The organism is Candidatus Melainabacteria bacterium (assembly GCA_016193285.1).
In the GTDB taxonomy this organism is placed as follows: domain Bacteria; phylum Cyanobacteriota; class Vampirovibrionia; order 2-02-FULL-35-15; family 2-02-FULL-35-15; genus JACPSL01.
Window position 1 is genome coordinate 115,344 of the sequence record JACPSL010000018.1, and the last position, 48,543, is coordinate 163,886.

General features: G+C 32.1%; 50 protein-coding genes and 2 tRNA genes (1 of these 52 cut by a window edge). 39 read left to right on the forward strand and 13 right to left on the reverse strand.

The annotated features are described in order from the left end of the window. On the reverse strand, positions 1 to 72 hold the beginning of the coding sequence (locus HYY52_04200; protein MBI2995888.1) for a GDP-L-fucose synthase. The gene continues 903 nt to the left of window position 1, outside the view; 72 of the gene's 975 nt are visible here — the first part of the coding sequence; it begins with the start codon at positions 70 to 72; the stop codon falls past the left edge of the window. After that, complete coding sequence (gene gmd, locus HYY52_04205) at positions 72 to 1,202, reverse strand: GDP-mannose 4,6-dehydratase (protein MBI2995889.1); 1,131 nt, start codon at positions 1,200 to 1,202, stop codon at positions 72 to 74. The genes HYY52_04200 and gmd overlap by 1 nt, the downstream gene beginning before the upstream one ends. Before the next feature lie 81 nt (positions 1,203 to 1,283). Between gmd and HYY52_04210 the strand changes: the two genes are divergently transcribed. The 6 genes from HYY52_04210 (at position 1,284) to HYY52_04235 (ending at position 5,025) form a co-directional block, all read left to right on the forward strand. After that, positions 1,284 to 2,870 (forward strand): phosphoglycerate dehydrogenase, encoded by a 1,587-nt coding sequence (locus HYY52_04210; GenBank protein ID MBI2995890.1) that lies wholly within the window; start codon positions 1,284 to 1,286, stop codon positions 2,868 to 2,870. Between the two features lie 46 nt (positions 2,871 to 2,916). Further along, positions 2,917 to 3,381, forward strand: coding sequence for a 50S ribosomal protein L9 (gene rplI / locus HYY52_04215; protein ID MBI2995891.1), 465 nt, complete (start codon positions 2,917 to 2,919; stop codon positions 3,379 to 3,381). Beyond that, a complete protein-coding gene (locus tag HYY52_04220; GenBank protein MBI2995892.1) occupies positions 3,374 to 3,706 on the forward strand; it encodes a c-type cytochrome in 333 nt (110 codons plus the stop codon). The genes rplI and HYY52_04220 overlap by 8 nt, the downstream gene beginning before the upstream one ends. Positions 3,707 to 3,708: 2 nt before the next feature. Continuing rightward, positions 3,709 to 4,320 carry a dTMP kinase gene (gene tmk / locus HYY52_04225; GenBank protein ID MBI2995893.1) on the forward strand — a complete coding sequence of 204 codons (612 nt, stop codon included), beginning with the start codon at positions 3,709 to 3,711 and terminating at the stop codon, positions 4,318 to 4,320. Between the two features lie 16 nt (positions 4,321 to 4,336). Further along, positions 4,337 to 4,408, forward strand: a tRNA-Thr gene (locus tag HYY52_04230). 101 nt (positions 4,409 to 4,509) lie between these two features. Continuing rightward, positions 4,510 to 5,025 (forward strand): translation initiation factor IF-3, encoded by a 516-nt coding sequence (locus HYY52_04235; protein MBI2995894.1) that lies wholly within the window; start codon positions 4,510 to 4,512, stop codon positions 5,023 to 5,025. Here HYY52_04235 and ispH read toward each other — a convergent pair whose 3' ends face one another. Continuing rightward, on the reverse strand, positions 5,026 to 5,961 hold the full coding sequence (gene ispH, locus HYY52_04240; GenBank protein ID MBI2995895.1) for a 4-hydroxy-3-methylbut-2-enyl diphosphate reductase: 936 nt from the start codon (positions 5,959 to 5,961) through the stop codon (positions 5,026 to 5,028). A 206-nt stretch (positions 5,962 to 6,167) separates the two neighbouring features. Here ispH and HYY52_04245 point away from each other — a divergent pair, with 206 nt between their 5' ends. From HYY52_04245 to HYY52_04280, 8 genes are all read left to right on the forward strand, one after another. After that, positions 6,168 to 6,572, forward strand: coding sequence for a hypothetical protein (locus HYY52_04245; protein ID MBI2995896.1), 405 nt, complete (start codon positions 6,168 to 6,170; stop codon positions 6,570 to 6,572). A gap of 191 nt (positions 6,573 to 6,763) precedes the next feature. Next, the gene (locus HYY52_04250) at positions 6,764 to 7,357 is read left to right on the forward strand and encodes a hypothetical protein (protein MBI2995897.1); all 594 of its coding nucleotides are present in this window, start codon (positions 6,764 to 6,766) and stop codon (positions 7,355 to 7,357) included. 114 nt (positions 7,358 to 7,471) lie between these two features. Next, complete coding sequence (locus HYY52_04255) at positions 7,472 to 10,138, forward strand: hypothetical protein (protein ID MBI2995898.1); 2,667 nt, start codon at positions 7,472 to 7,474, stop codon at positions 10,136 to 10,138. Between the two features lie 192 nt (positions 10,139 to 10,330). Further along, positions 10,331 to 10,933: a hypothetical protein gene (locus tag HYY52_04260; protein MBI2995899.1), complete on the forward strand. Its 603-nt coding sequence runs from the start codon at positions 10,331 to 10,333 to the stop codon at positions 10,931 to 10,933. Positions 10,934 to 11,127: 194 nt separating this feature from the next. Next, positions 11,128 to 11,733, forward strand: coding sequence for a hypothetical protein (locus HYY52_04265; protein ID MBI2995900.1), 606 nt, complete (start codon positions 11,128 to 11,130; stop codon positions 11,731 to 11,733). A gap of 134 nt (positions 11,734 to 11,867) precedes the next feature. Beyond that, the gene (locus HYY52_04270; protein MBI2995901.1) at positions 11,868 to 12,479 is read left to right on the forward strand and encodes a hypothetical protein; all 612 of its coding nucleotides are present in this window, start codon (positions 11,868 to 11,870) and stop codon (positions 12,477 to 12,479) included. A 29-nt stretch (positions 12,480 to 12,508) separates the two neighbouring features. Next, on the forward strand, positions 12,509 to 13,060 hold the full coding sequence (locus HYY52_04275) for a hypothetical protein (GenBank protein MBI2995902.1): 552 nt from the start codon (positions 12,509 to 12,511) through the stop codon (positions 13,058 to 13,060). Between the two features lie 8 nt (positions 13,061 to 13,068). Then, on the forward strand, positions 13,069 to 13,932 hold the full coding sequence (locus HYY52_04280) for a hypothetical protein (protein MBI2995903.1): 864 nt from the start codon (positions 13,069 to 13,071) through the stop codon (positions 13,930 to 13,932). On the opposite strand, the gene HYY52_04285 is transcribed toward HYY52_04280, so the two are convergent. Then, on the reverse strand, positions 13,921 to 14,397 hold the full coding sequence (locus HYY52_04285) for an NUDIX hydrolase (GenBank protein ID MBI2995904.1): 477 nt from the start codon (positions 14,395 to 14,397) through the stop codon (positions 13,921 to 13,923). The two genes, HYY52_04280 and HYY52_04285, sit on opposite strands and share 12 nt — an antisense overlap. Positions 14,398 to 14,669: 272 nt before the next feature. Between HYY52_04285 and HYY52_04290 the strand changes: the two genes are divergently transcribed. From HYY52_04290 to HYY52_04310, 5 genes are all read left to right on the forward strand, one after another. Further along, positions 14,670 to 15,848, forward strand: a complete 1,179-nt coding sequence (locus HYY52_04290) for an NADH-quinone oxidoreductase subunit H (protein MBI2995905.1) — start codon at positions 14,670 to 14,672, stop codon at positions 15,846 to 15,848. A gap of 2 nt (positions 15,849 to 15,850) precedes the next feature. After that, positions 15,851 to 16,345 carry an NADH-quinone oxidoreductase subunit I gene (locus HYY52_04295; protein MBI2995906.1) on the forward strand — a complete coding sequence of 165 codons (495 nt, stop codon included), beginning with the start codon at positions 15,851 to 15,853 and terminating at the stop codon, positions 16,343 to 16,345. Positions 16,346 to 16,359: 14 nt separating this feature from the next. Beyond that, a complete protein-coding gene (locus tag HYY52_04300) occupies positions 16,360 to 16,857 on the forward strand; it encodes an NADH-quinone oxidoreductase subunit J (protein ID MBI2995907.1) in 498 nt (165 codons plus the stop codon). 79 nt (positions 16,858 to 16,936) lie between these two features. Further along, positions 16,937 to 17,260: an NADH-quinone oxidoreductase subunit NuoK gene (gene nuoK / locus HYY52_04305; protein ID MBI2995908.1), complete on the forward strand. Its 324-nt coding sequence runs from the start codon at positions 16,937 to 16,939 to the stop codon at positions 17,258 to 17,260. Between the two features lie 107 nt (positions 17,261 to 17,367). Then, entirely contained in the window at positions 17,368 to 17,574 is a 207-nt protein-coding gene (locus tag HYY52_04310) for a hypothetical protein (GenBank protein MBI2995909.1), read from the forward strand. Here HYY52_04310 and HYY52_04315 read toward each other — a convergent pair. Further along, a tRNA-His gene (locus tag HYY52_04315) sits at positions 17,563 to 17,639 on the reverse strand. The two genes, HYY52_04310 and HYY52_04315, sit on opposite strands and share 12 nt — an antisense overlap. A 79-nt stretch (positions 17,640 to 17,718) precedes the next feature. Continuing rightward, the gene (gene ilvD, locus HYY52_04320; GenBank protein ID MBI2995910.1) at positions 17,719 to 19,416 is read right to left on the reverse strand and encodes a dihydroxy-acid dehydratase; all 1,698 of its coding nucleotides are present in this window, start codon (positions 19,414 to 19,416) and stop codon (positions 17,719 to 17,721) included. Between the two features lie 177 nt (positions 19,417 to 19,593). Here ilvD and HYY52_04325 point away from each other — a divergent pair, with 177 nt between their 5' ends. Beyond that, positions 19,594 to 20,253, forward strand: coding sequence for a class I SAM-dependent methyltransferase (locus tag HYY52_04325; GenBank protein MBI2995911.1), 660 nt, complete (start codon positions 19,594 to 19,596; stop codon positions 20,251 to 20,253). 4 nt (positions 20,254 to 20,257) lie between these two features. Here HYY52_04325 and HYY52_04330 read toward each other — a convergent pair whose 3' ends face one another. Then, positions 20,258 to 21,208, reverse strand: coding sequence for a branched-chain amino acid transaminase (locus HYY52_04330; protein MBI2995912.1), 951 nt, complete (start codon positions 21,206 to 21,208; stop codon positions 20,258 to 20,260). Between the two features lie 45 nt (positions 21,209 to 21,253). Continuing rightward, positions 21,254 to 22,330 carry a hypothetical protein gene (locus HYY52_04335; protein MBI2995913.1) on the reverse strand — a complete coding sequence of 359 codons (1,077 nt, stop codon included), beginning with the start codon at positions 22,328 to 22,330 and terminating at the stop codon, positions 21,254 to 21,256. Between the two features lie 235 nt (positions 22,331 to 22,565). Here HYY52_04335 and HYY52_04340 point away from each other — a divergent pair, with 235 nt between their 5' ends. The 3 genes from HYY52_04340 (at position 22,566) to rlmB (ending at position 26,068) form a co-directional block, all read left to right on the forward strand. Beyond that, entirely contained in the window at positions 22,566 to 23,036 is a 471-nt protein-coding gene (locus tag HYY52_04340) for a hypothetical protein (GenBank protein MBI2995914.1), read from the forward strand. 86 nt (positions 23,037 to 23,122) lie between these two features. Continuing rightward, the gene (locus HYY52_04345; protein MBI2995915.1) at positions 23,123 to 25,291 is read left to right on the forward strand and encodes a PBP1A family penicillin-binding protein; all 2,169 of its coding nucleotides are present in this window, start codon (positions 23,123 to 23,125) and stop codon (positions 25,289 to 25,291) included. Next, entirely contained in the window at positions 25,292 to 26,068 is a 777-nt protein-coding gene (rlmB, locus tag HYY52_04350) for a 23S rRNA (guanosine(2251)-2'-O)-methyltransferase RlmB (GenBank protein ID MBI2995916.1), read from the forward strand. Here the strand turns inward: rlmB and HYY52_04355 are convergent. Next, on the reverse strand, positions 26,042 to 26,983 hold the full coding sequence (locus HYY52_04355) for a sulfotransferase (GenBank protein MBI2995917.1): 942 nt from the start codon (positions 26,981 to 26,983) through the stop codon (positions 26,042 to 26,044). The genes rlmB and HYY52_04355 overlap by 27 nt on opposite strands. Positions 26,984 to 27,065: 82 nt before the next feature. Between HYY52_04355 and HYY52_04360 the strand changes: the two genes are divergently transcribed. The 5 genes from HYY52_04360 to HYY52_04380 are packed head-to-tail and all read left to right on the forward strand — an operon-like array spanning position 27,066 to position 31,595. Further along, complete coding sequence (locus tag HYY52_04360; protein MBI2995918.1) at positions 27,066 to 27,404, forward strand: hypothetical protein; 339 nt, start codon at positions 27,066 to 27,068, stop codon at positions 27,402 to 27,404. A 10-nt stretch (positions 27,405 to 27,414) separates the two neighbouring features. Continuing rightward, positions 27,415 to 28,863 carry a flippase gene (locus HYY52_04365; protein MBI2995919.1) on the forward strand — a complete coding sequence of 483 codons (1,449 nt, stop codon included), beginning with the start codon at positions 27,415 to 27,417 and terminating at the stop codon, positions 28,861 to 28,863. Between the two features lie 14 nt (positions 28,864 to 28,877). Next, on the forward strand, positions 28,878 to 29,756 hold the full coding sequence (lipA, locus tag HYY52_04370) for a lipoyl synthase (GenBank protein ID MBI2995920.1): 879 nt from the start codon (positions 28,878 to 28,880) through the stop codon (positions 29,754 to 29,756). Further along, complete coding sequence (locus HYY52_04375) at positions 29,753 to 30,934, forward strand: YibE/F family protein (protein ID MBI2995921.1); 1,182 nt, start codon at positions 29,753 to 29,755, stop codon at positions 30,932 to 30,934. The genes lipA and HYY52_04375 overlap by 4 nt, the downstream gene beginning before the upstream one ends. Positions 30,935 to 30,941: 7 nt before the next feature. Beyond that, positions 30,942 to 31,595, forward strand: coding sequence for a histidine phosphatase family protein (locus HYY52_04380; protein MBI2995922.1), 654 nt, complete (start codon positions 30,942 to 30,944; stop codon positions 31,593 to 31,595). A gap of 14 nt (positions 31,596 to 31,609) precedes the next feature. On the opposite strand, the gene HYY52_04385 is transcribed toward HYY52_04380, so the two are convergent. Together HYY52_04385 and uvrB are read right to left on the reverse strand one after the other, a co-directional pair. Then, positions 31,610 to 32,749 carry a peptidoglycan DD-metalloendopeptidase family protein gene (locus HYY52_04385; protein MBI2995923.1) on the reverse strand — a complete coding sequence of 380 codons (1,140 nt, stop codon included), beginning with the start codon at positions 32,747 to 32,749 and terminating at the stop codon, positions 31,610 to 31,612. A 138-nt stretch (positions 32,750 to 32,887) separates the two neighbouring features. Next, positions 32,888 to 34,906: an excinuclease ABC subunit UvrB gene (gene uvrB / locus HYY52_04390; GenBank protein MBI2995924.1), complete on the reverse strand. Its 2,019-nt coding sequence runs from the start codon at positions 34,904 to 34,906 to the stop codon at positions 32,888 to 32,890. A 61-nt stretch (positions 34,907 to 34,967) separates the two neighbouring features. Between uvrB and HYY52_04395 the strand changes: the two genes are divergently transcribed. From HYY52_04395 to HYY52_04430, 8 genes are read left to right on the forward strand one after another with little or no spacing between them, the layout of a single operon-like run. Next, positions 34,968 to 35,891 (forward strand): class II aldolase/adducin family protein, encoded by a 924-nt coding sequence (locus HYY52_04395; GenBank protein ID MBI2995925.1) that lies wholly within the window; start codon positions 34,968 to 34,970, stop codon positions 35,889 to 35,891. Positions 35,892 to 35,914: 23 nt separating this feature from the next. Then, a complete protein-coding gene (locus tag HYY52_04400; GenBank protein ID MBI2995926.1) occupies positions 35,915 to 37,222 on the forward strand; it encodes a glutamyl-tRNA reductase in 1,308 nt (435 codons plus the stop codon). 19 nt (positions 37,223 to 37,241) lie between these two features. Further along, positions 37,242 to 38,204 carry a hydroxymethylbilane synthase gene (hemC, locus tag HYY52_04405; GenBank protein MBI2995927.1) on the forward strand — a complete coding sequence of 321 codons (963 nt, stop codon included), beginning with the start codon at positions 37,242 to 37,244 and terminating at the stop codon, positions 38,202 to 38,204. Between the two features lie 12 nt (positions 38,205 to 38,216). After that, positions 38,217 to 39,779 (forward strand): uroporphyrinogen-III C-methyltransferase, encoded by a 1,563-nt coding sequence (gene cobA / locus HYY52_04410; protein MBI2995928.1) that lies wholly within the window; start codon positions 38,217 to 38,219, stop codon positions 39,777 to 39,779. Then, on the forward strand, positions 39,736 to 40,755 hold the full coding sequence (gene hemB, locus HYY52_04415; protein MBI2995929.1) for a porphobilinogen synthase: 1,020 nt from the start codon (positions 39,736 to 39,738) through the stop codon (positions 40,753 to 40,755). The genes cobA and hemB overlap by 44 nt, the downstream gene beginning before the upstream one ends. Further along, on the forward strand, positions 40,734 to 40,913 hold the full coding sequence (locus tag HYY52_04420) for a hypothetical protein (protein ID MBI2995930.1): 180 nt from the start codon (positions 40,734 to 40,736) through the stop codon (positions 40,911 to 40,913). Before hemB ends, HYY52_04420 begins: the two co-directional genes overlap by 22 nt. After that, positions 40,900 to 41,730 carry a VWA domain-containing protein gene (locus HYY52_04425; GenBank protein MBI2995931.1) on the forward strand — a complete coding sequence of 277 codons (831 nt, stop codon included), beginning with the start codon at positions 40,900 to 40,902 and terminating at the stop codon, positions 41,728 to 41,730. Before HYY52_04420 ends, HYY52_04425 begins: the two co-directional genes overlap by 14 nt. Before the next feature lie 13 nt (positions 41,731 to 41,743). After that, positions 41,744 to 42,517 carry a class I SAM-dependent methyltransferase gene (locus tag HYY52_04430; GenBank protein MBI2995932.1) on the forward strand — a complete coding sequence of 258 codons (774 nt, stop codon included), beginning with the start codon at positions 41,744 to 41,746 and terminating at the stop codon, positions 42,515 to 42,517. Here HYY52_04430 and HYY52_04435 read toward each other — a convergent pair. Then, positions 42,450 to 43,457: a phosphoribosylaminoimidazolesuccinocarboxamide synthase gene (locus HYY52_04435; protein ID MBI2995933.1), complete on the reverse strand. Its 1,008-nt coding sequence runs from the start codon at positions 43,455 to 43,457 to the stop codon at positions 42,450 to 42,452. The genes HYY52_04430 and HYY52_04435 overlap by 68 nt on opposite strands. A 34-nt stretch (positions 43,458 to 43,491) precedes the next feature. Between HYY52_04435 and surE the strand changes: the two genes are divergently transcribed. Then, a complete protein-coding gene (gene surE / locus HYY52_04440; GenBank protein ID MBI2995934.1) occupies positions 43,492 to 44,259 on the forward strand; it encodes a 5'/3'-nucleotidase SurE in 768 nt (255 codons plus the stop codon). A 344-nt stretch (positions 44,260 to 44,603) separates the two neighbouring features. Here surE and HYY52_04445 read toward each other — a convergent pair whose 3' ends face one another. After that, the gene (locus HYY52_04445) at positions 44,604 to 45,071 is read right to left on the reverse strand and encodes a helix-turn-helix transcriptional regulator (protein MBI2995935.1); all 468 of its coding nucleotides are present in this window, start codon (positions 45,069 to 45,071) and stop codon (positions 44,604 to 44,606) included. A gap of 76 nt (positions 45,072 to 45,147) precedes the next feature. Here HYY52_04445 and gyrA point away from each other — a divergent pair, with 76 nt between their 5' ends. Then, positions 45,148 to 47,652 carry a DNA gyrase subunit A gene (gyrA, locus tag HYY52_04450; GenBank protein ID MBI2995936.1) on the forward strand — a complete coding sequence of 835 codons (2,505 nt, stop codon included), beginning with the start codon at positions 45,148 to 45,150 and terminating at the stop codon, positions 47,650 to 47,652. A 3-nt stretch (positions 47,653 to 47,655) separates the two neighbouring features. Continuing rightward, complete coding sequence (gene deoC / locus HYY52_04455) at positions 47,656 to 48,348, forward strand: deoxyribose-phosphate aldolase (protein ID MBI2995937.1); 693 nt, start codon at positions 47,656 to 47,658, stop codon at positions 48,346 to 48,348. Positions 48,349 to 48,543 lie beyond the last annotated feature (195 nt).

Here is a 48,543-nt window from a genome sequence, read left to right on the forward strand (position 1 = left end):
TAATTCCCTTATAATTGCAGAACCTACTAAACCAGTATGTCCAGCTACATAAATTTTTGATTTTCTTTCCATTAGTTACTGTATATGGGTTCTTTAAAGCTGCCTTCTTTTAAGTAAATTGATTGTTTGGCTTGTTCTAAATCATGTTTAACCATTTCCTTTATTAATGAATTAAGATCATATTCTCTTTTCCAGCCTAATTCTTTTTCTGCAAGTATAGAATCTCCCTTTAAGATATCTGTCTCAGTAGGTCTAAAATATCTTGAATCAACTTCAATAAGTACATCTCCCTTTTTATATCTTGATAATATAGGAAGAAGTGTTACATTAGTAAAGTCTTTTATCTTTCCTTTTGTTTCAAGTCCTTTTCCTGTCCATTCAATAATTATTCCAACTTCCTTAAATGCTAACTCAACAAATTCTCTAACTGATGTTGTAGTTCCTGTAGCTAGTACATAGTCTCTGGGCTCCTTTTGCTGAAGCATTAACCACATGCCATATACATAATCTTTAGTATGTCCCCAGTCACGCTTGGCATCTAAGTTTCCAAGATAAATTTTATCTTCAATACCTAATGCGATTTTGCTTACTCCCCTTGTAATTTTTCTACTTACAAATGTTTCACCTCTAAGTGGTGATTCATGATTAAAAAGAATTCCATTACAAGCAAAAATATCATAAGCTTCCCTGTAATTGACTGTAATCCAGTAAGCAAAAACTTTTGAAGCAGCATACGGGGATCTTGGATAAAAAGGAGTATTTTCATTCTGAGGAATTTCCTGAGCTAAGCCAAACATCTCGGAAGAAGAAGCCTGGTAAAACTTAATTTTTTTTTCTAACTTTAAGGTTCTAATTGCTTCTAAAATTCTTAAAGTACCAAGTGCATCAACATTTGCAGTGTATTCTGGATTTTCAAATGAAACCTGTACGTGGCTTTGAGCTCCTAGATTATAAATTTCATCTGGTTCAATTTTTTGGACAAGATGAACAATGCTTGTTGAATCGGTAAGATCGCCATAATGTAAAAAAAAACGACAATCTGGTATGTGTGGGTCTTGATACAAGTGATCAATTCTACTTGTATTAAATGTAGATGCTCTTCGTTTAATACCATGTACTATATAACCTTTTTTTAAAAGTAGTTCTGATAAGTAAGTTCCATCTTGTCCGGTAATTCCAGTAATCAAAGCTTTTTTTGACATATCTTTTCCATTATATTACATAAGTAAAATCTTTATTAATTGACTTTACCTTTAAGTAATATTGTAAAATCATTTTTGCAAATGCCAAAAGTATTAGTCACAGATAAATTAAACGAAGCAGGTCTGGAAATTTTGAAACAAGTTTCTGAAGTTGTATATAAGCCAGGAATTTCAGTTCTTGAATTAAAACAAATAATTAAAGATTACAATGCTCTTTTAGTTCGTAGTCAGACAACAGTTACTAAAGAAATTATTGATTCTTGTTCTTCTAGTATGCAAATAATTGGAAGAGCAGGAGTTGGTGTTGACAATATTGATTTAGATGCAGCAACAAAAAAAGGAATTATTGTAGTAAATTCTCCTGAGGGTAATACTACAAGTGCAGCAGAACACACAATTGCAATGATGATGTCCTTAGCTAGATTAATTCCACCTGCAGATGCCTCAATGAAAAAAAATGAATGGAAGAGAACAAGTTTTTTAGGATTTGAAATATTTAACAAGGTTCTTGGTGTTGTAGGTCTTGGAAAAATTGGAGCTAGAGTAGCAAAAATTGCACAGTCAATGGGAATGAAAATAATTGCTTATGATCCATATGTAAGTCAAGAATTTGCATCACAACATAGGTTTGAACTTGTTAGCATTAATGATATTTGGGAAAGAGCAGACATTATTACTTTCCATGTTCCAAAAACTCAAGAGACAACAAATCTTCTTAATAAGGAAACACTAAAAAAATGTAAAAAAGGTGTGAGGATAATTAATTGTGCCCGTGGGGGTATTGTAAATGAAGAAGCAATAACTGAGGCAATTCAATCAGGGCATGTAGCTGGTGCTGCTTTTGATGTGTTTAATGAAGAACCTGTTAAAAATAGTCCTCTTCTTTCACTTGGTGACAAAATTGTTTTAACACCACATCTTGGTGCAAGTACTGAAGAAGCTCAATTAAATGTTGCATTAGATGTTGCAGAACAAATTAGGGATGTTTTAACAGGTGGCTATGCAAGAAGTGCTGTTAATTTACCTGCAATGAAACCTGAAATAATTGCTGAAGTTAAGCCATTTATGAAGTTGGCTAATTGGTTAGGAACAATTGCAGCACAACTTATAGATGGTAAAGTTCAGGAAATTCAAATTGAGGCTAGAGGTGAACTTGCTAAGAAAAATATAGACCCATTAAATATTTCAATTATAAAAGGTGTTTTAGCTTGTAGCATTGAAGGGGTAAATTTTGTAAATGCTCCATTAATTGCTAAAGCAAGAGGAGTAAAAATTACTGAATCAAAATCATTTGACTCAAGAGATTATGTAGAAGAGTTAAAAGTTACTTTAAAAACAGAAAAGAGAGTTAAAGTTGTCTCTGGAACACTCTTGGCACAAGGTGTTCCTGCAATTGTACAGATTGATAATTATTCAATGAATGCAACACCTGCAGAACATATGCTTTTAACACAGCACCAAGATAAGCCTGGAATGATTGCTCAAGTTTCAACTATTCTTTGGCAAGGAAACATAAATATAAGTTCAATGCATGTAGGTAGAAAAGGCCCAAGAGAAATGTCAGTAATGATATTAAACTTAGACGATCCACTTCCAGAAGAACTTGTAAAAAAAGTGGGGAAGATAGAAGGAGTCTTGGAAGCTAGATACATTAAACTGATTACTTAGCATTAATACATAATATTTCATTTTTGGATGCTAAAATAAAAAAACTATGTCAAATATAAAACTCTTACTTAAAGAAAAAGTAGATAAACTTGGGGACATTGGAGAAATTGTTTCAGTTAAACCTGGTTATGCGAGGAATTTCTTGCTGCCTAATGGTTTAGCAGCTATTCCAACACTTGGTGAAATAAAAGCAATGCAAAGAAAGAAAGAATTACTAGAAAAGCAATATAAAGAAGAAAAATTAACAGCAGAAGAGTTAGCTAAAAAGATTAGTGAATATCCGTCGCTTAGTATAGTTGCATCTAGTGGTGCAGCTGGAAAACTTTTCGGGAGGATTACACCGAAAGACATTGCAGAAAAATTGACCAGTCTTATTGGGGAAAATATAGACAGAAAACAAGTACTCTTAAAAAGATCAATCAGTGAACTTGGTGAATATGAAATTAAATTAAAACTTCATGGTGAAGTTATAACTCAGATTAAACTTATAGTTAAAAAAGAAGATGTCTAAAAAGCTCTCAATTTTAAAAAAAATGTTTTTATTGATACTTCTCTTGAATTTATTAATTGGTCTGGCCAAGGGAGCAAGTGCTGAAAATAGTCTAAAAGGCGAAAGATTGTTTAAGGCTAATTGTAGTGGTTGTCATTTAAATGGGCAAAATCTAATAAGACCAGAAAAACCTATAATAGGTTCTTTAAAGCTTCAATCAAAAAAGACGTTTAAAGCTTTTATAGAAAATCCACCACCACCAATGCCAAAGTTTAAAAACATTGCAGATAAACCTGTACAATTAGATGCTTTATACAAATATGTAACTTCACTTAAAGGCCAATAAAGATGTCATTTGTTACTTTTGAAGGAATTGATTGTTCTGGCAAAACCACTCAGATAAATCTTTTAAAAAAATATTTTCAAAATAATCAAGATGTAATTTTTACATCTAACCCGGGTGAAACCCAACTTGGAAAAGAGCTAAGGAAGATTCTTTTACACAGATCAGATCTTAAACTTTCTGAAATAAATGAAATGTTTTTATTTTTTTCTGGTATTCAGGATAATTATGAAAAAATAATTTTACCTGCCTTGTCAAAAAATCAAACTGTATTTTGTGACAGATATTATGATTCAACAATTGCATATCAAGGTTTTGGAAGGCGTCTTGATATGAATAAAATCATAAAATTAGTTGAAGTAACTGCTCTTCCTGAACCCAACTTAACTTTTTTATTTAGAATTGATTTTGATATTTTTTTAAAGCGATCAGAAAACAAGTCTTCAAAAGATAAAATGGAAAATTCTAAAAATCAATTTTATAAGAATGTAATTAATGGTTATGATGAATTATCAAAAATATATAAGAACAGATATGTAGTGTTAGATGGCTCAAAAGCTGTAGAAATATTGCATGGTGAGATAAAAGAAGTACTAAAAGAAAGATTAGGTGTTTGATAGAATGCTATGGAATGCCGAAGTAGCTCAATGGCAGAGCAACGGTTTTGTAAACCGTAGGTTGTCAGTTCGAATCTGATCTTCGGCTTGGTACAAAGCAAAGGCTTGTCCGAGAGTATGACTCAATAAGAAAGGAGAAAGAATTTGAGATTTGAAAGATTTGAAAGAAGACCTTATAGAGAGCTGCCAATGATTAATGAAAGGATTAGAGCAAGAGAGGTTCGCTTAATATCTGAAACAGGTGAGATGTTAGGCATAATGCCAACAATGCAAGCAGTAAAAATTGCAAAAGAAAGAGGTTACGATCTTGTATTAGTTAGCGGGCAAGAGGGTCAAACGCCAGTTGCAAAAATAGTAGACTATGGGAAATTTAAATTTGAAGCTGAAAAAAAAGCACGTGAGGCAAGAAAAAAACAACACATTGTTGATGTGAAAGAAATTAAAATGAGTTACAAGATAGAAAAACATGACTACCTGGTAAATGTAAGAAAGGCAGAAAGATTTTTAACTCATAACAAAGATAAGGTAAAAGTTACTGTTACATTACGTGGCAGAGAAATGGAACATAAGAATCTAGCTATTGATTTATTAAATAGATTTGTTACAGATATCTCTGTTTGGGGTGCTCCTGAAAAACCTGTAAAAATGGAAGGTAGAACAGCGCTAGTAATCATAACTCCAGTACAACATACACACAAAAAATAACTAAACTATAGCAGGTCTTTTAAGATGGTTCATTTCAGGAAGTTTAAAGTTTATATTTTCTTCTTTTAATTGTAAGGTTTCTACTGGGGCAGCAAGTTTGTTTAGTAAAGTCTCTACAAGAATTTCCGGTGCAGATGCTCCTGAACTTACACCTACAGTTTTTCCATATAATTTCTTAGACACTTCATATGTATATGGGTCAGGTACTAGTTCAGCTTCTGTACCTGCAAGCTTTGCAACTTCTACAAGGCGGCACGAGTTTGAAGAATTTCTGGATCCGATAATTAAAATATAATCAGTTAGTTTTGCTAATTCTTTAACTGCATCTTGCCTGTTTTGAGTAGCATAACAAATATCTTGTGCACAAGGAAGAGAAATTTCTTTGTATTTTTTCTTGAGAGCTTCAATAATTTCTTTTGTATCGTCTACTGATAAAGTTGTTTGTGTAGCAATAAAAACTTTTCCAATATTATTTGCTAGAGATTTAACATCTAAAACTGAACCAACTAAAAAACAAGAATCTTTTGGTAAATGACTCATTGCACCAATTACCTCCTGATGTCCTTTATGTCCTATGTAAACAACTTTGCAATCTTTCTTCCAGGCATCAATCATCTCAAGATGAACTTTAATTACAAGTGGACATGTTGCATCAATAACTGTTAGATTCCTGCTTTTTGCTTCTTCGAAAACTCTTACTTCAGAGCCATGAGCTGATAAAATCACACAGTTTCCATCTGGCACTTCATTAAGTTCGTCTACAAAAATTACTCCACGTGACTCAAAATCTTTCTTTATATGCTCGTTGTGAACTATCTCGTGTCTAACATAAATAGGTGGACCTAAACTTTTAAGTGCTAAATTAACAATGTCAATTGCCCTTATAACACCTGCACAAAATCCTCTAAGTGATGCTAAAACTACTTTTTTAACCATAGCACTGGTATTTTACCATCCAAAAAAAGTTCCCAATTGTTATGCTCCTTTATACTATACTTGTTTTAATTTTTGTGATGATATACTACTTCCTTGTAGAAAAGCTCGTTTAAATTTTCAGGAACCAGGCTTAAATGGTTTTTGAAGGGGTCTAATAAGAAGGCAATTTTTAAAAGGTTGCTTCATTGTAATTAAGGAGTGGTAATATGAAAAAAAACTTGTTTTTACTTTTACTTCTAGTTAGCATTGTGTTTCCAATGAGCACAATAAAAGCTAATGCTGCGGTAGAAGATATTGTTAAACAAACTACTGGAGTAGTCCTAGGAGTTGGTGCTGGACCAGTAGTTGGTGGCTTGCGTGGTTTCCTAAAAGGGTTGCTATGGGGAAAAGACGCAACTGCTGAAGCATTAGGGGACAAAGACGGTGTAGCTCAACAAGCAGTTGGTTATGCAACTGGTGGTGTAGTTGGTGCAGCTGCAGGTGGAGTTTCTGGAGTACTCATGGGTGCTTATGACGGCATTAAATATGGCTGGGATAAACCATGGTCACATGAAAACTTTAGCTGTGGTGGAAAAGGCTTAACTGATTATGATCCATTTAAGTGGGAATAATTAGTTAGACTGAAGTAGTAAAAAATATTAAAAAAAGAGGCTTACAAATAAGTCTCTTTTTTTTTCATGCTTTTAGTCTAGGAAACATTTACCACATTTTATCCAGCACTAAACTTATTAGTCGATTTAACTTTTATGTAAAAGTGCGAATAATTACTTTATAACAGTAATCATTGCAAGCGAGGAAAAATATGTTTAAGCATTTAACAAGTTTAATTTTAGCCTTGATTTTTAGTATACAGTTTATTTGTACAAAGACATTTGCAGAAGTTATAGTTCCTTTAAATGTTACTGTTAATGGATCGTTTGTTATAACTGATGCTGCAAATGACAGTATGTCAGGTACAAATCCAACTATAAATGTAAACCTAAATGTTACACCAGATATTGGTGCAGGTACAGTTAATGGTCAAGCTAATTTTAGAATAAGAACAAATCGAACTACATGGAGATTAACTACACAAAAAACAGCTACAAATACAGGAGGTACAGGACTTGCAGATACTGATGTTTCTCTTATAGTTTCAAAGTCAGCTGGATCTACTGGAAATGCAAATGCTGGTAATCTTGTTGCACCATTTAATGCTCCAACTACAATAGCTTCAATACCAACTGCTACAGCTATAGATGTAATTAGTGGTACAGCAAAAACATCAGGTGCAAAAGATGGTACAAATACAAATAACTATTTTCAGGTAAACACAACTTATGGTGTGCAGCCGGATTTCTTTTATTCACCCGGGACATTTAGTACAACAATTACATACAATTTAGTAAGTCCATAACGTTTTTATAGAAACAAGGTCACCTTGTCTCTTTAGTACAAATATCCTTTTATTTAAGTAGAGGCAAGGTAACCTCGTCTCTACTTTGAACATTTGTGGAATGAACATCTGTAGATGAGATATTTATTAAAAAAAATATTCTTGTTAATATTGCTTTTACTTGTGTGTAATATTTGTTTTACTTTTAAGCCTTTATGTGCTCAGTTAATGACACCAGCTAATCAGTTAGAACCACCAGAAGTAATATTAAACAACCAAAAAATAATTTTTACCAGGAAACCTATTCTTGACAATGAAGGCTGGCTTTTTCCACTGGAAGAAGTAGCAGTAAAACTTCAAGACAAAGTTAGTGTAGATATTGTAGGTGGCACAATTACAATTCAAAGATATAGAGATAAATCAATTGTTGAGCTAAACGTAAGAAATGGAACTGTAACGGTAAACAACAGCCCGTTTAAAACTCTTTTTGGCTATAACAGAATTATTTTAGGACAAGATGTACAAATGGTTCCTACAAGTGCATTAGTAATTTTACTTGGATTAGCTGTTAAAGATAATGATGAAGGAAAGTTAATTTTAAATAATACAATTGGAACAGATTCTACTTATCTTGGAACTATACAGCCACTCTCTCGAAAAGGCGTTAAAGATCTTTTAGTAGATTACTTAACAGTAACTAATTCATTTAACTGGTTAAAAACTCAGGAGCAATACCAAAGAAGAACAGAGATAAACAGTGGGTTTCATAATGATGACTATACTCTTACATCTGATTTTTTAGTAAAAGCAGGTACAGATGCACCACTTGTAAATTTTGATACTGCTAATGTTTCACTTTATAAAAATGCATCGCCATTTCAGTTTCACCTTGGTGATAGGCCTCTTAGCTTAGTTAAATCTCCTTTGCTTGGTGGCATTACACTCCGTGGTATACAAATTCAAACAGATGGGAAACTAAAAGATAGTAAGTTTGTTTTTGGTGCAGGTGTTTTACCAAGTGATGGTAAAGTATTAGGCAAAGGACTTTCTTTTGTAAGGTATGGAAGAATTGCTGAGATAGCTGAATGGTCTACCTCTCCAAATAAAGACTGGCAGTTTTCTATAGGTGAAGCTACATACAATGACTTAATACCAAATCAGTTAATAATGTCAAGGCAAACAGGAGCACTTCTTGCAGCAAGTATTACAAAAACAGGAAAATATATTGAAGGAGATTCTAATTTTGCATTTGGAACTTCAAGTGACATTCTAACTAAAGAAAATTTCTCAGGACCTGGTACTGATTTATTAATAAGGCTTAAGCCAAAAAAATATTTTAGTTTGTTTACTAAAGGAGCATATTATTCTCCTGGATTTTATCCACTTTCAGGTAACCCTTACTTTCATGACAGGAATGAAGCTACTGTTGGTTTTAATTTAACTCCATCAAGATCAAATATAGGATTTAGTCACTCTGTAGGAAAATACAATTTTAATGCTAATAGACCAAATACCTATAGTGTTAGCAATCTTTTTGCTTCTACAACGCCTTTTAAAAAAGGACCAACACTCCTTGCAAGTTATTCCCAAAACAAGTCACAAATTAGCTCAACAAGAGCAGTTGATAATCTTTTGTTTCCAATAAATAAAACAAATATTTCATCTATTGATCTTGATACCTTAATAGAACGTAGAACTAATTCTTTTTTTAGAGCAAGTTTACTTAAGAGCTGGGCAACAGCAAATGTAAGTTCAAGTATTAATTATTTTACATTTGCAAATAACAATCCTTTAAAAGCTTCAATCTTACAGAATCAACCTCTGACAAAACTTGTAACTTATGATTTTAATTTCAATAAGTATTTAAATAAAGTTTTTGGGTTACAGACTTATTTTCAAGGTAGTGAATTATATAAGCAAATTAAATTAGGTTTTAATTTAGGTCCAGTATTTAACAATAAACTAAATCTCCAGTTTTTAACTGGTGCATTAATGCAAACAAAAAAAGAACTAAGCCCAATCTATACAGTTCGTTTAAATTATCAAGTAAACAGTATGAATCAGTATAATTTAGACCTTGATAAAACTCCTTATTTTACACAAGTATCTGCTCTTTGGCAGTATAATTTACGCCCTAAAAGAGCAGGAACATTACCACAAGTTGGTGAGGCTCAATCGGTTGGAAGAATAAAAGGCAGGGTTATTGTACTTGAAGAATCAAATAAAGAGCAAGCTATTAGTAATAGAATTGTTTTACCTTCTACACATGAGAGAGGATTAGCTAATGTAAGGATTCACTTGGGAAATTACACTATTATGACTGATGAAAAAGGTTATTTTGAATTCCCAAGTCTTACAAATGGTATACATACTGTCCGAGTTGAATATTCTGATCTCCCATCATATTTAACTTCTATTACTCCTGAAAAAGTTGATATTAAAGTAGAATCTGGAAAAGAAACAAACTTTAATTTTGTTCTAGCTTATTTTGGTGAAGTAAAAGGAAAAATTAAATTAGCAAATGAACCACTAGTGAAACCTGAAGAAGAGCCAGAGTTACAAGACATTAGGGTTTATCTTGAAGGTACTGATGTTGAGACACTTACTAATATAGATGGTTCATTTGTATTAGGAGATGTTAAACCAGGAAAATATAAATTAAAAGTTGATCCAGATTTTCTTCCAGATATATTAGAAGCTTCTCAAGAATTAGAATTAGAAGTTCATGGAAAACAAAAAATTGAAAATATTCAGTTGCCTATTAGATTTAAATCAAAACAAACTGAAATAAAAGAATTTTAGGTTTTTATTTCTAGAGTAATAGTATAAAGAGCCCTAACTTTTAAATATTAGTAACTTCGTACCGATAACAAACTCGGGAGAGAAATAATTACGAGAAAGACTTGGACTTAAGTCTAAAACAGATTGTTTTTCTTATGGCTGGGAAAAATTTTCTTTTGTAATTTTAAATCTGCTTCCAGAAAGGAGCAAACTATGTTTAAAGAAATCATGAGACTATTAGCAGTAATAGCTATTCTCTGTTCTGCAAACATTGTTTGTGTAGATAGTGCATTTGCAGCAGGTACTGTACCATTATCAATTACTGTTAATGGTTCACTTGTAATCTCAGATGCTGATAATGACACTATGGCAGGAAAAGATCCTACAAAGAATGTTAGTTTAACAATTACACCTGATCTTGGCCACACTTTACAAAGTGGTAGTGCTAATTTTAGGCTAAGAACTAACCGTTCAACGTGGAGGTTAACTGCTCAGCGTACAGCAACAAATGCTGGTGGTACTGCAATTGCAGATAGTGATGTCAAGGTTGACATTAGTAAATCTGCAGGTTCAACAGCAAGTGCTGCCGCAGGTTCTTTAGTTGCTCCGTTTACTGCACAAACTGACCTGACTTCTATTACTACAGCTAGTCCAGTTGATGTTATTAGTGGAACAGCTAAAACATCTACAGCGCTAGATGCAAGTAATACAAACAACTGGTTTCAAGTTAATACTACGTATAGCTTGCAACCAGACTTTTTCTACGCACCAGGTACGTTTAGTACAACCATAACGTACAATTTTGTGTCACCGTAGGAGAAATAGCAATCAGCAGTCAGCAGTCAGCAATCAGCAAAATAAAAGAGCTGATAGCTGAATGCTGATAGCTGATAGCTTGTTAATCCTAGACTTATCAAATGATTTTTATTTTTTCAGTACTAAATTACTAAGACTTTTTAATTTGATAAAAATAATTTTGGGCATGTTATTCTTGCAACAAAAAAACACATATGAAATTCAATTTTCAGATCATTTATTTGTTCCTAGTGGTATTAATAGTTTTATCATTGATACCAATAAAATCTTTTTCTCAATCTGCAACAGTACCAGTCAATATAACTGTAAACGGGACTTTTACAATTTCAGATGCTGCAAATGATTCAAACTCTGGAAAAAATCCCACCATAAATGTAAATTTATCTGTCACTCCTGATCTTGGAGCTGCACCTGCAACTGGAGATGCTAATTTTAGAATTCGTACAAATAGATCTACATGGAGACTTACTGCACAAAGAACATTAGAGATTGATATAGGACCTACAAATATTACTTCAAAAGATATTGGACTACTTGTTACTACTCAAGCAGGAATTAATGCAAATGCTGCAGCAGGAACATTAGTACCACCATTTAACAGTCAAACAAATTTAAATGCAATATTAACTTCTTCCCCAGTAGATGTCATAAGTGGCACAGCAAAAACATCTACTGCCAGAGATACTACAAATACCAATAACTATTTTCAGGTTAATACTCGCTATAGTATTCTTCCTGACTTTTTTTACCAACCTGGTATTTGGAGAACAACCATTACTTATAATCTTGTAAGCCCGTAAGCCTCTTTAATAGTAATAACCCTAAGTACTATCGCTTTTTATTTAGGTTCTTTTAACATATTTATCCGATAGTATTTGTATACTAGAACCAAAGGACTAAATTCTAGTTCCAGCCATAAGAAAAACAATCGCTCATGACCTTGAAAAATTACATAGCAAGGATATTAATTCTTTTTACTGCTAGCGCATGCATTTTTATTTCTTCAAGTAATTTAAATGTGAAGTCAAGCCAAGCAACAATACCTTTAAATATTGTTGTCCTTGGAAAGCTGGTTATAACTGATGCAATTAATGACAATAGTCTTAGTAAAGACCCTACTATAAATGTCTTGCTGAGGCTGACACCCGATTTAAGTAACTCAGTAGTTTCAGGAAGTGCTGCAATAAGAATAAGAACAAATTTAAACAAGTGGAAACTTACTGCTCAAAGAACAAATATTACTAATTCTCTTCAAATAGATCCAAGTGATATATCAATAACTTATACAACTCAAACAGGCTCAAAAGGAAACCCAAATGCTGCTAGTTTGAATCCTCCTTTTGATATGGCAACAAACTTAAGTCAGATTTTAACTAGCTTTCCTACTGAAGTCTTAATTGGTAACAGTAAAACATCACTTGATAAGGAGCCTGATAATAAAAACAACTGGTTTCAATTAACTTCAAATTATAGTATCCTGCCTGACTTTTTCTATGACATAGGGGAATTAAATACTACGATTAGTTATAGTTTAGTAAGTCCATAAATAAGAACATATAATAATATTGATTGTAGATGCCCAAAGCTTTTTATATATTTTTCTTTGCTTTAATATTTTTCATTGCCTTTTCAGGTTGTGCTTTAGCCTGTCTGTCATTTACTGATGACTATAATTTTCCAAATCCTGTATTAAATGCAAACTTTAATATTTTGCCAGATGTTAGTCCTTTTACTGAATGTTGGACTGGTGTTTTTAGAATAAGAAGTAAACAAAATGGCTGGCGTCTAATTGCAAGTAGAGAAGGTCCAATGCCATTACAAGCTAGTGGTGCTCCAGCTGATAATGTTAAAGCTAGTGATGTAACGCTTGATTTTTCAATAAAAAGCTTTGGGCAAGCTCCACCGAACGGTGCTGTTTTAGTTTCTCCATTTTCTTCAATAACAAATCTGTCTTCAATTCAGTCAGGGACTTTTATTGTTTCAGGTATAGCAAAATCCAGTAATAGTTGTTCATCTAACAATCCAAGTTTTTATAGACTTACAAAAAACCTTTGTTTGTTTCATGATTTTGTATTTAATCCAGGGGAATATAATGGACAAGTGTCATATATTTTAGTGGCACCGTAGGAGAAGGTATGGGAGTATCGGCGCATCAACGTGTTTTAATTTTCCTGATTTTGTTAGGAGTATTATTTTCTCAAAATACAAAAGCTTTGGCCTGGACTGTTTCACCAGTTAGGTTTGAAGTTAAAGCTGAAAAAGGGAAAGAATATACATTAACCTTTTCAGTATTAAATGAAAGTCAGCTTTATCAAAAAAGATTTGAAATCCAAACAGATGATTGGGTAATAGATAAAGAAAATAATTTTCTAAGGAAAGCTTTTAATAAAAATTTAGAAATAAAATATTCAGCAACATCATGGATTAGAGTTTCACCACAACAGTTTGTGCTTCCGCCAGGACAGTCAAAAAGTGTTAGATTTACCATTGCTGTTCCAAGTAATCTTGATGGAGATGGAGAATATAAAACAGGTATTTTTGTAGGTGAAAAAAATATTGAAAAGCCTCCAAAAGGAGAAAAAATTGTTCATATAAAACAAGATACTTATATTGGTGTAATTGTTTATGTAAAAATTGGAGAAGAAAAACCAGAAATTATTTTAAAAGATTTTAAAGTAAGTACAAAACCACAAGAAAAAAACTTACATAAGGTAACAATTTATCCTGTTTATGAAAGCCATGGGAATGTTCATTCAAGAGGACAAATCTCAGTAAAGATGGAACCACTCTCAGCTATTGGCCCTAACCTCCCAGCTCCTGATGCTTTTAATGCTGGCGAGTTAGTTGTTTTAAGAGGAACAGAAGTTGCATATCCAATTGATATTCCTGTTTTACTTCCAGCAAATAGTGAATGGAAGTTTGTTGTAACTAGTGATTTCGGTAATAAGACACCTAATCTTGTTGGGACTAAGAAATATAAGATACCTTTACACCCATAAGTTTCCTAAGTATTCTAAATTTTTAAATCCTTCTTTGTAAGCTTTAATTATTTTATCTGCTACAGGTGGATATAGCGTGATTCTATTAAGCTCAAGAATTGGCTTGTAGTCTACATCAGCAAGCATTGGTTCATTACCTATTTTTAATTCCCCGCCTAGTACTTCTCCTGTTGCATAAATATTTATTATGTGTCTGCTTCGATCTGGTGCAATTGCTTCAGATAAAAAAACCACTTTACCAAATTTTATGTCAAGATTTGTTTCTTCTTTTAACTCTCTTACTGCACAGTCTTGAAATGATTCCCCGTACTCTATTCGCCCACCTGGCAAAACCCAATAATATCTACTTGCTTTTTTATGTTGGACAAGCAGTATTTCTTCTTTTTCATTTACGACAATTATTGAAACCCTGAAATTAGGTCTTTGTATGAAATTTCTTCTGTCCCTATATCTAGGATTTGGCATGATTTAAGTTTTTTTAGTATGCACAACTCTTGATGCACAAATAAACTGTATATATTGTACACGATTAAAGAATAAATTAAACTCGTGAGTTAAGATTCTTATGTCAGACTATGTCAGTATCATTTTTAAACCTACTGGATAAATTCAGGCCTCATAAAGTTTATATGCCTTCACCTTTAGTAGGCATTGCACGATTTATTGCATTAGCTATATTTTGGTTTCTAATTATTTATGGTACAACTTCAATTAGTGTAATTTTGTTTGCAAAATTTATTCCAGAGTTATTGTTTAGCTTAAAATTTTTTAAATTAGCGAGGTTCGTTTATTATCTTGCTCCTTTAGTTTGTGTAGTAGTTTTAATTGCAGTAAATGCAATTTTTTTAGTTTTAAATGAAAGAAAAATTCTTGCTTTACTTACAGTAAGAGTGGGTCCAAACAGAGTTGGTCCAAATGGTTTTTTTCAAACAGTAGCAGATGCTATTAAGCTCTTGTTTAAAGAAGACATCATTCCAAAAGGTGCTGACAGACTACTTTTTAATGTAGCTCCTATAATATTTTTTGCACCTACTACAATTGCATTTATACCTATTCTTTCAACTGCAACTAATAATAGTGGACCGTTTTTGTCTTGTGATCTTTCAATTGGAATCTTATTTATTATGGCCATTTCTTCAATCCCAGTGATAGGCTTAGTTTTAGGTGGTTGGGCTAGCAGCAATAAATACTCACTCATTGGCGGACTGCGTAGCGCAGCACAGTCAATTAGCTATGAGATCCCAATGATACTTACTGTAATTAGCATAATTGTTCTAACTGGCTCACTTAATTTAAAAGAAATTGTAGACAGTCAAATAGGTGGAATTTTAAATTGGAATATTTTTGCTTTTGGGAAGTTACCACTTGTACTAAATCTTTTTCCACTTGGTAAAAATACATTCATTGGCCTTTATGCATTAGCTTTTTTAGCTGTAACATTTGTTTTGTTTTTAATATATTTAACTTCTGCATTTGCTGAAGTAAACAGAATTCCTTTTGACTTGCCTGAAGCAGAAAGTGAGCTTGTCTCTGGTTATAATACAGAGTTTACTGGTATAAAATTTGCCTTATTTTTTTTAGGAGAATATACAGCACTTTTTATAATATGTTGTTTAGCTTCAATGCTTTTCTTAGGTGGAGGACATCTTGGAGTTTCAATAGAGACTGAAAGATCTATTATTCAATCATTAGCTACTTTACAAATTGGCGATCAATTTTTTGATTTGTCCTGGCTTTTGCCATCTGTTGTTTTAATGCTAAAAGCTTATGTGCTGATTTTTTGTTCTGTGTGGGTAAGAGCTACTTTGCCAAGATTACGATATGATCAACTTATGAGCTTTGGCTGGAAGTATTTAATTCCACTTTCGCTTATAAATATTTTTGTAGTTGCAATCTTAGTAAGTGTAAGATTTTAAAAGTGTTGAACGTATTTGCAAAAACAATTGATGGTCTCTACAACATACTAAAAGGTATGTTTACTGTAATTAAGCATACTGGTAGAAATCCGATTACATCTAGTTATCCTGATGTAATACCTGAGCTTTATCCAACAAGCCGTCATAGACTTGCATTAACAGTAAATCCTGATACTGGTGAACATCTTTGTATTGCATGTAAACAATGTGAAAGAATTTGCCCTGATACATGTATAACTGTAATCCCGGATCCCGAGAAGAAAGGTGTGATAAAAGAATTTTATTTAGATCATGGACTTTGTATGTTTTGCGGGCTTTGTACTGAGGTTTGTCCTACTAACTGTATTATAAATACTGTTGATTTTGAAATGAGTGAGTATAAAAGAGAAGATTTAATTTATGATATAAAAAGACTTACTCTTACTCAGGAACAATCAAGATTTTATTTTGATTTTAAAGAAATGCCGAAACCAAAACCAAAGCCAGTAAAGGCTTGAAAGGAAACATCATAATGGACCTAGCTTATTTTGCTTTCAGTGTTTTAGCTGTAGCTGGTGCAATAGGTGTCGTATTAGAAAAAAACATTATTAGAGCAGGCTTTGCACTTGTAGTTTGTTTTGGAGCAGTTGCAGGGACTTATTTTACTCTTTCTGCTCCATTTGTAGGTGCTTCGCAAATTTTAATTTATGCTGTTGGAATTACATTAGTAGTTGTTTTTGCACTTATGTTAACAAGTTCAAAATCAAATCTAGAGTCAATAAAAGGTGAGACAGGAAAAAATTTCTTAAGTGCAATAATAGCTCTTGGAATATTTTTTACATTTGCTTTTGCTTTAGTAAGTAATAAATGGCCAAGTAACTTACATGCTATTTGTCCTAGAAATACAGAGGTTATTGGTTTAAAACTTTTAAGTTTATATGTTCTTCCATTTGAATTAATTTCTGTACTTTTATTAGTAGCATTAATAGGAGCAGTCTTAATTGCTAAGAAGGATAAAAAACAGGAGTAAACAGGAGTAAACAGAAGTAAAGATGTCTAATTTTTTAAAACTTTTTATTAGTGCTCTTTTATTAGCATGTTTTTTATTTATGGCTATTAGATTAGACTCTTCACTTGAAAGGTATATCTTGCTTTCAACAGCAATATTTAGTTTAGGAATATATGGTTTAACAGCATCAAGAAACGCAATTAGGGTACTAATGTCTATTGAACTTTTACTTAATGCAGTTAACATTAATCTTGTAGCATTTTCAAGTTTTATGGATCCACTTGAAATCAAAGGACAAATCTTTGCAATTTTTGTTATGGCAGTTGCAGCAGCAGAAGCAGCAATTGCACTTTCTATAATTCTAGCTATCTATCGCAACATGTCATCTGTAGACATGGAGGACTTTGTAAATTTAAAGTGGTAGAGGTTTGAATAAAGGCAGACAATATTGTTTCCTTAATTTAAATTAACTCTGTAAATACTTTAGAATTGGTGTCTTAAATTTGGGGTACCTGCCAAAAGAAAAAAGAAGTGTTGGCTTCACTTGGTTTGAACTTTACTTTAAAAGACAAGAAACTACGCTTAGAACCTATTTTCTGGCTAGAACCAATTATTGAAAACAAAGAAAAACTTGATGATGTAAATGCAAGGTTTGAACTGGCTGAATGTTCAAAAGATTTAGGAGATAAAGGGAATGAAGAAGTTTTAGCTTCAGTCATTCCCATCTGGGGCAGCTGACGGGATTCGAACCCGCGTATACCGGGACCACAACCCGGGGCCTTGGGCCACTTGGCGACAGCTGCCGTGTCCTAGAAATTAGAAAATCAGAAATCAGAGGATCAGAATGAGAAAAACAAATTTAATTATAGCCTACCCTATGTATTAGCTGACCAAAGTTGCTTCGAGTAATTTGTGATTAGTAATAGCCCCGTCCCTTGCACTGCCCACTAGCTTCGCATACTTAGCTAAAGCTCCAGAAGTATAATTTGGTTTTGGTGGTTGCCATTTATTTTTTCTTTGCTTTAATTCTTGTTCACTTAACTCGACATTGATCATTCCTTTTCCAGCATCAATTTCAATCATGTCTCCATCTTGAATAAGTGCAATTGGTCCGCCAATAAATGCTTCAGGTGCTACGTGTCCTATCATGAGTCCTCTTGTACCACCACTAAATCTCCCGTCTGTAATTAATGCACATTCAGTTCCTAAACCTTGACCATAAAGTGCTGCAGTAACTGAAAGCATTTCTCTCATGCCAGGCCCTCCTTTTGGACCTTCATAACGAATTACAACAACATCACCAGCTTTAATTTTTTTGTTTGTAATTGCTTCAAAACATTTTTGCTCACTGTTAAAAACTCTAGCTGGACCATGATGAAATAATTTTTTTGTACCTGCTACTTTTACAACTGCTCCATCTGGTGCAAGATTCCCTTTTAAAATTTTTAAACCACCAGTTGAGCTTAGTGGTTTGTCAATTGGATAAATTACATCTTGATCTTTTGGGAATCTTATATTCTTTAAATTTTCAGCTTGTGTTTTACCTGTAACAGTTAAGCAGTCTCCATTTAACAAACTTGCATCCAACAGATTTTTTAAAACAACTGAGACACCACCTACTTTATGTAAATCATAAGCTACATACTTACCACCTGGTTTTAAATCTACAAAATATGGTGTTTCATGAAATATTTTTTCAATTTCTTCAATTGAAAATTTAATTCCAGCTTCATGTGCCATTGCTGGGAGATGTAAGACTGCATTTGTTGAACCACCTGTAGCAGCTACAACTCTACTAGCATTTTCAAATGCTTTCTTAGTCATAATGTCCAGAGGTTTAATGTCTTCTTTTAAAAGATTAATTACTGCTTCACCACAAGCTTTATGGATTTTCTTTCTTTCAGGATCAATTGCTGGATATGAACTGCTCCCTGGAAGTGCAATTCCAATTGCTTCAGAAACACATGCCATTGTATTTGCTGTAAATTGACCACCACAAGAACCTGCTCCAGGACAAGCATTGCATTCTATTTCATATAATTCTTTATTAGAAATTTTTCCTACATTATAAGCACCAACTGCTTCATATACATCTACAATAGTCAAATCTTTTCCTTTATAATTACCGGGCATTATTGTTCCACCATAAAGAAAAACAGCAGGTAAATTCAAGCGGAGCATTGCCATCATTATTCCAGGTAATCCTTTGTCACAACCAGCTATTCCAATCCATCCGTCATAGCAATGAGCATGCATCATTAGTTCAATTGAGTCTGCAATTATTTCACGACTAACAAGTGAAGCTTTCATCCCTTCATGTCCCATTGCAATTGCATCACTAACTGAAATAGTTATAAATTCACGTGGTGTTCCACCATTTGCAACAATTGATTTTTTAATTGCTTCTGCTTGATCATGAAGAGTTAAATTACAAGGAGTTACTTCATTCCATGTACTAGCAACTCCAATAAAAGGCTGGTTTAATTCTTTATCAGTTAGACCCATTGCACGGTACATTGATCGATGAGGTGCTCTTTCAGGTCCGATTGTTACTGTTTTGCTTTGTTGTTTTAAATCCATGAATTTAGACCATAGACCATAGACTAGAGACTATAGACCTTTTTGTGGTCTACGGTCTATGGTCTATAGTCTTTTGTCCCAACGTGGTTTTTGATTTCATCTAAGCTATAATCTAACATATAAATTTGAAGAATAACAGTATAAGCATATTTATTTAAATAAAGAAAAAAATATAAGATGACCAAAACAGAACTTAACATAGAGAAAATATATGAGGAAAATCTTAAGTTCTGGGATAAGGCGTGGCAAAGAGTTACTAAACCTCATAAAGAATTACCAAAGCTTCCATACATACATGAAATTACACGCAAATTAAAAAAATACCAAGTTAAAAAAGTTCTTGATCTTGGTTGTGGTTCAGGTTGGTTATCAGTTTTTATTTCAAAATATGGTTTTGATGTAACTGGAATTGATATTGCAAAACCAGCTATTGAACTTGGCAAGGTATGGGCAAAGGAAGACAATGTAAACGTAAATTTTTTAGTAGGAGACATTTTAAATTTACCTTTTAAAGAAAAGTCATTTGATGCAATTATTTGTAATTCTGTTCTTGAGCACTTTAGAATGGATCAAGCAAAAATCATTTTTGATAAAGTTTATAAAATATTAATAGATAAAGGATTTTTCTTTGGATGCTTTGACGAAGTTGGTTCTGGAAAAGGTGAATATTTTGAACTAGTAGATTCCACGCATATTTACACTGACGAGGCGCGCCATGGCATGATGCTAAGAAATTATTCGGATCAAGAATTAAAAGAACTTCTAGCTAACTTTGATATCTTATCTTTTGATAAGAATAATTATGGAAGTAGATTAGTCTGGGCGAGGAAGAAATAGATCTTTAAAACACTGCCGTACACCACTCTTTGTACAAATGATTTCGTCCTCTGACTACATTAAAATAAATATCTTGTAATTTTTTACTAATGGGTCCAGGTTTTCCATCTCCAATTGGTCTATGATCAATCATTGTTATTGGGCTGACTTGAGCTCCAGTTCCACAAAAAAATGCTTCATCTGAAATATACAACTCTGTCCTGTCAATTTTTCTTATTTCTGTTTCCAAATCAAGTTCATTTTTTGCAAGCTCGATAATGGTAGTTCTAGTAATGCCTTCTAAGATATTGTCTGAAACTAAAGTAGTAATTAACTTTCCATCTCTGACTATAAAAACATTCATTGCACTTCCTTCAGAGACATGTCCGTCTTGAGATAAGACAATTGCATCATCAAAGCCAGATAAAATTGCATCAGTTTTTGCAAGAGCAGTGTTTACATAACTACCTTGAATTTTTCCTCTTGCAGGTATTGCATTGTCTTCTACTCTTGTCCAGCTGCTAACACAAACATGAAGCCCTTTTGAAATATCTACATAGTCTCCCATTGGCATTGTACAAATTGAAAGTCCTGTAGGATTTAATCCGCCTTTATTTAACAAAGAAGGCCCAACTATAATTCCTGACTTGTATACATTAGGACGAATGTACATGTCACAACTTGGATTATTTTTTTGCATTAACTCTAAAGTAATTTTACAAAGCTCATCAGGAGTTTTATCTAATTCCAGATTTAAAAGATTACAGTTACTAGCTAATCTTTGATAATGTTCTTTCATCCTGAAAATATACATTCGTTTTTCTTCATTGTTCCAATAACCACGAATACCTTCAAAGATCCCAGTACCGTACTGAAAAGCATGGGTCATTATATTTATATTTGCTTCTCTAAGTGGAACAAATTTCCCGTTAAAGTAAGCAATTGAATTTAAATCTATCCCCTCTTTATTTGCCATTGTTTTCTCCAAAGTTTGTTTTGTCATAATTAGACATTATATCAATTATTTTTCTTTCAATGGTACTCTTAGAATTTCTTCATTATCAAGTGGATCAACTAATGCTAATGAATAATTTCCAACTTTATCCATAATTAAAAATGCAAGAGAAATAGTTGCCTCGTTAAATGGTTTTATTGTTTTAAGTGCTTCTTGTCCTGATAGAAATAAATCTGGATGCAATGGCTCAACTTCAGAATTGTTTACTAAAACAATGTCAGATAAACTAATTGGGTTTTGTGAATTATTTTTTAGTTCAAAATTTAAAATAATGTAATCTCCATATTTTTTACTGTGCATCTTATTTATATTTTTTATTGTTATATTAATTTCATCTTTATTTGTTTTTGGAAAAAATCTAAATCCTTTGTAGCTCTCTGCTTCTCTGTTTCTTTGTTTCTCTGCTTCTTGTACCGGAAGCTCTCCTAAAATATATAAATTACTTTTTAAGACAACTTTTGTATTAATTCCAGTCAAGAGTGTTGGGATTTTACCTTTCCTTCGCATTGAGCCTACAATTCCTGCACTTGCTCCGATTCCACCACCAGCAAGGACACTAATTCCATGCGTAGCAAATGCAAGCGGTAAACCACCATATTGAAGTCCTGCAATTAAACCATGGAAAGTTCCATAGGTAGTTAATGCAGCATCATAAGTTAAAGTATCTGCAAGTTTTTTTGTAATGGGTAAAGTGTTTGTACTTACAGAAGCAAAAATTGGAATTCTTATATTACCTGGAGTAATAATTTCATTAAATTCAATTTCAAATGCGCCGTCTTGTCCAAAGTATCTTGGACTTTTTATTTCAGTTATAATTCCATCAAGTCTGCTTCCTTTTGGTATGTAAAAATCTTTCCCAATTAAAATATCATCCTTTAAAATCGCACTTATTTTATCTCCTTGTTGACTAAAGTAAAAATTTATTGGTGTGTTTAAACTAATATCAATGATTTGTCCTTTGTCAATGACTGTTGAAATCCCACCCTTTAGTAAGGTCTTGGAGGTTGCTTCAAGTCCACAGTAACTACTTACAAGAAGAAAAGAAAGAACTAGTAGAAAATTTACAAACCTAAGTAATATCATATGCATCAAATCTCAATCCCAATTTTTTAATTTTCCAATTAGCTAAGAATTACCAGAGAATTCCTTAATTTTCAATTCTCAAACCTTAGTTGTCAATTACAAATATGTAATGCTACTAGTTAATCATGCCAAACATTTTGTAAAAAATACATGTTTTCAGGTATGCTACATCAGAACAACTTGGTTTAATTAACATCTTAGGGATAGGTAATTTAATAAGAAGGAGCAAAAAAGGATGTTAAAAAAATCAAAACTAGTTGCACTTACGTTAGTGATATCAATGCTACTACCACTAGCAGCATTGGCTGATGAAGCAAGTTCAGGTTGTAAGAAACCGAATCTGCTAACTGAGTGGACAATTGGATTGCCGTTTAAATTAGTTGGTGCAACTTTAAGTAGTGCAACAGGATTACTTGTTGGAACAACAACAGGAATAGTTAGAGGTGCAATTAAAGGTACTAAAGCAGTTGCAGGTGCTCTTGGTGATGAAGATGGAGCAGTTGAAACATTAGCTGGTTTAGCAGTAGGTGCAGCACCCGGTGCAGCAGTGCATGGACTTCTTGGTGGAACTCTTTGGACAGCAAAAGGATTTCAATCTGGATTTGAAAAACCTTTTTCATGCCAATCATTACATTCTGCATTTGAAGGCATACCTGATTCTGTTGAGTGGACTGCTGAAGGTGCTTCAAAAGCATTTTCAAGCTGAAAATTAAAGTTCGATTTGTTTAAACATTAAATGGTAGAATACGAAAGCCAGTACTAGCTTAAGCTGCTGGCTTTTAAATTTTTATTATGAGCCGATATGTTTTAGTTTTAACTTTTATCTTTGGTTTAGTACTCGGAAGTTATATAGCTCTTTCTTCAGTAAATAAGTTTTTAGGTCTTCCAAATGTTAGTAACATAACTGAATATGAACCGATAAGCTCAATTGAACTGTATGACTATAGAAATAAATTTGTTGGCTTTTTACAAGGCACTGAAGACAGGCAAGTTGTTCCTTTAAGTGAGATTTCTCCTTATTTAAAACGAGCTGTTCTAGCTATTGAAGATAAAAGTTTTTATGAACATGGAGGTGTAGATCTTGTAGCAATAGTTAGGGCATTTTTTGCAAACCTTCAAGCTGGAAAAATAGTTGAAGGTGGCAGCACAATTACTCAGCAGCTTGTTAAAAATCTTTTAATCCCTGAAAAAGAAAGAGGCAGAACTTTCACAAGAAAAATAAAAGAGATTTTACTTGCACTTGAACTAGAAAGAAAAGTCAATAAAGATAAAATACTAGAACTTTATTTAAATCAGGTTTATTGGGGAAATCGTGCTTATGGAATACAAAGAGCTGCACAAAGATACTTTAATAAAAGCTCAACAAATCTAACACTAGGTGAATCAGCATATCTTGCAGGACTTCTTCAAGCACCAAGTCAGTTATCATCCGATCTTAAATTAGCAAAAGAAAGAAAAAATCTTGTTCTTTTAAAAATGTTAGAGTTTGGCTATATAAATAAAAAGCAATATAACTTGGCTCTGAAAGAAAAACTTAATTTTAGTTCTTCACCAGGACAATTTGAACTTTATCCATATTATTTTTCATATGTCCTGGAAGAATTAAAAAAAAGATTTAACATAGAGGAGTTAAGAGAAAAAGGATATAAAGTTTACACAGGTTTAGATCCAGAAGCACAAACTAAAGCAGAAAAAATTTTAAATGAAGAAATTAAAAATGCCCCATATGGAGTAAATCAATATGCACTTGCTGCAATAGATGTAAAAAGTGGACAGGTAAGAGCTCTTGTTGGAGGAGTTGGAGATTTCTGGAAAAACCAATGGAACAGAGCAACAAACCCTCATACAATTGGTTCAGCATTTAAACCATTTACTTATTTAACTGCATTTGAACTTGGTTTAGTAGATCTAGATACTAAAATTAAAGATTCAAAGATTGAAATAGAAGATGGAGTAGATATGATCTGGGCCCCAAAAAACTTTGATGAAAAATACTGGGGCACTATAACGGTAAGAGAAGCAATAACTTTTTCTAGAAACCTTCCAGCAGTTAAAGTTGCAAAACAAATTGGAATTGAAAGAATTATTGAAACAGCTAAAGCATGTGGAATTGAATCAACTTTAGAACCACACTTATCATTATCACTTGGCAGTGATGCAATTACACCTTTAGAAGCTGCCAGTAGTTATGCTACTTTTGCAAGAGGTGGAGTTTATATAAAACCAATCTTAATTAGAAGCATAGAAGATCCTAAGAAAAGAATTATTGAAAAAAATGTGCCAGTGCCTCAAAGAGCAGTATCAGCTGACGCAACAGCAATATTAGTTAGCGTTTTAGAAGATGTAGTAAAAAGAGGGACAGGTACTTTAGCTCGTCTTAGTGACAGGCCTGTTGCTGGTAAAACAGGCACATCAGACAAGTCAAGAGATGTTTGGTTTATTGGCTTTACACCTGATCTTTCAGTAGCAATATGGGGCGGCAATGATTTAAATAAAGAAATTCATGGCAAAGGAGTAACAGGAGGAGCAATTGTTGCAAGAGTATGGAAAAGATTTTGTGAGGGATATTATGCAGATAAAGATATTTCACCAGGAAAGTTTCCTCATGAACCTAGAATGAAAGAATTACTTGTTGATCCACTAACAGGACTTTTAGCTACTCCATATACATTTCATCCAATTAAAAAACGCTTTTTCCCTGGAACTGAACCAAACGAATATGCTCCTGTTCCACTTGGTGCAAAAAGGTTTAGGCCTTTTGCTAGACTTTTTTATAATCAAATTTTTAATAATAAAAATAAATTTGTCGAAGATAAGGAAACAATTCTAAATAATGGAGACGAAGAAAACGAAGAAAACGAAGAAAAAGGAGAAATAATTGATGAGACTAAACAAGAAGTTGAACCACCTGTTCCACAAGAAGAAATAAAAGATAATGAAGAAGAAGAAAAAGGGCCATAAATGTTACATGAATTTGAAAAAGAATTAGTTTATGGCAGAAAGCCTGTTCTAGAAATGCTCCAGCAAAGCGCCTCTACACAAATAAATAAAATTTGGCTAAGCAATGGTTTTCAGGATAAAAAATTTAAACAATTAATTATTTCTTTTGCAAAAGATAAAAAAATTCCTATTAATTTTGTTCCAGAATCTAGATTAAACAATTTAACAATTAACCAAAATCATCAAGGGATTGTTCTAAGCATTTCTCCAATTAATTATTTGTCTGTAGAGACGCTCCACCGGAGCGTCTCTACACCAAAAATAATTTTAATTGCTCATGAAATTGAAGATCCTCATAATTTAGGTGCAATGATTAGAACTTTTGTAGCTGGTGGTGGGAAAGGAATAATACTTACAGGCAGAAAAAGTGTTGGTATAAGTTCGACAGTTATTAAGACAAGTGCAGGTGTTTTGTTTCAAGCAAATTTTGCAAGGGCTACAAATTGTATAAATGTTATTAAAGAGCTAAAAGAAAAAGGATTTTGGATAGTAGGAACAGATGTTACAAAAAATGCTGAATCAATTTATAAAGTAGACCTGCCAGATCAAATCGCCATCTTAGTTGGCAATGAGCATGAAGGCTTAAGTAATTTAATAAAAAAGAACTGTGATTTTCTTATAAGAGTCCCTACAAGTAATAAAGTTGATTCATTAAATGTGTCTGTAGCTTTTGGAATATTACTTTTTGAGTTTCTAAGGCAGAAAAACCTTTTAACAGTAATCAATCCTATATCCTAGCTCTTTCATCATTGGTTCAATTACTGGATAAGTATTTTTTATAAGATCTATATTTTTTTTCCATTTATCTTTATCTGGCTTTGAGTTTGCATTTACTATTGGAGGAGTCTTGGACAGATCTCTTAGTCTTTTTGTAAATGGAATATCAATAAAGTCACAAACTTTTTTAACTATCTCATAAGTGTTACAAGAAAGTTCTTCATAAGAAATAAAATATTTTCTTTGATTTTCAATGGCTTGTAAACCCTCAAGGGCAGCTTTGTTTGAGCTTATCCATTGAAATGCACAAACTTCTTCTAAAGGTTTGTTTGTATAATTTTTCCAGCCTGGAGGTAGAACAAACTTCCAGACAGTGTCATTGTAACCTTTTATGTTTAATGATACTTGAAGATTTTCTGTCCTTAGATACTTGTTTGGGATTTTCCATCCTTCAATTAAAGAACTTATGTTTGACCTGCCATCACGTTTAAGAAAAATGAATAAGCAATCTTTAAATAACTTATTTACAAATGGTATCCGATAACAATTCTTAGGTGTCTTTTCAACTAGTCTGTATTTTCTTAGAAGAAGATTTTTGTATAAAAGATTTGAAGGAATTATAAGCTTGCTTAATCCTCTAAAGAAATTATTTTTTAGTATAAATTCCCTGTTAAAATATCCAAGATAATAATTATTTAAAGATTTTTTATGAAACTCATTTAAAATAAAATTCTTGGACTTGTTATTTAAGTCGTTTTCACTTAAGATATCATCTTGCAATTCTTTCTTTGTAAGTTGAAAATATAAATCCCAAATCTCATTACTTTCTCTATATAAAGACCATAATTCACTACTAGTACTTAATATCCTAAAAAGTAAGCTAGTACCAGATCTTGGGCATCCAACTATTATTACTGGCTTTCTAATCTCTAGCATTTTACCTATTTTACGCTACTTTTTAGCACTCAGTATAAATTTACTGTCAAAAGATTATTAAGCCTTGCTTTTTATTATTGATATGGAAAATGACTTACAGCTAGATCAAAATGAATTAAAAATTGATTCATTTGAAATTTTAAGTAGGTTTATAGATTTATGTAAAAACCATTCTAGAAATAGTCCCTTTAAAATATCACTTTCATGCTCAGCTGATATTACAGCTGCTGTATATTACTATCGTAAATACCCAAAGGTTGATAATTTTATTTCTGAATGCTTGAACGGTAACTGTGACTATCTACAGTTAAAGTGGCTAAGATCGACATGGAATGCATTTAGCAAGATGAATGATTTTGAATTGTCTGAACTTGTTATAAATCAAATTACTTTGGTTGCTAATTTAGAAGAAGAACAATAATATAGGAAGCGTGAAAAAGGAACCTCTCTCCAAAAAGCTTACTTTTGGTATCTTTTATTTGCTTTCAAGTTCTTTTGCTACACTTGGTTTAAATGTAATAACTGTTGGTTTTATCGCAAGAACACTAGGCGTTGAGCAGTTTGGACTTTATTCAGCAATTTTTTCCTTTGTAGGACTTTTTCAATTTTTCAGTGATTTTGGAATTAACAAAACCTTACTTAAGTTTGGTTCTACAGAAATTAAAAATGCTCAAGCTAGTTTTGGGAATGCACTTTTTGTTAAAAGCATTTTAATAGTACCAACAATTTTTTTAGTTATAATTTTTGGACTTATTGCTGGTTATAGAAATAATGAAATAATTATAGTTACTTTTTTTATTATTAGTTTGATTTTTGATAGCTATGGAACTTTGTTTAGTAGCATTAGAAGAATTTTAGGAAGTTTTAAATTAATCTCGTTTTTTAGAGTGTTGAGAACTTGTTTGAATTTAATAATCATTATATGTGCTTTATCAATTAAAAGCTCAGTTTTTTCTCTTGCATTAGCAATTATGATTTTCAGCCTTGTTACTTTTCTTATTTCTTTAATTAATACTGTAATGCTACTGAAACCAAAGTTACAGTTAAATCTATTAAATGAATTTTTTAAAGACTCAGTAATATTTAGTTTTAGTGATTTTTTTCTAGGCATTTATGCAAAAATCAGCACAGTATTATTGTCGTTTTTTAGTGATTTACATTCAGTTGGGATTTATGGTGCTGCAATAAGATTTACAAGAATTGCAAATCTTTTACCAAATCAAGTTAAGTTTGCTCTACTACCAACAATGTACAGGTTATTAGGTAACAATAACAATGATACTTACTCTTCAAATGTAAGAGTTTTTAAGATCTTGTTTAAATACATGACAATTTTTGCAACTCCTCTTGTTATATCAATTTATTTTTTTTCTGATTCAATTATTCATCTTATTTTTGGCAAGAAATACGATCTTGCAATTCCACTTGTTAAGTTGTTTAGTTTATTTATTTATTTACGTTTTGTAGAAACACCTTTTAACTTATTTTATATTGCCATGAACAAGCATAAAAAGATGGTTTATTTTCAAGGCATTACAAGTGGATTAAGTGTAATTTTGAATTTAATTTTAATTCCTAAGTTTTTTATGTATGGAGCAGCTGCAGCAACAATCATAAGCGAAATAGTTTTCGCCTTAATGCTTGTGTTTTCTGGCATTAAATATTCAATATGGGATTTGCAAAATATTTTTGTTTTGTTCTTAAAGCCTTTAACTTCTGGTTTATTGGCTTTGTTTCTTACATTGTTTTTCCTTAGTAAAATTAATATATTTGTTCAAATCATATTTTTATATGTTAGTTATCTGTTGTTTCTTTTTGTTACAAGATTATTTAATAAAGAAGATAAAGATCTTTTCATGAAAATCATTGCTAGAGAGTGATATGATTATTAAAAATGTCAATTGGTACGAAAATAAAAAAATCATCCCGCCTTCCCGAATGGCTCCAGAAGAATGTTTTATTAAGTGAAGAGTCAAGAAAAGTTCATGCTTTAATTCAGGAATTTAACTTAAATACAGTTTGTCAAAGCGCTCGTTGTCCAAATAAAAATGAATGTTTTTCAAGCGGTACAGCAACTTTTATGATTAATGGAAATATTTGTACAAGAGGTTGTACTTTTTGTAGTGTTTTAAAAGGCAAACCTACCATGTTGCCTAATGAAGATGAACCCAAAAATATTGCACTATTAGCTAAAGTGCTTGACTTAAAACACATTGTTATAACTTCAGTAAATAGAGATGATTTACCTGATCAAGGTTCCAGTCAATTTGCAAAAACTATTTATGCAATTCGCGGGATAATCCCTAAAGTAGTAATTGAAGTTTTAACTCCAGACTTTAGAGGTAGCAAAGAATGTATTAAAAGGGTAGTAGACGCTTCTCCAGATATTTATAATCATAATTTAGAAACAGTGCCAAGATTGTATCGGATAGTTAGGCCTGGTGCAATTTATAAAAGATCTCTAGAGTTAATAAACTATGTAAAAGATCTAAATCCAAACATAACTACAAAGTCTGGAATGATGCTTGGTTTAAGTGAAGAAATAAAAGAAGTTATACAAGTAATTGAGGATTTATTTTTATATAAATGTGATTATCTTACTCTTGGACAATATATGCAACCAACACAAGATAGTTGTCCTGTTTTTAGATATCTTAAACCAAGTGAGTTTGAAAACCTAAAAGATATAGCTTTAAAAATTGGTTTTAAAAAAGTATTTAGCGGACCATTAGTTAGAAGTTCTTATCATGCTGAAAAGTTGCATCAACAGTGATGGAAAAGAAACCAAAATATTTGTTAGTTCTTCTCATCATGCTTATTTCTTTTTTAAGCCTGGGGATTTCTGTAAGCAAGTTATCTTTAGATAAAGAAGAGCCAAAAATAAAAGAAGAAGAATCTAAAAATATTAGCGAATCATATTGCACTGCTAAAGTAATAAAAATAATTTCAGACAATGAAGAAGAACTTCCTGGCGGAAACAAACAAAGAGTACAACAATTACTTCTTAAAATTGTTTCAGGAGTTGATAAAAATAAAAAAAGAGTTACAACTAACATCATCCCTGACAATCCTGCTTTCTCAATTTTTGGTGAGGTTGGAAGAAAATATTTAATTACAAAAGTAGAAAACTTAGAAACAGGCAGTGAAGATTATTTCATTATTGATTACTATCGGGAGCATTTTGTCTGGTATTTGTTTAGTGCTTTTTTAGTTGTGCTTATAGTGGTCGGTGGTGTTAAAGGAATTAGAACAATATTTTCGTTAGCTGCAACAATTTTACTTATTGCATTCTTTTTAATCCCTTGTGTAATAAAAGGAATTAATCCTCTTTTAATTGCAGTAATAGTTTCATTTCTTGCAACTGCAGTTACAATGATGCTTGTAGCAGGCATTAATGTAAAATCTTTAGCAAGTACTCTAGGTACTGTTATTGGAGTTAGTTTTAGCGGGTTAATTGCTACAGTTGTAATTAAAACTGCACCACTCTCAGGACTTGCAAGTACTGAAGCAATGATACTTTGGGGAAACCAACTGTATGAAATAAATTTTAAAGGTTTACTTGCTAGTGGCATGATTATCTCATGTCTTGGAGCAATTATGGATGTAGCAATTTCAATTTCAAGTTCTATTTATGAAATTAAAACAGCAAATCCAAATTACACTGTTAAAAAATTATTTACATCAGGTATGAATATTGGAAAAGATATCATGGGAACTATGACTAATACATTGGTCTTGGCATATACAGGAATGGCATTGCCATTGCTTTTGCTAATTAGCTATGAAAAAAACCCTACTAAGTTTTTAAACTTAGAGCTTGTAGTCTCAGAAATAACTGCAGCTATTGCTGGAAGTATTGGACTTGTAATTTCAGTGCCAGTTACTGCTTTAATAATGAGTTTTTTAGCAGCACGAGCTAGCGAACCGGCGAAGGGACGAACCGGCGATTAGAAAAAATATGGATATCCTTGATTACAAAGAATGTGTAACGAAAATATACTTTGTTCGTCATGGGGAGACAAAAGCAAATAAACTTAGATTATTGTTTGGCCAGTTAGACTTGGATTTAAACAAGCAAGGTTTAAAAGATGCAAGAAGAGTTGCAAGCAAGTTATTAAAAATTGCAAAGAAAGAAAAAATAAGTTTTATTATTTCAAGCCCTTTAAAGAGAGCAAAACATACAGCAAATATAATCTCACAAGAGCTTGTAAGGGCAGGCCTTGCGCCTGCCTCTAGAATCATCATAGATAAAAACTTAATGGAAAAATCAGAAGGCACGTGGGATGGGAAAAGTTTTTGGGATGTTAGACAAAAAGACCCTAAAAATTATTATTCTTGGGTAAAAGATCCTTTTAAGAACAGGACTCCAAAAGGTGAATCAGTACTTGATTTAAATAAAAGAGTAAAAAAATTTTATAAGACTGTATTAAAAAAGTATTTAGGTAAAAATATTATTGTAACGACTCACTCAGGACCAATTAGACTTTTTGTCTTAAATTTATTAGGCACAAAAATAAATAAGTTTTGGTACTTAAAAACTGAATGTGGCTCTATTACAGAAGTTCATATAAGCAAAAAACATGCAATGATATGGAGTTTAAATGTTAATTAAATTAATTAAACTTCTTACCTTAAGTAATTAAGCGGGTTTTGTGGTCTGCCGTTTTTTCTAACTTCAAAATGTAAGTGTGGTCCAGTTGAATAACCGGTTTGACCTTCATATCCAACTATATCTCCTTTTGTTATTGTTTTTCCTTTAGAAACATTGTCTCTGCTTAAGTGAGCATAAAGTGTTGAAAAACTCATACCATGATCTACAATAACAACTTTTCCATAACCACCGTACCAACCGTTAAAAATTACTCTTCCACTATCTGATGCCATTATTGGTGTTCCAAAAGGTGCAGCTAGATCTACACCACTGTGAAAACTAACCACTCTAAAAATAGGATGTCTTCTTAAACCAAATGGTGAAGTTAGTCTGCCCATAATTGGATAAGAAAATGCACCACTGCCACCTATAAATGAACCTGAAAAATCACTTTCCCCAATAAGTTGGTTTATTTCACTAATAAGCTGCTGAGATTCTCTTTCCAATTGTCTTTCTGCTTGTTCATAAGCAGCTCTTTCTGTCCGAAGCTTGCTTACTATGTTTGATTGAGCCTTATGTTCTTTAGAAATAAGTTTTTTTTGTTCTTCAATTTCAGTTACAATATTTGTAAACTTAATTTTTTGTACCGCAAGACGATCTTTATAATTTCCAATTTCCTTGGACTGTTGTTCAAGTCTTTCTAGAAGGTTTTTGTCTTGTACTACAAGTAATTTTTGATAGTACAGGTAATCTAAAAAATCTGTAAGATTAGGTGTCTTTAACAGAGTTTCTAAAACTCTCAATCTTTGACCTTGGTAAATTTGTTTAATTCTAGCTGCAGCATCAGTTCTTAAACCTGAATAATCTGTCTTTAGTTCTGAGAGCTTTTCCTCAGTGGATTCAAGATCATTTTGTGTACTAGAAAGCTGAAGCTTGTTCCTTTTTAGTTTTTCTTGAGTAGAGTAAAGTTTCTTTTGTATTTCTGTAAGCCTGCCAACTGCAACTTTTTCTTTTTCCTTAGTTTCTTCTATTTTTTTTCTTAAGTATTCTCCTTTTTGTTCTAAGTCCTTAAGTACCCTTGATTTACTTGAACTCTTCGAATAGGTTGGAAGATTTGAAAATATAATCAGTAGCAATAAAACTATAGTTAAAAAGATTTGATTTGTTTTCTTCATGGAATTAAAAATTATTGTTTATTATAAGCAAAAATAAAGAGTACTGGAACTACAGAAACCACTAGAAACGATATTAACATAATGAGTACTATGATTCGTGAGTGCTTTCTAAAAAAATCCATCATAAGAGGTATTTTATCACGTTTTTGTTTTTGATAATTCTTTTAAAGTGTGCAACTCGTCGCGTAACTTTGCTGCTCTTTCAAAGTCTAATAATAGCGCTGCGTTTTTCATTTGTTGTTCTACTTTTTTTAATACTCTTGGAAGTTCTTTAAGATCAAGCTTTTCATATGCAAGTTCATCAGCTACTATTTCTTCTATATCTTTGTTTGTGCGCAATGATTCAAGTAGTGGATTTGCATGACTTTTAACAATTGTTTTTGGTGTAATATTATGTTCTTTATTAAACTCTGTTTGTAATTTTCTTCTTCGTTCTGTTTCATCAATTGCTTTTTTCATTGAGTCTGTAGTTTTATCAGCATAAAAAATTACTTTTCCTGCTGCATTCCTTGCAGCTCTTCCAATCATTTGAATAAGTGCTCTCTCTGCCCTAAGAAATCCTTCTTTATCAGCATCCATAATACATACAAGAGAAACTTCAGGTAAGTCTAAACCTTCCCGTAAAAGATTTACACCAACCAACACATCAAATTCACCTAACCTTAAGTCTCTTAGAATTTCTATTCTGTCTAAAGCAACAATCTCACTATGTAGCCACCGGACTTTTAAATTTGAGCCAGCAAGATATGCTGTTAAATCTTCAGCCATTCTTTTTGTAAGAGTTGAAATTAGTATTCTTTCTTTTTTTAAAGTCCTGATTTTTATTTCATGAATTAAATCATCAATTTGTCCATTAGTTGGTCTTATTTCAATTTCTGGATCAACTAATCCAGTTGGTCTGATAATTTGTTCAACTATTTGCTCACTTATTTTTAATTCATAATCTCCTGGTGTTGCACTGACAAAAATTGTTTGTGGAATCCTTGACCAGAATTCATCAGGCTTTAATGGCCTGTTATCCTTTGCACAAGGCAATCTAAAACCATATTCAACTAATGTATTTTTCCTGGAAGCATCACCATGATACATTCCTCCAATTTGAGGTATTGTTACATGTGATTCATCAATAAAACATAACCAGCCATCTTTTCCATATCTTCTATTAAAATAATCAACTAACACTGTTGGCGGCTGACCTGGTTCTCGTCCTTCTAAAATCCTTGAGTAATTTTCTATCCCTGTGCAGTAACCAACTTCTTTTAACATTTCAAGATCAAACTTTGTTCTTTGCCAGAGTCTTGCTGCTTCGAGATCCTTTCCTTGAGATTTCAAATCTTCATATCTTTCTTTTAATTCTTCATTAATTTGCTTGCAAGCTGATTCAATACTTTCTTCATCTGCCACATAGTGTTTTGCTGGATAAATTTTAATTTCAGGAATTGTTGATTTTACTTCTCCAGAAACTGGATCAATCATCGATAGATTTTCTATCTCATCTCCAAAGAAATCTATTCTTAGAATTTCTTCTTCATATATTGGGAAAATATCAAGTATTTCTCCACGTACTTTAAATTTTCCACGTGTGAATTCTATATCATTTCTTTCATAGTAAATATTTACTAAACCACGAACCAATTTCTCGCGATTAATTTCTTGTCCTTTTTTAATTTCTATAGCTGAATCATAATACAGCTCTGGGGTTCCAAGCCCATATATGCAGCTAACGGATGCAACTGTTATCATGTCATCTCTTTCAAATATTGAGCGTGTTGTGGAGTGGCGAAGTCTGTCAATCTCATCATTTACACTTGCAACTTTTTCTATATAAGTATCTGTTTGAGGGATATATGACTCAGGCTGATAATAGTCATAGTAACTTATAAAATACTCAACTGCATTATTAGGAAGAAATTCTCTAAACTCGTTACAAAGTTGTGCTGCAAGAGTTTTATTGTGAGCAATTACAAGTGCAGGCTTTTGAACTTTTGCAATTATATTTGCAACTGTAAAAGTTTTTCCAGAGCCAGTTACACCAAGTAATGTTTGATACTTACAACCTTTTTTAATTCCTTCTTCTAGTTCTTTAATGGCCTTTGGTTGATCACCAGCTGGCTTAAAAGGAGCCACGATCTCAAATCTTGAAGTCTTAGTTGTCATAATCAATATAATATTACCCTGAGAAAAGATGAGGGATGAGTGATAAGGTAATATATTACATATGCCAATTGAAACAAAACCATTATCTGAAGCTACATGTAGAGAAGATCTTAAAAAGGTTTGTAACTTGGCCTACAAAAGAGGTTTAGTTTCTGGAATGGAAGGTAATTTTTCTTTAAAAATTAACAATGAATTAATTTTAGTTACTCCAAGAAATACTCATAAAGGACTTATTGAAGTATCTGATTTTGTAGTTGTTGACATGAATGGAAACATTATTTCCAATGGTAGTAGAGAACTAACTAGTGAACTATCTTTACATCTTGAAGCATATAAGAAGAGAACAGATATCAAAGCAGTTGTTCATGCTCATCCACCTGCTACAGTTTCTTTTTCAGTTGCTGGTATAGATTTTAATCAACCAGTCATTCCAGAAACAATTGTCCTTCTTGGAGAAATACCTACTGTTCCTTATAGAGAGCCTGGAACAAATAAGCTGGGAGAACTAGTTGGAGTTTATATTGAAAAACATGATGCAGTTATTTTAGAAAGGCACGGAGTAGTTACAGTTGGAAAAGATATTTTTAATGCTTATTGTAAGCTAGAGTCTTTAGAACATGCTGCAAAAATAATGTACTTTGCACATACACTTGGCGATATTAAAACTTTAGATGAAGTAGATGTTAATGAGCTTATAAAACAAAGACATGAAACTTATGGAAAAGAATTAGAAGACAGGGAAGGTAAAAAACTTTTTCAATCTTCATTACAAACATTTAAACTTAAAAATCTCTTAAAGAAACTTACAGATGGAAATTCTCCCCTTTTCCAAAGGCTTTTAAATCTATCTAATGAATTAATGCTAGCTACTTTACAACGTACAAATTATTCCCAAAAACTAACAAGTGATGAAAAAGAACAGCTTGCAAGAGAACTAACAGCATCCTCCTTAAGTATGATATTAGGACGATTTACAAAGACATGACATGATAAAATCAAAGTTGAATTATGCTTCTTACAAAAGAATTTCAAGATTTAACTCTTAAAAAGAAAAAGATTGAAAACCCAGCTTTAAAAGATCTTTATTTATTTACTGTAAGTCACAAAACAGCTCCAATTCCAATTCGAGAAAAATTTGCTATACCAGAATGTTCCTTAAAAGAAACTTATCAAAATCCTAAAAAATATAAATCATTAAAAGCTTTTTTAATTCTTAGTACCTGTAGCAGAACCGAGATTTATTTTGTCTCTGACAATTTAGAACAATCCATTAATGAAATCTACATTTTTTTAAATGCTAGTTTAAATATTGAACAAAGGGTTGCTAAGGAATACAGCTCTGTAATTTCTAATATTGAAGTAATTAATCATGCATTTAAGCTAGCAAGTGGTTTAGATAGTTTAGTAATAGGTGAAAAGCAAATTTTATCTCAAGTAAAAGAAGCTTATTTTTATGCTCAAAAAGAAAAGACATTAAATAAAACACTTGAACTTTTATTCCAGAAAATTATTCAGACTGCAAAGGAAGTTCACAAAAATACAAACATTTCAAAAAGTTCACAGTCAATTAGCTCTGCTGCAGTTGAATTAGCAAATAAGATAGCTGGGCCGCTTAAAACAAAACAAGTGATGGTTTTAGGTGCAGGACGCATGGCAAAACTAGTACTTGAACACATCCTAAAAATCAGTGGTTCAAAAGAAACAGTTGTATTGAATAAATCACCTCACAGGATTATAGAATTTCCCTATAAGTATAAAATCGACAGATCAGTCCCTTTTGAAAATGTTTATGAAACCATGAATGATGTAGACATTGTAATTGCAGCAACAGGTGCACCTCATTTTATAATTTTTGCAGAGCAGTTTAACAAGGTAAGAAAAAATCAAAATAAAGAACTTTTTATTTTTGATATATCAATGCCGAGAAATATTGATTCTGAATTTGGGAAACTACCAAATGTTCATCTCTATGATATTGATAGCTTGCAAACTATTTACAATCAAACAACTACTATAAATATTAAGGATTTAAGTAAGACAGAAGAGATGATCCAAGAAGGAAAAAATAAATTTATTGAGCAGATTTCAAATCAAAGTGTTCAATTATTAATTAAAGAGCTAAAAGAAAAAGTTGAGAAAATAAGAACAGAAAAACTTATGAAATTTAATAGCAGCAAGTCTACTTTTACTGCCAAGGAAGTGGAATATATTACAAGGAATATTATTAACAGTATATTCCATACACCAATTACAAATTTAAAAGATTCAACAGGTTCAATAGAGTTAAAAATAGTAAAAAAATTATTTGATATTTAGTGTTTCTACCTAGAGACTCGTGACTGTAAAATCAAAATTAATAATTGGTACCCGCTCTAGCAAGCTTGCTTGTTGGCAAGCAAATTATGTAAAAGACAAGCTATTAAGATTTTATCCAGAGCTTGAAATTAATTTAAAAGAAATAAAAACAAAAGGTGATCATATTACTGATGTTGCTCTTTCAAAAGTTGGTGGGAAAGGATTTTTTACAAAAGAAATTGAAGATGCACTTCTTAAAAAAGAAATTGATTTAGCAGTGCATAGCTTAAAAGATCTGCCAACAAAATTACCAAGCGGACTAAAAATAGGAGCCGTATTAAAAAGAGAGAGTCCACATGATGTATTGATTACAAGGGGTCTGACCCCATTAAGGGGTCTGCCCCCTTGGGCAAAAATAGGTACTTCAAGCCTTCGTAGAATTGCTCAACTAAAGGCGTTGCGACCTGATTTGGAGTACATTGACCTTCGTGGAAATCTCGATACAAGGATTAGAAAGCTTGAAGAAGGAAAACATGATGGAATAGTCCTAGCTTACAGCGGGGTAAAACGATTAGGTTTTGAAAACAAGATTACTGAACATTTTAACCCAAAAGAAATTTTGCCTGCTATTGGACAAGGAGCACTAGCAATTGAAATCAGAGAAGAAAGAGTAGTAGAAGAACTAATTTCTAAACTCAATGATCAAGAAACATATTTAAGTTCAATTGTAGAGCGAGCATTTTTAGAAACCTTGCAAGGTGGTTGTCAAGTACCGATTGGCGCTTATTCAGAAATTGCAAATAATAAAATTACTTTATATGGAATGATTGCAAGTCTGGATGGAAAAAAAATAGTCAAAGACCATAGACTAGAGACCATAGACTATAGACTAGAACTAAGAGAACAAAATATAGAGGGTTGTTATAGACTTGGGAAAGAATTAGCAGAAAGGTTACTGCAATTAGGTGGAAAAGAAATTCTTCAAGAGATTGTAAGGGTGTGATATTGTAGTTATATGGAACATGGAAAACAAAACAATTCTATTGTATACATTACAGGTGCAGGTCCCGGGGATCCTGGCTTACTAACATTAAAGGCTAAAGAAATTATTGAAAGAGCAGATGTTATTGCTTATGATAACTTAGTTTCAAAAGAAATCTTAGAACTTGCCTTGTTTTTAAATAAGGGTGTAAAAATTGTTTACGTAGGCAAGGTTGGTTATAAGCAAGAAGAGTCAGTTAATCAAGAAAAAATAAATAATCTTTTACTTGAGCTATCTAAGGATTACAAAATTATTTGCCGTTTAAAAGGTGGCGATCCAAACGTTTTTGGTCGTGGTGGCGAAGAAGCATTGTTCTTAAAGAAAAACAATATAAATTTTGAATTTATTCCAGGAGTGTCTAGTATTTCTGCTGTTCCTGCTTATAGTGGAATACCTTTAACTCATAGGGATTGTAGTAGCTCTTTTACTGTCATATCTGCTCATGAAGATCCATTTGATTTAAATAATTCAATTAACTGGAAAGACTTTGAAGTTGTTAACAATACTCTTGTACTTTTAATGGGGGTTAAGAATCTGCCTAAGATAGCTGAAAAACTAGTTTCTTTAGGACGTTCTAAAGATACTCCTGTTGCAATAATTTATTGGGGTACGACAAATAAGCAAAAATCAGTTCTTACTACTTTGCAAGATGTTTCTTATAACATAAAAAGGTATGAGGTTAAAGCCCCTTCAGTGATTATAATTGGTAAGGTAGTTAATTATAAAAGTATATTAGACTGGTTTGAGACAAAAACATTGTTTGGGAAAAAGATTTTAATTACAAGATCAAAAGAGCAATCTTTTTCTTTTGTTTCCAAACTACTTGATATGGGCACAAAGCCAATTAATTGTCCTATTGTTAGTTATGAAATTGTTGAGAAAGAAATTTACAACAAAAATATTATAAATAATTTGTCAAAGTTTAATTGGATATTTTTTACAAGTCAAAATGCAGTAAGGTATTTTTTTGAAATTTTAAATAAGAATTATTTTGATTCTAGAGTTCTTGCAAATAATGAAATAGCTGCTGTTGGTTATAAAACAAAATTAGAATTAGAGAAACATAATATTAAGCCAGACTTTGTACCAAAGAGGTTTTCATTTGATGATTTAATTAATGAATTATCAGAAAGAATAAATTTAAAAGATAAAAAGATTTTACATCCAACGCAGGTAGAGACGTTGCGTGCAACGTCTCTACAGATAACCCATTGGCCAATTTACGAGGCAAATTTTGTAAATGAGTTAGACCAAGAAATAATAAATCAAATTAAAGAAGGGATAGACGTTATTACTTTTTTTAGTTCAAGTACAGCAAGACATTTTGCAAAATTAATTGAAAAATATGATGTAGAGATACGATTAATCGCGTCTCTAACAGCAACAATTGGGGATAAAACCTCAGATACAGTCAAACAATTATTTGGTAAAGTTGATATTATTGCAGATCCTTTTACAGAAGATGGTTTAATTAATTCAATGGAAAAATATTATGCAAGATCAAATTCTAAAATCAAGACCAAGACGACTGCGTAAAAGTGAGGTAATTAGAAACCTTGTTCAGGAGACAATTTTATCTCCAGTACAATTCATAGCCCCAGTCTTTATTCATGAAGGCAATGAGCCTGAAATTAAAATAAATTCTATGCCGGGGATTTATCAATTTTCTGTAGACAGAACCTTGAAATATGTAGAAGAACTTTTAGAAAATAAAATTAAATCAATAATTATTTTTGGCATACCAAGAAATAAAGATAACCAAGCTTCATCTGCTTGGAATGAAAATGGAGTAGTCCAAAAGGCAAATAAAAAAATTAAAGAACACTTTCCAGAAATCTTACTTGTAAATGATACTTGTCTTTGTGAATATATGGAGCATGGACATTGTGGAGTTGTAGAGACGCGGTTAACCACGTCTCTACAGAATATAACAATTTCAAATGATCTTACATTAGAAATTTTAGAAAAGACTGCTATTTCACAAGCAGCTAGTGGTGCAGATATAATTGCACCTTCTGGAATGGTGGATGGAATGGTTGGAACAGTTAGAAAAGCACTGGACGAAAATGGTTTTCAAGATGTACTAGTTATGAGTTATGCAATAAAATATGCAAGTGCCTTTTATGGGCCGTTTAGAGAAGCTGTTAAATCAGCACCACAATTTGGTGATAGAAAATCATATCAAATGAATCCTACAAATAAGCGCGAAGCTATTCGTGAAGCTATATTGGATGAAAAAGAAGGTGCTGACATAATAATGGTAAAACCAGCACTTGCATATTTAGATATTATTTCAGCGGTAAAAGAAAGAACTAATCTCCCAATTGCTGCATATAATGTCTCTGGAGAATATGCAATGATAAAAGCTGCAGCACAAAATGGATGGATTGATGAAAAAAATGCAATTCTTGAAATGCTTACTAGCATTAAACGTGCAGGAGCAGATATTATAATTAGTTACTTTGCAAAAGATATCCATAACTTACTCTCATGTGCCCAAATTGTATATTAAATCAGGCTGGGCTAGGAGCAGCATATTATGGTGCTTTTGCAATATGCATTATATTTGCTATTGTTGCTTTAGCATTATATATTTGGGGTAGAAAGTCTGGTGAGTTTACTGGTGATGAAGAAGAAGCAAAATATTCAGTTTTTGATGATAAGAAATAAATTATTTTTGTTTTTATTAATTTTTGTTTTAAACACTTTAGTTGTTTTTGCAGGAAATGAAAATCCATTTCTTAGCAACAAAGAAAATAATGAAAATCCATATTCTGTAAATAAAAGAACAATTTTAATTGTGTTTGATGCATCAGGAAGTATGGAAGAAAAAATTCGTGGTGAAACAAAAATCCATATTGCAAAAAGAGTTTTAGAAAATGTTATTTCAAATGCTGATTCAGATGTAAACATTGGACTTAGGGTTTATGGTTTAAGTATAGCCACAGGAAATCCTAGCATTGATTGCAACGATTCAAGATTACTTGTTTTACCTGGTGTAGAAAATAGAAGACTAATTATTTCTGAAATTTATCAAATCTTACCAAGAGGTTTTACACCAATAACTTATTCTCTTTCACAAGCAGTTCAGGATCTTTCACCTTATCAGGGTGAGAGGTCAATCATTCTAATTAGTGATGGCTTAGAAACCTGTGGTGGAGACCCTTGTCAATTAGCACATACTTTAAAAGCCTCAAATATTGACTTGAAAATCGATGTTGTAGGCTTTGGCATAAAAGATGATTGGGCAGCGAGGCAGCAACTTAAGTGTATTGCATTAAACACTAGTGGAAGATATTTTGCTGCTGATAGTGCAGAAGAACTTACAAGAAGTCTTTCAGAAAGTATAAATAAAACAGTTACAGGAAGAATTATTACAATGATTGGAAAAGAAGTTAAAGTAAAAAGTGAAGAAACTGAAGGCTATGAAAACTTACCAAAACTTCAATCTGAAAAGTTGATTTTAAAAAGAAAGTCTAGAAAGTAATAAAAGATTTATTATGTCTATAAACACACAATTTAAATTAAAAGATCAAAAGCCTAATAAGGACTTTATTGTATGGAATGAAGAAATGTCTAAGAGCTTTGACCAGGAATTTTATTATGAGCACTCACATCCAGTTATATTGTGGATTGAAAAAATGAGATTAACAACTATAAGTAGTTTAATTAAAAAACATATGCAAGAAAATAATCATATAGATCCAGTCATTGTTGAAGTTGGCTGTGGAACTGGCCAGGTTCTTGAAGAAATTCTAAGAAAAATTAAAACAACTAATTTAATTGGAATAGAACCATTGGATGAGTGGAGGCAGAAAACACACAAGAGAATAGGTAATAAAGCAAGGCTTCTTAAAGGATTTGCTGAGGATTTGCCATTTGAAAACAATTCAGTTGATTACATTGTCTGTACTGAGGTTTTAGAACATGTAATTGATCCAAAGATTGTTTTAAGAGAATTAAGTCGAGTCCTTAAGAAGGATGGATTAATAATTGTATCCATTCCAAATGAACCTTTGATAAATAATTTAAAAGAAATTATTGACTCATTTAAAATCTATGACAAGTTGTTTCCCAAAATACAAAAACATAATGACTGGCATATCCACAGCTTAGATTTAAAATCTTTTAAGAAATTTGTTCCAGAAGGACTTAAAGAGCAATCATTGACTATTATTCCAACATTTTTTTTGCCGCTAAGGTATGTCATTGTATTTCAATTACATAATCTTCAATCACAGGATTTGCTAAAAGTCTCTCACACATTTCAATAACTTGGGATTTTGCTTTTTCCTTGGAATCCGCGTTTATTCTAAATACAATTTCTTTCCCAATTTTTAAATCTTTTACATCTTTATATCCAAGTGAACTCAATGCCTTTTCTACAGCTTGTCCTTGTGGATCAAGAATATCGGCTTTAGGAAGAACTTGAACTTTTATAGAGTAGAACTGTGAATTCTGGTCTCTGGTCTCTGGTCTCTGGTCTCTGGTCTCTATTCCTTCTCTTACTCTCTTTAACATTTCCTGGTAAGCTTCTTCAACATTACCCAAGTCATGTCTGAAGCGATCTTTATCTAGTTTTTCATTTGTCTTACTATCCCAAAATCTAAAATTATCTGGTGAAAGTTCATCTGCTAAAAGTAAATTACCAGTTTTATCTAGTCCAAACTCTAACTTAAAATCTACGACTTTTATTCCAATTTTTAAGAAAAAGTCTTTAAATACTTCATTTGCTTTTAGTGAAATATCAGTTATCAAGTCAAGCATTGTATCTTCTGTAATTTCAAGTGCGTTTTTAATATAAGATCTTGTAAGAAGAGGATCTCCTAACTCATCATTTTTATAATTAAACTCAAGTATTGGTTCTTTTAGTATTTTTCCTTCTTTTATTCCTAATCTTTTACAAAGACTTCCTGCAGCAATATTTCTAACAATAACTTCAAGTGGAATAATTTTTACTTTTTTTACTAGAAGTTCATTGTCTGAAATTTGTTTTATAAAATGAGTCTTAATCCCATTTTGTTCTAATAGTTCAAATAAGAAAGCTGAAATTGTTGCATTAACTTTGCCTTTATTTTGAATTTCACCTTTTTTCCTAGCATTGAATGCAGTAGCACTATCTCTAAAGTAGGCCAGTAAAATATCTCCCTCTTCAGTTTCAAAGATATCTTTAGCTTTACCAGAGTAGAGTGGTTTTGTTTTAGTTATCTGCATGATTACCATTATAACTTAGAGATATAATCAGATCATGCAAATCTTAATTTCTAATGATGATGGAATTCATTCTAGTGGTATTAAAGCTCTTGCTGAAGGTCTTGTTCAAAGTAATGAGGTGTATGTAGTTGCACCTGATCGCGAAAGAAGTGCAACAGGTCATTCACTAACTTTACATAGACCACTTAGATTAGATGAAGAAAGTCATCTAGTAGGAGTAAAAGCTGCATATTCAACAGATGGAACTCCTAGCGATTGTGTAAAAATTGCAATCGGAGCAATTTTAAAAGATCCACCTGGAGTAGTTTTATCAGGTATTAATCATGGTCCAAATATGGGCTCAGATGTACTTTATTCAGGAACAGTTAGTGCAGCAATGGAAGGTGCTATTTACAATATTCCTAGCATTGCTATTAGTTTAGCTGAACATAAACCACAAGATTTTACTCCTAGCGTAAAGTTTATAGTTGAGTTACTTAAAAAAATAAAAGAAATAAAATTCCCTGAACGAACTTTGTTAAATGTAAACATACCGCCTTTGCCACTTTCAGAAATAGCAGGTATTGAAATAACAGAATTAGGAGTAAGACCTTACAATGATTATTTTGTAAAAAGAGTTGATCCTAGAGGAAGAACTTATTACTGGCTTGCCGGAGAAGCAATTGAAGAAAATGAACTTCCAGGAACTGATGTCTTTGCAGTAAAAAACAATCAGATTTCAATAACACCAGTTACTATTCACATGACAAATAAAAAGATGTTACCAGAGTTGAAAGACTGGATAAAAGATATTAAACTGTAAAAAAAATCCAAGAGTTAAAAGTAAAACAAGAAAAACAATTACAGGCAATGTTGTTTTCTCAAGCTTGCTAATTTCTCCATTAAAGCTAATCATTACTTTATGTACCAATGGCCATTTGGTACTAAGTAGTTTATAAATAGGATGTAAGCAGTAATAGAAAATATTATTGCAACAGTTACAAATTTTGAAGCATATTTTTCTGACATATTTTTATTACCTTATTACTACAAAGTTCCAATTTGATAAAATTTTACATCTGTTTTTCATTTCTGTTACTTAACTCTTAAAATAATGGACTTCATATTAAAGTTTTGTTAAGTCATTAAAATGATAATAAATAGTTATCAGGATTTGATTTGAAAAATACATGAAGTGCAATGTCCTTTTGCAGATTTAACCAGTAAACCATTTAAATCAAGGCCTTCTTGAATCCAGACCTTTAAAGGGTTTTGGCAAACAGGGCATTTAATATCTTTTTTATTAGATAAAATTTCTTCTTGAATTCTTTCAACTAACTCACGTGGAGGATCTTTTAAAATGTCTCCAGTGAAAGACACATGGCTATGTGTCTCTACTTCTTTTAAAATATTTGGATCGACTCTAAGTACTCTTGCAATTCTTTGCCTTATTGCAGTAGGCAACCATGTTTCAATTCCAGCTTCTATATCTTCAAGTAATTTTATTGACACTCTTGCTTGATGTGCTAATTCTTGTATGTGAATTCTCCTTGCATTTCGAATAAATGAAATCCTTGAAGCTAAGGTTTTTGGCAAGTCTTCTTGTGGGCCATGGAGATATTTAGAGAGATTCATTGCGTGTGAGATTATATCAATTTTCGTCTAAAGATACGCTTGTCATTACACCTAAAATACGCTAAAATAGTAGCTTATGGCTAAGGCTAAAGATACTCCACAACCAAATGTTGGGAAGCTTGTAGAAGTAGATATTAAAGATGAAATGAGACGTAGTTTTATAGACTATGCCATGAGTGTAATTGTTAGTAGAGCACTTCCTGATGCTAGAGATGGTTTAAAACCAGTTCACAGGCGAATCTTATTTGCAATGAATGAGCTTGGTTTAACACCTGATAAACCTTATAAAAAGTGTGCTCGTATAGTTGGAGAAGTTCTTGGTAAATATCACCCTCATGGTGATACAGCGGTTTACGAAGCATTAGTTAGACTCGCACAACCTTTTAGTTCAAGATATCCATTAATTGATGGCCATGGAAATTTTGGCTCTTTAGATGATGGACCAGCGGCCATGAGATATACAGAAGCAAGGTTAACTGGTTTGTCAATTGAAATTCTTTCTGATATCGATTTTGAAACAGTTGACTTTGTTGATAACTTTGATGGCAGCTTAAAAGAACCAGTAATCCTTCCTTCAAAAGTACCTACTTTGTTGCTAAATGGATCCAGTGGAATTGCAGTTGGAATGGCTACAAATATTCCTCCTCATAATTTAGGAGAAGTTATAGATGGCGTTATTGCATTAATTGATAATTCTGATATAAACACTGAAGGCTTAATGCAATATATTAAAGGACCTGATTTCCCTTCTGGTGGACAGATAATGGGTGTCTCAGGAATTAAAGAAGCATATGAAACTGGTAGAGGATCAATTGCTGTTCGTGGTCATGTTTCTATAGAAGAAGTACCAAGTAGCTCTGGAAGAGGCATGGTAACAGGGATTGTGGTTACTGAGCTGCCGTATTTAGTTGGCCCTGAGGTGCTTATAAATAAAATAGCTGATCTTGTAAAAGATGAAAAAATAACAGGGATTGCTGATTTAAATGATGAGTCTGGAAGAGACGGACTTCGAGTAGTTGTAAAGCTTAAAAGAGATGCAAAACCTGATGTTGTTTTAAATAATTTATATAAGCATACTCAAATTCAGGAAACGTTCTCAGTTAATACTTTAGCCTTAATAGGTAAGCAACCAAAAACTTTAAGTTTAAAAGAATTATTAAACGAGTTTGTTGAGCATCGTGTTGAAGTTATAACTAGAAAATGTAAGTTTGAATTAGGAAAAGCAGAAGCAAGAGTACATATTTTAGAAGGACTTTTAATTGCTCTTGAAAATATAGATGCAATCATAAAACTAGTTAGAGGTGCAGAAGATACAGATAAAGCAAAAGAAGCTTTAATTAAAAAGTTTAGTTTAGATGACTTGCAAGCAAGTGCTATTCTTGAAATGCAATTAAGAAGACTAACTGGATTAGAAAGAGAAAAAATTGAAAAAGAAAATAAAGAACTTAACAAAAGAATTAAAGAGTTAAAGAAAATTCTTTCTCAAAGACAATTAATTTTAGATATAGCTAAACAAGAATTAACAGAAATAAAGAAAAAATATGCTAATCCAAGACGTACAAAAATTGTAGCTGCTGCAGAGGAATTTAAAGAAGAAGATTTAATTCCAAATGAAAGAATGGTTGTTTTTCTTACTGAGAGAGGTTATATAAAAAGAATTCCTTTAACTAAATTTGAAAGACAAAACAGAGCAACAAGAGGCAAGGGTGGAATTAAGACCAGGGAAGAAGATGCAGTTGAACATTTTCTTATAGCAAACATGCATGATACTCTGCTTTTCTTTACTCAAGGAGGATCTGTCTTCAGCTCGAAAGTTTATGATGTTGTTGAAGGCAGTATGCAACATAAAGGTCAAGCAATGTATAACTTAATTTCAATTAGCCAAGAAGATAAAGTTACAGCAATATATGCACCAAGTGAATTCAAGCAAGATAATTACTTTGTAATGTTAACAAAACAAGGCATAGTAAAAAAGATTTCAATGGACAATTTTGAAAGTGTTAGAAGATCTGGAATTGTAGCTATGAACCTTGATGAAGGTGATCAATTAGGATGGGTTAGAAGAAGTTATGGGAAAGATCATATTATTATTGGTACTTATGATGGAATGGTTTTAAGGTTTAATGAAGAAGACTTAAGGCCTTTAGGTAGAACAGCAAGAGGTGTTAGAGCAATTAATTTACGTGAAGGTGATTATGTAGTTGGCTTTGATACATTTGCTGCAGATTCAAAAGATCAAGTATTATTAGTTACTACAGATGGTTTTGGGAAAAGAGTTGAACTAGAAGAATTTAGAACTCAAAATAGAGCAGGAGTAGGACTAATAGGAACTAAGTTCAAATCTGAATCAAGTCATTTAGCTTCATTAGATGTTGTCAAAGAAACAGATGAAGTTATTATTGCATCAGCTCATGGAGTAGTATTACGTGCAAAGGTTTCAGACATAAGTTGTCAAAGTAGAATGGCAACAGGAGTAAGATTACAAAAGCTAGATGAGGAAGACTATGTTGCTTCAGTAACAAAACATACAGAAGAAGAAAGTAAAGTTAGTGAAGATACAGAACCTGTTGAGACAAAGTAAATAATGAGTAAAGATTTAGCAAAAACTTTTGATCAAAGTATTTTATATCCTGAAGTAGTTTCACAAGAAGAAATAAGAAAAGTTGTTTCAGATGCAATGAAATTTAATTTTAGAGGAGTAGTAGTTCATCCATGCAACATAAAGTTTGTTAAAAATTTATTAGAAAATTACTCTATCCTAACAATTTCAGTCTGTGACTTTCCTCATGGTAAGGGCTTAACTAAAAGCAGAGTTAAAGACGTAAAAGAGATTTTAAAACTTGGGGCTGATGAAATTGATATTGTTGCAAATTATCAATTTTTAAAAGAAGGAAATATCAGAGATTTTAAAAAAGATTTAAAAGCAGTTACTAAAGTAATGGAAGGTAAAACTTTAAAAATTATTTTAGAAGTAGATCTCTTAAGTGAAAAACAAATCAGGACAGCTATTCAAGTAATAAGTAAAATTGCAAATGAAGAAAATGCTAAGCTTGTTATTAAGACAAAGACTGGTTTTGCAGGAGACAAAGTCTCAAATATTAGTGTTGTAAATCTAATTAAAAACACATTAGATGAGTTAAGTCAATACGGTGAAGATAAAATTAGAATTAAAGCTTCAGGTGGAATTAGAACTCGTGAAGAAGCAATTCAACTCTTAGAAGAAGGGGCTCATATTTTAGGGGTTAGTAAAGGAACAGATATTCTGACGGCTTTGTAAGAAGGCTTTGCAGAATTTTATTTCCCAGCCTCCATCGTTTTCAACTTTTTAAAAATATAGGACTTACGGTGAGTAAAAGGTCAATTATTTAAAATAGTCAGCAATTAAGAGTTAAAATACATAAATAAATATTCAACTCATGGAACAGATTTAAGTGAAATAACGGCCAAGTTAAGTTGAAAGGACTTAATTTTA

What these genes read in the sequence shown, in the direction of transcription:
- gmd (MBI2995889.1), bottom strand. Translation starts at nt 1,202, where the DNA reads ATGTCAAAAAAAGCTTTGATTACTGGAATTACCGGACAAGATGGAACT.
- HYY52_04210 (MBI2995890.1), top strand. Translation starts at nt 1,284, where the DNA reads ATGCCAAAAGTATTAGTCACAGATAAATTAAACGAAGCAGGTCTGGAA.
- rplI (MBI2995891.1), top strand. Translation starts at nt 2,917, where the DNA reads ATGTCAAATATAAAACTCTTACTTAAAGAAAAAGTAGATAAACTTGGG.
- HYY52_04220 (MBI2995892.1), top strand. Translation starts at nt 3,374, where the DNA reads ATGTCTAAAAAGCTCTCAATTTTAAAAAAAATGTTTTTATTGATACTT.
- tmk (MBI2995893.1), top strand. Translation starts at nt 3,709, where the DNA reads ATGTCATTTGTTACTTTTGAAGGAATTGATTGTTCTGGCAAAACCACT.
- HYY52_04235 (MBI2995894.1), top strand. Translation starts at nt 4,510, where the DNA reads ATGATTAATGAAAGGATTAGAGCAAGAGAGGTTCGCTTAATATCTGAA.
- ispH (MBI2995895.1), bottom strand. Translation starts at nt 5,961, where the DNA reads ATGGTTAAAAAAGTAGTTTTAGCATCACTTAGAGGATTTTGTGCAGGT.
- HYY52_04245 (MBI2995896.1), top strand. Translation starts at nt 6,168, where the DNA reads ATGAAAAAAAACTTGTTTTTACTTTTACTTCTAGTTAGCATTGTGTTT.
- HYY52_04250 (MBI2995897.1), top strand. Translation starts at nt 6,764, where the DNA reads ATGTTTAAGCATTTAACAAGTTTAATTTTAGCCTTGATTTTTAGTATA.
- HYY52_04255 (MBI2995898.1), top strand. Translation starts at nt 7,472, where the DNA reads ATGAGATATTTATTAAAAAAAATATTCTTGTTAATATTGCTTTTACTT.
- HYY52_04260 (MBI2995899.1), top strand. Translation starts at nt 10,331, where the DNA reads ATGTTTAAAGAAATCATGAGACTATTAGCAGTAATAGCTATTCTCTGT.
- HYY52_04265 (MBI2995900.1), top strand. Translation starts at nt 11,128, where the DNA reads ATGAAATTCAATTTTCAGATCATTTATTTGTTCCTAGTGGTATTAATA.
- HYY52_04270 (MBI2995901.1), top strand. Translation starts at nt 11,868, where the DNA reads ATGACCTTGAAAAATTACATAGCAAGGATATTAATTCTTTTTACTGCT.
- HYY52_04275 (MBI2995902.1), top strand. Translation starts at nt 12,509, where the DNA reads ATGCCCAAAGCTTTTTATATATTTTTCTTTGCTTTAATATTTTTCATT.
- HYY52_04280 (MBI2995903.1), top strand. Translation starts at nt 13,069, where the DNA reads ATGGGAGTATCGGCGCATCAACGTGTTTTAATTTTCCTGATTTTGTTA.
- HYY52_04285 (MBI2995904.1), bottom strand. Translation starts at nt 14,397, where the DNA reads ATGCCAAATCCTAGATATAGGGACAGAAGAAATTTCATACAAAGACCT.
- HYY52_04300 (MBI2995907.1), top strand. Translation starts at nt 16,360, where the DNA reads ATGGACCTAGCTTATTTTGCTTTCAGTGTTTTAGCTGTAGCTGGTGCA.
- nuoK (MBI2995908.1), top strand. Translation starts at nt 16,937, where the DNA reads ATGGCTATTAGATTAGACTCTTCACTTGAAAGGTATATCTTGCTTTCA.
- ilvD (MBI2995910.1), bottom strand. Translation starts at nt 19,416, where the DNA reads ATGGATTTAAAACAACAAAGCAAAACAGTAACAATCGGACCTGAAAGA.
- HYY52_04325 (MBI2995911.1), top strand. Translation starts at nt 19,594, where the DNA reads ATGACCAAAACAGAACTTAACATAGAGAAAATATATGAGGAAAATCTT.
- HYY52_04330 (MBI2995912.1), bottom strand. Translation starts at nt 21,208, where the DNA reads ATGGCAAATAAAGAGGGGATAGATTTAAATTCAATTGCTTACTTTAAC.
- HYY52_04335 (MBI2995913.1), bottom strand. Translation starts at nt 22,330, where the DNA reads ATGATATTACTTAGGTTTGTAAATTTTCTACTAGTTCTTTCTTTTCTT.
- HYY52_04340 (MBI2995914.1), top strand. Translation starts at nt 22,566, where the DNA reads ATGTTAAAAAAATCAAAACTAGTTGCACTTACGTTAGTGATATCAATG.
- HYY52_04345 (MBI2995915.1), top strand. Translation starts at nt 23,123, where the DNA reads ATGAGCCGATATGTTTTAGTTTTAACTTTTATCTTTGGTTTAGTACTC.
- rlmB (MBI2995916.1), top strand. Translation starts at nt 25,292, where the DNA reads ATGTTACATGAATTTGAAAAAGAATTAGTTTATGGCAGAAAGCCTGTT.
- HYY52_04355 (MBI2995917.1), bottom strand. Translation starts at nt 26,983, where the DNA reads ATGCTAGAGATTAGAAAGCCAGTAATAATAGTTGGATGCCCAAGATCT.
- HYY52_04360 (MBI2995918.1), top strand. Translation starts at nt 27,066, where the DNA reads ATGGAAAATGACTTACAGCTAGATCAAAATGAATTAAAAATTGATTCA.
- lipA (MBI2995920.1), top strand. Translation starts at nt 28,878, where the DNA reads ATGTCAATTGGTACGAAAATAAAAAAATCATCCCGCCTTCCCGAATGG.
- HYY52_04380 (MBI2995922.1), top strand. Translation starts at nt 30,942, where the DNA reads ATGGATATCCTTGATTACAAAGAATGTGTAACGAAAATATACTTTGTT.
- HYY52_04385 (MBI2995923.1), bottom strand. Translation starts at nt 32,749, where the DNA reads ATGAAGAAAACAAATCAAATCTTTTTAACTATAGTTTTATTGCTACTG.
- uvrB (MBI2995924.1), bottom strand. Translation starts at nt 34,906, where the DNA reads ATGACAACTAAGACTTCAAGATTTGAGATCGTGGCTCCTTTTAAGCCA.
- HYY52_04395 (MBI2995925.1), top strand. Translation starts at nt 34,968, where the DNA reads ATGCCAATTGAAACAAAACCATTATCTGAAGCTACATGTAGAGAAGAT.
- HYY52_04400 (MBI2995926.1), top strand. Translation starts at nt 35,915, where the DNA reads ATGCTTCTTACAAAAGAATTTCAAGATTTAACTCTTAAAAAGAAAAAG.
- cobA (MBI2995928.1), top strand. Translation starts at nt 38,217, where the DNA reads ATGGAACATGGAAAACAAAACAATTCTATTGTATACATTACAGGTGCA.
- hemB (MBI2995929.1), top strand. Translation starts at nt 39,736, where the DNA reads ATGCAAGATCAAATTCTAAAATCAAGACCAAGACGACTGCGTAAAAGT.
- HYY52_04420 (MBI2995930.1), top strand. Translation starts at nt 40,734, where the DNA reads ATGTGCCCAAATTGTATATTAAATCAGGCTGGGCTAGGAGCAGCATAT.
- HYY52_04425 (MBI2995931.1), top strand. Translation starts at nt 40,900, where the DNA reads ATGATAAGAAATAAATTATTTTTGTTTTTATTAATTTTTGTTTTAAAC.
- HYY52_04430 (MBI2995932.1), top strand. Translation starts at nt 41,744, where the DNA reads ATGTCTATAAACACACAATTTAAATTAAAAGATCAAAAGCCTAATAAG.
- HYY52_04435 (MBI2995933.1), bottom strand. Translation starts at nt 43,457, where the DNA reads ATGCAGATAACTAAAACAAAACCACTCTACTCTGGTAAAGCTAAAGAT.
- surE (MBI2995934.1), top strand. Translation starts at nt 43,492, where the DNA reads ATGCAAATCTTAATTTCTAATGATGATGGAATTCATTCTAGTGGTATT.
- HYY52_04445 (MBI2995935.1), bottom strand. Translation starts at nt 45,071, where the DNA reads ATGAATCTCTCTAAATATCTCCATGGCCCACAAGAAGACTTGCCAAAA.
- gyrA (MBI2995936.1), top strand. Translation starts at nt 45,148, where the DNA reads ATGGCTAAGGCTAAAGATACTCCACAACCAAATGTTGGGAAGCTTGTA.
- deoC (MBI2995937.1), top strand. Translation starts at nt 47,656, where the DNA reads ATGAGTAAAGATTTAGCAAAAACTTTTGATCAAAGTATTTTATATCCT.